The organism is Emticicia fluvialis (genome assembly GCF_024793945.1).
Classification (GTDB): Bacteria; Bacteroidota; Bacteroidia; order Cytophagales; family Spirosomataceae; genus Emticicia; species Emticicia fluvialis.
This window is the reverse complement of sequence record NZ_JANUSD010000003.1, coordinates 1-56,613: the sequence shown is the minus strand read 5'-3', so window position 1 is coordinate 56,613 and position 56,613 is coordinate 1. Positions and strand designations below refer to the sequence as shown.

The window sequence follows — 56,613 nt, the reverse complement described above, 5'->3', positions numbered from 1 at the left end:
GCGCAACAATGATTTGTTATACCAGTGGTAGTCTATCCGCGGTATAAAGCTGAGGTAACTACCACGGCTGTCGCCCAGAAACTCGTTATTGCTGGTGTTGTACACCTTTTTCGAGAAACGCTCGCTTACTACATCAATACCCAGTTTTACCCGGCCTGTGCCTGCGGTTTTTACGCCCAGCACCAACGCGCCAGAAAAACTGGCGTCTTCGTAACGTACGGTGCCGCCGGTAACGGTGGTGCTTAGGATATCGCTCAGGCCTTCGGCAAACTGCGGCATGGTCAGCAGCCCGTAACCGGCGGTAATGGTAAATCTGGGTTTAGATTCCTGCGCAACCGCGCCCGTAAAAGTGCCTAATACAAGGCAAAGTAGAATGATGTTTTTTTTCATGGTATATTTAATTGATAAAGTCGTGTAGGGTTTCCCCCGTGCCGTTATAACCAATACAAGGCCGATATTGTTCGGGCTGCGTACAAATATTGAAGGCGTAAATATGTGCCTCAACCTGTGCCCTTTGCTAAGTTGAATATTCTTTCGATATTTGCTTTGCTTCAAAATCTGAAAAAGAAACGATATGCCTGATACAATTAACTGGGGGATTATTGGCTGCGGAGACGTAACCGAAGTAAAGAGCGGGCCTGCCTTTAACAAGGTGCCGGCCTCTGCCCTGATAGCCGTAATGCGGCGCGATGCCGCCCGGGCTGAAGATTACGCCCATAGGCACGGCGTGCCCAAGTGGTATGCCGACGCCCATGCGCTGATAAACGACCCGGCCATCAATGCCATTTATGTGGCCACGCCGCCATCAAGCCACGAGCTGTACGCGCTTGCAGCCATAGCAGCAGGCAAACCCGTGTATGTAGAAAAACCAATGGCCGACGATTACGCAGCCGCCATGCGAATAGCCTATGCCGCCCAAAAGGCAGGCGTAAAACTGGTGGTGGCGCATTACAGGCGTGCGCAGCAGCGTTTCAGGAAAGTGAAGGAACTATTGGCCGGACACGCCATCGGCGATGTGCGGCTGGTGAGGCTGGAGCTGGCCAAGCCGCCGCTGACTGAACACGAACTGGCCGACCCGCGGAATGCCTGGCGCGTAGACCCCGTAACGGCCGGAGGGGGGCTGTTTCATGACCTGGCTCCGCACCAGCTTGATTTGATGTATTATTTCTTTGGCGACGTAGAAAAGGTAACCGGACTGGCGACGAATCAGGGGGGATTGTATCATGCCGACGATATGGTGGTGAGCAATGTGCTGTTTAAAAACGGGGTGGTTTTTAATGGCACCTGGTGTTTTAATGCCGCACAGGCCGTTGATTATTGCGAGATTCAAGGCAGCAAAGGCAAAATCAGTTTTGCTGTTTTTGGTACAGATAGTATTACCATAGAAACCGGCGGTAATACAGAAACCATTCATTTTGATGCCCTTGCACACGTGCAACAACCCATGATAGCCGCAACGGTGCAATACTTTTTAGGCAACGCCCCCAACCCCTGCAACGGCTTTGAAGGCGCTGAGGTGATGCGGATGATAGAAAATAGTTGTGGCGCGAACTTGTAGTTGGCGGTAAGATTAGAAGCCGGTTGCTATAGCTACTTTTTCCATGATTCAGGATAGATGGTAAACTTCAACAGTATAACCCGGGGTAGGGTATTGGCGCTCATGGTTGACTGGTAGTTATTGCCCTGCTCTATGGTTATTTGCTGTTTTGTATTAAAAATGTTTCTGGCTGCCAGAGATACTTTTAAAGCATTGTTTTTTAATAAGAATTTACCTACTTCTGCATCTGCCAATAACTGGGTGCTTGTGGTGCCGCTTTGGTTGATGTTCAGCCTTAAACCATTGTCAACAAACCATTTATTGCCTATGTCGGCTTCGCTTTTTAGATTTACTGTATGATTAATGATGGCATTGTTCCGGATAATCCTGAACTGAGACTCCCAGTTGGCCTTCAGATTAAATGTGCTTTTCAGTTTTAGTGTTGTATTTACATTCAGATACGCCAGGTTTAGTTGTAACGGCGAAAGCGCTTCGAGGGTTTTTGTCAGGGAGTTTATCTGATACATGCCGCCCATAAAGAACCAAGAAAATTTACTTTTAAGTTTTATCTGATACGCGCTGAAATTCAGGTTCCAGTTGCTTACTGGGGCCGGGGCATTGATGAAGCCCGAAGTAAATATATTCAAATCTGGCTGGTAAAAGTTCTCATTAATGACAGCGCCATTGAGCCGCTTATAGTTGAAGTTGAGGTTAAACTGATGCCCGTTTCTTGTCTGTAGGTGCGTAGTGAGTTCAAATGTTTTCTGCTGATAGGGATTCAGAAACAAGTTGCCCACAGTAATCTGATTCAGATGGCTGCTATCCGGTGGTGTAATCAATGCGATTGCTCCGGGTAAAAGAGGCTCCTGAGCGAATCTTGCCGATAGTTTTCCTGATGGAAAGCGGTACTCTATTTTAGTGAACGGATTAAACAAAAAAGAGGGCCTGTCTGTAAAACAGTCTTTTAGGGTTTGCCTGCGTATATGCCAGTAAGCGTAGGCCAGCCCGCTGATGATGTCAATCTTTGCGCGCTTGTATAAAACATAGATGCCGGTTTCAATAATTTGGTTATTGATAGAATTGGCGGCAGGCACCGGCGGATTGCCCTCAATCGGCCAGGAAGTATGTTGGCGGATGGAATAGTTCTCAAACATGCCTTTTAGTTTACCTTCTATCAGAAACTGGCTGGACAGCGGTACAGACTGCACCAGCTGAACGGTTTGGGTGGTATTATTCTGTCTTTTGTTGATTATCTGGTTTTGGTGCAATCGGGCAGCGGGGTTCTGCAGTGAATTGTCAAAATGGTTTGAATCTGCCTGAAACTGGTTGTCGAGCCTAAAGTACAGTGAACTTACAAAGCCACCCCGGCGGCCTTTCTGCACCAGGCTCAGTTGAGATATGTGGTTCAGTGTATTGATATCTTTCTGACTTCGGGAAATAATTAAAGTGTTGGCAGGTACGTTTGAAAAACCGGTAATGGTGGTGTCAGTTACCGACCTGCTGTGGTTTTGATGGTTTAACTGGCTGGAAACGCGCAGACTGGTTCTTTCGTTTATATTCCATTTCAGATTAATGTTGGCGTTTATGTTTCCGATCCGGCTTTTATCTTGCATTTGGCTATTGATTGTCTGGGAGACGTTGGGGTAAAACTGCTGTTGCGTAGAGGCCTGCCGGAAAGTCTGGCGGTTGAAATTACCAAAAATGAATCCATCAAAGGCCAGCTTCTTTTGTTCATGAGTGAAGTTGAGGCCGGTATCAAAATATTTGTTAATGCCCCTGAACCGTGGCCCCAGTTTCTCTGTATTGTTTTCTATGGTGCGCGGTTCATACAGCCCTATAACCGAGCTACTGGCATTTAAAGCGTTTCTGAAAGTGTTGAGAGATATTCTGTCCATAACTTTGGTATCAATGCCTGTTTCATTAATTGAGTTGGCCGTTGAAAAGGCATTGACAAACCCATTCTTTGTAATTTTGTTGACACTTGCCCTGCCGATATAGTTTCGGTTTTCTCCTGTTCCGGCTTCTAAATCACCATAAATGCCATCTTTTTTCTTGTCCTTCAGTTTGATATTGAGCACATTTTGTTTTTGTCCGTTGGCTAGTGTTTTTTGTATAAACTCCATTCGCTCAATCATGTCTGCTCTGATACTTTCAAGCGTCAGTTTCGATATTCCTCCAAAAATCCGCTTTCCGTCAATGGTTATTTCCTGCACGTCTTCACCTAAAATGCTTACGCTTCCAAAAGAAGAATTCAGACCATTGATTCTATCAAAAAGTGTAGCCGCTGCGGCATGGGGGCGGGCGTCGGTATCGGCAATATTTACAAAAAGGGTGTCGCCGCGGCGTTCAAAACGGTCTTTTTTTTCTTTTACAACCACCTCTTTCAGCTGGATGCTTTTTTCTTCAAGATTGATGTTAAACCGGTGGTTGTTCTTGAGCGTATCTGCTAACCAGGCTTCTGTTATGGCAGCGCAGCAGTCTGACTGCACCAATAGCTTGTAGGTGCCATGTGCGGCCACGGCGATATCGGTGCAGGTGGAATGCACTGTTTGCTGAGAGACCATTTTTTCTGCGATACCCGAAACCCGGATAAGCCTGATGGTGTAATTTTTTGTGTTGGCGGTTGCCCTAACACAGACACGGACGTGCCTGCTGCCCTGACCAAATGAAGTAATGAAAGTGACACAGCACAGCAAGGTTGCCAGGCACGGGGAACGCATAAAGGGTGGGTTCAGAGGTTTTTGGATATTACCACATACTAAACCTTTGTGGTTGGGTTTTTATTTTGCAGGGATAGTTAAAAAAACTTAATTAGATAAAACATAACCGGATTTTTTCCTTTTTTTGCAACAAAGATAATCCCATGAAAAAAATATTTATTTTGCTGGCGCTAACTATCCATCATGCTTTTGCACAAAGCAGTTTTTATCAGGTTTTAGATAACAAAACCGTAGTTTCGGTTTTCTATAAAGAGACCGCCCGCCTTGATACCGAACCCACAACAGTTGTTGATGAAAAAAACAACATGACTATCATTACCAATTATTCGAAGGGTGTCAATCGTTTTTCTGTTACCAGAAACCTGGCGTTTAAGGGCAAGGATGCGCCTATACTGAAGTTTAAAATTATGCGCGTGCAGGATAAAAACAGCCGTTACAGCATAGATACCCATGCACCGTTTGCCAGTGATGAGATTTCTAAAATGGCGGTTGAAAGTTATCTTCCATTGGTTAAAAAAAGTATTACAATAAAGCTGAAAGAGAGCAATGAACTTACCAAAGCTGAAGGAGAAATAATTGAGCTTTCAAGGGTTGATTTACCCGAACTCCACTCACCGGGCGCTTTGTCGGGGGTTTTGTTGAATAGGCCGGAAGGTACCACCGGCTGGACAGACAGTATTGCCGTTCGAGAAGGATATTATGTAAATAGCTATGTGGTTCTGGACGAAGCCAAAAAGCAGTATAAATTAAAAGGATACTTTGCGCCTGTTAAAAAATCAGCGGATGCTTCCTTGAAAAAGAACGATGACGATTACAATAATCTGGTGCCGGGCAAGGGCATACAAGCTGAAAGTGAAATAGTAGAAGTAAAGTATGAAGGGGTTATCGGCATGTCTGAAAAATACCCAACGCTTATTCAGAATATTGAATTGGATGTTTATTCGGCTATCAATTTAACAATTATGGGTCGGATCGAAAGCAATCGAACCAATAATAAAATCAGATTAATCAATAAGGTGGAAGAGTAGTGTCTGGTGATTTTTTAATTAGTTTAGTGTACTTTTTGCCACTATGTACACAAAAGGCACAATTCCATTGCGGCAATGTTTCACAATTTTTTAATATATGCTGCGAACTGAAAGTTAGTCGCATCGGCGCACCGGCCACAATCCTTCACCTCACTTCTATCACTTCAATTATCACTTTCTTATTGCTAAAGGGTTTGTCGGGTTCAATTTTAGAGTCGTACAGGTGGCCAATGCGGCAGCCAATTTCGTCGCGGGTGTGGTAGGCGTAGATGCTCTTTAGCTGGTGGTAATATTCGGCCTTTTCGATGCGCCTGAATGTGAGGCGATAGATGATGTCTTTGCGGTGTTTCATGTGTGGATTCCGTGATGGTTATGCGACTAACACGGTTTTGTGTTATTGGGGGTGCTTATATTATAAGTACAAAAATAATGTTTTTATCTTTGTTATGAACACAACATAATCATTAAATTTTTCACACAATCCACACCTTATGTTATTAAAGGGGAAAATTCTGCAAGCGCTGAAAACCAGATACAAGCACCTGGGGTTTGGCGAAAAAACTTTTGACGCTGTTGCCACCATGCTGGAAACCACGGTAACAGACGAAAGCGAAATTGACACCGCAACCGGAGGGGTAGAGGCGCTGCTCAAGGCTTTTCAGGGCGATGCCGACAAGCGGGTAACCGAGGCCATTGCCAAACAAAAAGGAGCCAGAGAGGGCAACGAAAACGGCTTTACAAGGCCCGACAATGATGATGTGCCTGCCTGGGCGCAGGGGTTGATGGAGGCCAACAGGGCGCTTATAGACAAAGTAAGCGCGCTGGAAAACGGCAAAACCACTGAGTTGCGGAGGGCAACACTTGAGACGCTGCTGAAAGACACGCCGGAGTCGTTCAGACAAATGAAACTGCGCGATTTTGGGCGGATGAATTTCAGAGACGAAAGCGAGTTTGAAACCTTTAAAACTGAACTGGAAGCAGGGCTGGAAGAGGTGAAACCGCTGTTTGGCGACCAAGGGTTGGGTAAGATTCCACAGCCTATACCCGGCCGCACCACCAGAAACGGGGTGTCGGTTGATACGCAGGCTTACATTGATGCCAGAAAAGCCGAAAAAGAAGGCAAAGGGCCAACGCCCGGCAAGCCGGTTTTAGGTGTGGCGCCAGCTGAGGCAGGCAGTGTTGCGGGTATGGGCAAGCAGGTTTTTCATTCTTAATTTCAAAATCTCATGATGCAAAACTTTCAAGAGAGCGACCTGGCCGATAAGCTGGCGTTCGCTACCAAACTGGAAGATATCAGCGGAGGTATTACCATTGCAGCTGCCGATTTTACCGACGGCACGGTTGTTCAGGCCGGGTCGGTGGTGGGCAAAGACAACAACGGTTTATACCACGTGCTGAAAACTGCCAAACTGCATACGGCTGCCGGTAATACGGCTACCAGTTATCTGGTGTTTAAGGGGCACGGCTTTAAACCCGGCGATTTCATTGCCGCCCTTACCGGTGCCAAAGCCTATGCAATTACAGGTATTGATACCTCAAATGCCGATTACGACACCCTTACCGTAGCTACTACCCTGGGTGTGGCTGTGGCGCAGTATGGGGGTGTTTTTCAGGCAGCGGCCGAGGCTACCACCAACACATCTGCCTTTAAAGTAACGCCATTTGCGGTTACAGGCCATGCCATTAAACTGAAAGCAGGCGAAACCAACGCGGTAGATGCCTGGCTGAGAGCTACGCTTTTTGAAGCCAACGCTCCGGTGGCCACTGCCCAGATGAAAGCGGCCCTGCCGCAGATTTTGTGGGTGTAATTATTGTATGGTTGTGAGGAATGGGAGGGGTTGGCTTTACGACTACACCTTTGGGTGAGGTGAAATCATTATACTAAACCCTCCCACGGACTTTACAACCTAAGTATTTTATTTTTTCATTCAAAATTGATTCAGTAAATGATAAAATCATTGATAAACGGACTGAGCGAGAAGGATATGCAGGCAGTGGCCAATGAATATGCCCTGACAGACTTTTACTTCCCGACGCTTTTTCCGCTCAAATTCGTCACCTCTCTGAAGTGGGAGTCGCTGGAAGGAGAGTTCGGTGCACCGGTGGCGGGTGACGTGATTTCGTGGGATACACGCGCGCCTCGTAAAAGACGTGAGGTGGTTTCTAAACTGAGCGGCAGTATCCCGAAAATCGGGGTGGCTCGTGAAAAAACCGAATCGCAGATGAACGAGTACAACACGCTGAAACGCTACGAAGACGATGCCGCCAAAAAAGAATTGTTGAACTGGATTTGGGAAGACCAGCTCTTTGTGTTCAATGGGGTAAATGCGCGGCTGGAATGGCTGGCGTTACGGGCGGCATCCACAGGCAAAGTGGTGTTGACCAATACCAATAACGACGGGCTGGTAACAGAAGCCAATGTTGATTTCCTGATTCCGGCCGTTAACAAGTCGGGCGTGTCGGTGAGCATCACGGTGGCCAATGCCGAAACATCAAAGCCTATCACCAAAATAAGAGACGTAGTGAAGGCCGCCAGAGCCAAAGGCAAAAAGCTGAACTACATTTTTACAGACCAGGATATGATTGATGCCATTCTGGTATCGGCCGAAACCATTGCCTTTGTGGCTCCGTGGGCTAATCAGACGCCTGCACCTACACAGGTTACGCTGCTTTCAACCTTAAACATGGCTTTGAAAGCGCAGGGGCTACCGGTGATTGGTCTGGTAGAAAGTTTCATCGACATCGAAATTAAAGGCGTTCGCACACAGGTGAATCCCTGGGAAGCGGGAGTGCTGCTGTTCTCTGAAACCCCTGTGCTGGGCAACACTGCCCATACGCGCCTGGCAGATGAAGATGTGGAAAGCTCAACTGCTTTGAAAATCAAACGTGAACACGTGCTGATTAAACGCTTTGCCAGCGAAGAACCACTGGTTGAAACCTGCCTGGGTATTGCCAATGCGTTTCCGGTGCTGAACAGCGCCAGCGCTAAATGGCTGGTAGATGGTTTGAACCCTGCGTGGTCTAAATAAACGATATGCCGATGCTAGTTGCGGACTACATAAGAAGTAAGCTCGGGAGGTTTGGGTTCATCATTGACCACAATGAGATTGAAGCCCTGCTGCTGAAAAACGGCATAGCCTCAGATGAAACGTATACGCTGGATAGTGTAGATAGAACCGAGCAGGCGTTGTATGGTTTTATTCCCGAATTGCTGGTGGTCTCGTCGGTCTCTGAAGGGGGCTATAGCATCAGCTACGACAAGGAAGGCATTCAGGATTATTACGCATTGCTGTGCCATAACCTGGGGCGCGAAAACAAAGTGCAGAAAGCAGCACAACCAAAAATTAAAAACAAATCTGATTTGTGGTGATGTCAATCCAGTATCCATACGTATTACACAGGCTCCATGTGCCGGTGGCTACACAAGATGCCCGGGGCAATTTTGTGACCGACGAACCCGCCTGGATAGTAGTGAGCGCCTGCCGTAACGAAGCAGGCAGGCAAAGGAAGTTCAGCAAGGAAGATGGCACATATCTACAGGCCACACACCTGATACACTGCCCGAAGGGTGTACCGCCTTTGCAGGCCGGCGAGCGCGTAAGGGTGTTGGAGGCTGACGGCACCATCAGGTTGGAGGGCGAGGTGATTTTTGCAAGTAAAGACCGTTTTCATACAAGATTATGGCTCTGAAATCCACTTTCAGCCATGCCGACATCAGGAAGGAACTGGAGGCGGGCATTAAACAGGTAAAGGAGGCGTTTCTGCAGATATTGAAGCAGGCGGGTGAGGAGAGTGTGCAGATAGCGCGCGCCAATGCCCACACAATTGATGCCTCGGGCAGGCTGGCGGCTTCTATTGGCTACGTGATAGTGGCAGACGGGATGGTGGTAGCCAAAGATTTTTTGCCTATGCCCGATGCGCCTGCCAGCGCCCCTGATGGCACAGAGGCCGAACCACCGGTGAACGAAGCACAACAAGGCGAAAGCCTGGCTTATGAACTGGCGGCCCAATATGGCAAGGGCTATGCGCTGATTGTGGTTTCGGGGTCGGAATATGCGGTGCAGGCCGAGTCGATGTCGAAAGACGTACTGACCGGCGCTGAAATGTATGTAGGTAAAACGGTGACGGATGCGCTTGAAAAGCTCAGGAAAGGGAAAGTTTAATCGTCAGAAAAATGAGAACAACAGCCGATCAGGACAACATATTGTATGACTTAATCAGTAGCTCGCCGCTCAGAACCTTTATCAGAGGTGGCGTTTACAAGGGCGAACGCCCGCTGGACTCGCCCGGCGAAGACGTGGTGATCAGCAGTATGTTGGTAGGAGACGGAACCCTGCAGGCAGGCGTGGCCAACGTAAATATTTATGTACCCAAGGTTTACCAGAACATTAACGGCAAAAAGCAGACACTGAAAGATACCAAAAGGGTAGACGAGGTGCTGGCAGTAGCGCGAGGGGTGTTGAGAGAGGCTTATGGGAGCTATTATTCACTTTGGACATCTCGGCAGGGAGATTACGATGAGCCTGAGATGAAACAAACCAGGCTTCATTTCAGAATTGAATTCAGATTAATGGATACAAATTAAAAATTAACAAATAAAATGGCAGATTTAATAACAATTGGCTTAGCCAAAATAGAAGTAGCTCCTCTGGGAACTGACGGAGCAATGGGCAGTCCGCTGGCAACTATCGGACACACTGCAGAAGGTAGCTGCACCATTGAAACAGCAGACCCGGAGCTGACAGATTTTTTTATAGAAGAGCAGGATGAACCCATCCATACGGCAGCTAAAATGGCTGTAACAACCATTACTTTCCAACTGGCGGCACCCGATTTAGTACAATGCCAGGCTGTTTTTGGAGGTAATATAACCGGAACAGGTTCGGCCGCAGTCTGGAACTACCCGTCAAGTCTGGAAAAAATTGAAAAATCGGTGAAGATTACGCCTAAAGAGGGAATTGTATTTAAAATTCCGAGAGCCAAAATTACTGCCAAGTTTACGGGTCAGTTTGGTCGTTCTGAAACTCTGAAAGTTGAAGTGGTGATTACTGTTCTGAAACCTGCAGGTAATGCAGCACCAATGATTTTGTCTTTGGCAGCTAATGAAGGTGAAGAAGAAGATTGATTTTGATTGACAAAGCTACACCTCACCCACTAAATCTCCCTCTCCCTAAATGAGAGGGAGACTTTAAAACCCCTCTCCTCCAAGGAGAGGGGCAGGGGTGAGGTGTTTTTACCATAAAACTCACCCAATTATGTTTGAAAACCTGAATTTTGACCCACATAGAGCAGAAATGAACGAAGCCGATGTGCTGATAAACCGCGGTGTGCAGTTTACGGTGCCTAAGCGCAGCATTTTAAGATATTTTTCGAAGCAGAAGCAGCGTACATTTTCTATTGAACAGCCTTACCTGGGTACGCTCGATACCCTGAGCCATTTGTTTCTGAGCATTGAGTTTAATGAAGAAATGCTGTCGGAAAACGCATTGGCTGAGGCCAAACGTATAACGGCCGAGTCGGCTAAGAAATGTGCTATGGCCGTGGCGGTTTCAGTGCTGAATTCGAAATGGAAGATACGATTGTTTGCCGGTTTGCTGGCTAATTATTTTCTGTGGCACATACAGCCATCTAAGCTAATTCAGTTGACGATATACATTAACCAGATTAATAACCTGGGGGATTTTATCAGCTCTATCAGATTGATGTCCGCGACCCGGACGACAGCTCCTCATCGGATAGAGACAGCCGCACCAGCGGACTGAACAGTCCGTTTGGCTCACGAGGAGCTATCTGCAGCCATTTTCACTGGCCTTATGAGTATCTGGTTTGGGGTATTCGCTGGGGTATCGTGCAACGCATGCTGGCCGACGCACCGCAGTATAACTATGATACCGACGACAAAGGCAAGCCCAAAAACCTGAAACACGCCAAAAAACTAACCAACAAAAACGCCCAGGAAATGATGGATTATTTTAATAGTCTGAATGGGGGTGGGTAGAAAAAGCCGCGGGAGCGGCTTTTTTGGTTCTATTCAATGCCGTTCTGGGAAAGGTGTGTACCTCGTATGGATGGATATTTAGGCGAGCAGAGTTTATGGAATAAATGTATAATATTAAAGGTGTTACTTTAAATAAGTAGTGCCGTTAAATAATATTTTTAGTATTTCTAGGATTATTTTAATATATCGCAATTTGATTAAAAAAAGCTTTAAATAATAACTTATATATTCCTTAAAACATTTATTGTAGAATTTATGACAATTGATACTTCTATAATCAGAATTGGAGACCTAAATGATGAATTAGCAACTTATTTTAAAGATAAGATTGACTTTACGAAATATGAACTCGGTATTTTGAGAAATAGTATCAAACATTATCTAGATAAATTACGAGATGATTTATGGTTGTACATTGAGTATCCGTATACTGACAGAGTTTTTAGAGATAGTTATTATCATTATTTTTCTTCAAAATCTACTGAATATCATAGACATTGTATAAGGATTGCTTTATTTGGAGATGAAATTAGTGAATTGGATTTTAGAACGGCCTCAACTAATAAAGTACAGGACATTTATTTAGGTTTTTTCGTGATTAGACCTCTTTTAGCACCAATAGGAAGAAATGTTATTTCTCCTAAAGCATTAAAGGTGGTAAATTTTTCATGTTGTACAACTAAATTTTCTACCTTAATTAATGGTAAGAAATTGGAGGTTTTAGGATTCCCTCACTTATCTCAGGATTCTGAAACACATAGTTGCGCAGAAAGTACTATCTGGGCTACAATGGAATATTTTAGTCATAGATACCCGGAGTACCGTCCAGTTTTACCTTCTGAAATTATAGGCACGCTAAAGAAAATATCATACGAGCGCCAAATTCCTTCAAATGGATTAAGTCTTGAGCACATTTCATTTGCTCTTAAAGAATATGGTTTTGGAACTAAGATTTATACTCGCAACGAATATAGTGAAAGCGATTTACGAATGATTTTGAGCACGTATATTGAAAGTGGTATCCCTGTAACAATTGGGATTCAATCTAAAACTATAGGTCATGCGATTATTGCAATTGGTCGTGAAAATATTAATAGTGCGATGATAAACGGCATCAGTCAAACTCCTTTGTCTGATAGTCTTAATATCTTTGATTTTAGTACTACAAATAAGCAACTCGTATTTTTTGATGATAATTTCGGGCCGTACCAAAAAGCACACCCAAAGAAGCCAACAGAACATTATCAAAGTGACGAATGGAAAGAATGTCGTATCTTCTGCTTTGTAGCACCTCTTCATCCAAAGATATATCTTGAAGCATACGCCGTTAAGAAAGCTATTTATAGTATTCTAAAAAATTATAGTTCAAAACTTGAAATTTCAGACGGTAACCTAATAAGGTATTTTCTGACCTCTAGTAGATCATATAAGAATAGTGTTTCAAGTAACTCTACGTATTCTGATAATCTTAAAGAAATTATTTTAAGTATAGCATTGCCAAAATTTATTTGGATTTGTGAGCTGTCTACTAAGGACTCATACATTAATGATAAATGTCATGGACTTATACTGATAGATGCTACAGAACCTAATGCAATAGATACAAAACCAATTATATTCTTTCTTTATAATGATAAATTTATTAATTTTGCACCCAAGTTTAGTGAGAGTGAGGATATAATTTTATACTATTTAAGTAAAGTAGAGTGTTTTTCACCATACAAAAATAACTTAAATACCTATAATTAGACTCATATCAACTCTTTAAATATTATTACAATGACTAATAAATTTCGCGAAACAATAGAAAAAATTAGCAAAGAAAAGAATCCAACGCCTTTGAATTCAGAGGAGGATTTTAAAGCTAGAAGACAAGTTAGCGAGGATATGGCACAAGCAAAACGTGAGTATGCAGTAAAGAGTTTTAATTCTCAAGTGTCTGCATCAAAAGTAATTTTGAACTCGCGATAATTAATTGTCTTAGAAAAATGGAGAGAGCATAGAATAGCTAAATTCTATGCTCTTTTTTTTTGCTACTTCAATCTGGCAGGTTTTAGTTTAAGCAAATGCTTTCAATTTTTGTTTTGAACCAAAAAATGGCTTAATTTTGCTTTACTTCAAGGTCCTGCCGAGAAGTGCCGTAGAATGGGCAATCCTGTGTAGGGGTTGCTCATTTGATTTTTGTAAGGGTTCAGAGTATATATTTGCGTTGAAAAAATATTATTATGATTAAACTGTTTGACGAAAAAGAGCGGTTCAATTTTGATTTTGCTAAGAATCAGCATAATAGCTATGATTTTTATAATGATACATCAAAAGAAGAATTTGTTGAAGTTAGAGAAAAGCTAGAAGATTGGTTTTCTCGATATCCGGATAGTGCAAAAAAGCAATTAAGGAGAGATATGCAAAATCAGTTTGATTCAGCTTTTTTTGAATTATTTATTCACGAGCTGTTTTATCAACAGGGTTTTTCTTTAACTGTTCATCCTGCCTTGCCAGGTTCTTCAAAGAATCCTGATTTTCTCGCAAAGAAAGGGGATGTTGAATTGTATTTAGAGGCAAAAACTGTATTTGACGAATCTACTGAAGAACAAACATTAAAAAATAAACAGAATGCGATTTTTGACGCAATAAACGAAGTTAAATCGGATTATTTGGGTGTATGCGTTAACACAGTTGATTTTTTGACTAAAAATCAACCTAAACTTAGTCATATTAAAGATTTTTTTAAAAAGCAAATTGACGAAAAAATGAATAAATGGCAAGGCACTGACGTAGATTGGAATTATTTTGATGATGAAATATTGTATGAAACAAAGCATATTAGAATTGAAGCTGAAATTATAAGGTCTAGTGTTAAATTAAACAATACAATGTTTGGTTATCCACCTAATGCATTTGTTGGGGGTTGTGAAGAATCAATTCGTAAAGCAATAAAAGAAAAGGCATATAAATACGGTGATGTTGATAAACCATTTATTATTTGTATAAATTCTTTAAGCAGTAAATTTACTCGTACCGAAGATGTTTATAAAGCTTTATTTGGATGCAATAGGAATGTTCTTTATGAAAATTTAGAGAATCTAAATCAGGAATTTAAAACAAGTTGTGATGGCTTGTTTGATTTAACTTCAAAGTTTTCCTGTGGTAGCATTTCAGGGGTATTTATTACAACGGTAAATCTTGGAAATTTTCATGTGGCCAGACATTGGTTAGTTAAGCATCCTCATACTAAAAATGAGTTTGATATGAATAATCTTGAACTTGACTACATACATGTAAACAATGATAGAATTGAAGAGGTAAAGCGTGGGTCTATTGGAGATTTGTAGCCGGTTCCGACAGAGTCTCCCGCGTGTGTTGGGATGAGCATGAGCAAGGGGACTCTGTCGCTGTGGCCTTTGGGTTTGGGATTGTTTTTTAAAGTTTTTAGGTGGTTCCGACGGAGTCTCCCGCGTGTGTTGGTATGAGCATAAGGAAGGGGACTCTGTCGCTATGGCCTTTGGGTTGGGGATTGCTTTTTAAAGTTAGTCATTTTCTTCTTTATGAATTTCTAGTCATTGGCCGCAGCAGAGTCCCCTTGCTTAACGTGGGCTTAGGCGCAATCTCTACTTTTTATTCCCCAAAGCGGAGATATTTCCTTCATCATAGTAGGCATGGAATATATGTTCTCAACTGCTTTAATTTTAGGCCTTTGCGACAGAGTCCCCTTGCTTATTTCCGGCCTGGGCTTTCGGGAGACTCTGTCGGGACAATTTTTTTCTATTTGCTATGACAGATATTGTTTTTTTGAAAGGCCTCAGCGACAGAGTCCCCTTGCCAAGCTTTGGCATTCGCACACGGGAGACTCCGTCGGGACAATTTTTTTTTCTATTTGTTATGGCATTTATTGTTTTTTTGAAAGGCCACTGCGACAGAGTCCCCTTGCTAGGCTTTGGCATTCGCACACGGGAGACTCCGTCGGGACAATTTTTTTTTCTATTTGTTATGGCATTTATTGTTTTTTTGAAAGGCCACTGCGACAGAGTCCCCTTGCTTGGTTCCGGCCGGGCTTACGGGAGACTCTGTCGGGACAATTTTTTTTTTGCTAGGAAAGTTATTGTTTTTTTGAAAGGCCACTGCGACAGAGTCCCCTTGCTAGGCTTTGGCATTCGCACACGGGAGACTCTGTCGCTATGGCCTTTGGGTTGGGGATTGCTTTTTAAAGTTTTTACGGTTAGCCAATTTCTTCTTTAGGATATCCCGGACCGAAGCAGAGTCCCTTTGCTTAAAGTGGGCTTAGGCGCACGGGGACGCACAGTCGGGAGACACTGCTGAGACAGCCAAGGTTTTTGTATAGTTATAAGGTTCTTGTTGTGAAAAGCTGGTTCCGACAGAGTCTCCCGCGTGTGTTGGTATGAGCATAAGCAAGGGGACTCTGTCGTTGTGGCCTTTGGGTTGGGGATTGCTTTTTAAAGTTTTAAGGTGGTTCCGACGGAGTCTCCCGCGTGTGTTGGGATTAACATAAGCAAGGAGACTCTGTCGTTGGTACTATCTAAACACTAAATATCCAGATAGTGAGTCAGTTCTACTTTCGCATCTTTCTCGTTCAAATTATAAAATCTGGCAGATGAATAAGCATAAGCCAGATAATCTGCTGCCAGATTCCACTTACCACTTAATGGGTTTTTATGTATGTAATTTAGCTTTTGCATTATAAAATCTTCATTAAAACATTCTTTGGCATCGTAAGACTCATTGAATACCTGATGTAGCTTTCCTTTTTTTACTTCTCTGGCTTTTACTGCATTTTGGAGCCTTTCCAGTAATTCTGAATTATTAGCTTGTTCTAGCCGCTTGACAATTTCATAGGCCATAAATCTTTTTGCGTTACTGATAACTTTGTAGAGTTCAGGAGCATCTTTGGGTAAGTAAATCATGCAATGCAGGTGATTTGGCATAAAAACATAACCCAACGTCCGGATGTTCTGCCGATTCAGTAGGTTAAGCCATTGATAGAGGTTATCATATAACTGAGTGATTTCAAAAAGAGGTATCCAGTTGTAACAGGTGAATGTCACGAAATAAACCGCTTCTTTTTGATTTTGTCTTACTCTTACAGCCATGGGTGTCAGCAGTTATTGTTTATTTGAAAGGCCTCCGCGACAGAGTCCCCTTGCTTAGTTCCGGCCGGGCTTACGGGAGACTCTGTCGGGATAATTATTTTTTTGCTATGACAGTTATTGTTTATTTGAAAGGCCTCCGCGACAGAGTCCCCTTGCTTAGTTCCGGCCGGGCTTACGGGAGACTCTGTCGGGACAATTTTTTTGTTATTTGCTATGGCAGTTATTGTTTTTTTGAAAGGCCTGTGCGACAGAGTCCCCTTGCTTATTTCCGGCCTGGCTTACGGGAGACTCTGTCGGGACATTTTTTTTCTATTTGTTATGGCATTTATTGTTTTTTTGAAAGGCCTCTGCGACAGAGTCCCCTTGCTTAGTTCCGGCATGGCTTACGGGAGACTCTGTCGGGACAATTATTTTGTTATTTGCTATGACAGTTATTGTTTTTTTGAAATGCCTCTGCGACAGAGTCCCCTTGCCAGGCTTTGGCATTCGCACACGGGAGACTCCGTCGGGACATTTTTTTTGTTATTTGCTATGGCAGTTATCGTTTTTTTGAGAGGCCTGTGCGACAGAGTCCCCTTGCCAGGCTTTGGCATTTGCACTCCGGAGACTCTGTCGGGACAATTTTTTTTTCTATTTGCTATGACAGTTATTGTTTATTTGAAAGGCCACTGCGACAGAGTCCCCTTGCCAGGCTTTGGCATTCGCACACGGGAGACTCTGTCGGGACAATTTTTTTGTTATTTTTTCTATTTGTTGTGACAGTTTCCGCGACAGAGTCCCCTTGCTAGGCTTTGGCATTCGCACACGGGAGACTCTGTCGGGACAATAAACTATCAGCCGGTAGCTTTCAATCCAGCACTAATTACCTGCTTCGTACACCGGGTCGTTGATGAGCGTCAGCTGGAAGTATTGTTTGTTAGGGGCTGAGTAAAAGAAGAGTTCTTCTTCGGCGCAAAATTCAACCAGCGCCTCATAGTTTAGTAGCGTAAATGACGTATAAAATACATGCAGCATGTCGGCGTCATGGTTAATGCCTTCAAAATGGTTCAGGAAACTGTTGGCACTTAGCTTGTCTAGCACGTTATCTACCTGTTGGGCTGTCATCTTTGCTTGGTTTAATAGCTGCAAAGATAGCCATAATAAATAAACCAAAGTAGTAATCAATATTTTTAGCGCAGTAGCCAGGGGTTGGCCGTGTCAATCAACCTTTGGTAGTGCTGTTGCTGGTTTTGCGTTGGCTTGCTTGCGGGGGGTAGTTTAGGCCATACAATGGGTAGTGGTAAAATATAAAAGACCATCGCCCCGGCAGGGATGATGGTCTCAACGATAAGCCTTTCAAGATGGCGCGTTTGCATCTGTTGAAATGTATGTTTTGGCCAGACTTTCAGCCTATTGTTTTCAGCAGGTGCGACACTCATCAGGATAAAGTACCTGTTGGGTCCAGTTTCAGCAAAGTTGTTGCGTTGATTCTGGCGGCAACTTCAATTTTCTGAAATGACGGTCTTGCCCAGGCTTTTTTTGCTTTAAGTTGGTTGGCAAATTGTCCCAGCCCTTTTTTTGAATTTGTTGTCATGTTACGGTTATTTTTAAAGATTTTTGAAAGATTCATACTTTGCCGGCATTTCAGAAAACAGTTTTCAACTGGCGCAACACTTATCAGGATACCGCACCTGTTGGGTCCAGTTTCAGTAAAGATGCTGCTTTTATGCTGAAGGCTACTTCAATTTTTTGAATTCCGGGCTTCACCCAAGTTTTTTTTGAACCTACACGGCTCGCAATGGCCGAAGTCGATTCCTTTTCTGATTGTCTGATCATCTGGCAATTTCATTAATAGATTAATAAGGTATACTCATTCTTTTTTCTGAATCCAGTGCCTGTTCGGAGGGTTTGTTCCATTAGCAGGCATAATAATTACGAGTGAATAGGGGTAGCTGAATTAAGCCCCAGCAAGCTGGCTACATTAATTTGGGTTGCTACTTCAATTTTTAGAATAGATGGCTTTATCCACATTTTTTTTGCTTCGGGTTGGTTGGCAATGGTTGGCATTGGGTGGTTGTTTGCTTTGTTTTTCATGTACAGTTTTGTTTTGCGTTTATAATAGGTTGAAATGTAAGACAAGCAGACGCATCAAGGCGTGCCTGTGGTTGAATATACTTTTAGATTTAAAAGGCAGATGGATGTATCAAGAACCAAACGGCTCGGCCGCTTTCATTAACCGGGTAAAAACTGAGGTATTCAACTCAATTTTTTCTATTGCCGGGGTAGCCCATCGTTTTTTGGTGGTTTGGGTGTGTTTTTTCACAACAGAATGGTTGGTTTTGATAGGCGGTGTTTGCATTGTGGTTATCTAAGTATTTGAAACAAAAATAAGATATTCATTAGTTTTAACAAAAAATAGTACAGATTTTATTTGTTAAAATGCCCTTTCTGAGCTTGGGTGGCATTGCTGTCTGCCGGGCAGTTTACAGGCAAATACCCGGTTATACGGTTTTTAGCAAGTGCTGCCGCCTGTAAACCCGGGTATTTTTTAAAACTGCTATCTGGTAAAACCGGTTATCATTTCAGGAAGATGGCCCTGACGGCGTATGCCCCGGGCCAGGGCCGGGCTGCAATAGCCACAGGCTTCTGAAGGCAACTTCAATTTTCTCGAACCTGGGTGTGGACCATTTCTTTTTTAAAACGGCCTCAGGTTTTTCAGTACAGCGTGTTTGATCATTTAATTGCTCGTTTTTTAACATAAAATTGCTGGTTTAATTGTGTAATTAAAAGGGTATTGAAAGGGCTTAAAATTGGTAACGAATATTCATACAGGCACAACCAAACAACCGGCAACACGCATAGGCATGGTTAACTGACGGCTGGCTCTAGCAGATTATACTGGTGTATTAATTAAGAGACTCAATAGAAAGAAAAAACAGAAGCGCACTAATCTACAGCATCGTTAGGGCATTTCGATTTGTCAGATTTTAATCGTTGCAGTTGACTGATTGAAATGCCTTACCAAAGGTATTGGTTTTAGTATAAAATAAAAAATATTTTCGCATTAACTTTTTTATAATGAGGTGTTTAAGTGCTATTGCCCGATAATGCTTCCCTAATGAATATACGCAAACCCGTTACCGATAAAATGTGTTGAGGCAGCAATCGCTGCGCTCACGGCAGGTTTTATACGGAGGCAGATAATGGAAGAAGGGGCGTATATCCGGCAGATGCCATATAGGCATCAGTAAAAGCCATTTAATAAAATAATAACCAGGTGCAGATTAAAATGTAACAATATTTGATATATTTTTTTGCTACTTAAAAAAAATGCTATAAATTTGAGACTTATAGTCACAGCAAAAGTTGTTTTGGATAGGGGCTGCTCTTTGAGTAGCTCTTTATTTTTTTATATACCCCCACAAATGCCGGGCTCTTCCGGCACCTGATTCGCGCCTGGTTTTGTTGGTTTTATCTGTCTTTTGGCGGAAAGCCATTTCAAAAACCCTTAATTTTTTGCAGTTCGGCGATGATTTCAGTTCATTCAACTATTTTTTTCCGTCAGCGTGTGTTTACAAGCTAACTTGCATCAAAAGTCACAGCAAAAGTTATTTTAGATAGGGACTGCTCTTTGAGCAGTCTTTATTTTTTCAGGCAGGTCTCAATCATCAATAAAGTGTCTCGTCTTCAACACCTGCGGTAATGCACCCGGTTCAGCTTTATCAGTTGGGCGGTGCATCTTACATTTTTCTTAATTTTATGTTTCTATACCAAACAGTGCTGCCCCAGTCTTGCAGGCCAATGCGGCCGCTGTAGTTACCTTTGCCTATGGGGGCTTTAGCCAGGCCGCTTTTTGCAATCTTCTCTTTCCATTCGGGGCTGTTCAGGTCGTGTTCCTGCACGGTAAAGCCATTTTGCAAAACGGTAAGTTTCCCTTTGCGCATTATAAAATGAATGCTGTTCCATTCGCCTTGCGGGTTGCTTTCGCGCAGGCGGGCGTTGGCCACACCAAAGAAATCGCTGGCACGATGGGTGTTTTCCGGCGAGCCCTCATAAATCTTGTCGTCAATTACCTGAAGTTCAAGGCCGGTGTCGTGCATGTTTTTGTATTGAGGGGCTTCTTTCACAAAAAAGAAAAGGCCGCTGTTGGCAAATTTGCTTACTTTCCATTCTGCTTTCAGTTCAAAATCGCCGGTTATTTCTTCGTCAATCACAATATCGCCGCCGTTTTTGGCCTTGTTTCCGGCGCGCTCGGGTACGTTCAGTTTAATGGCGCCCTGGTCAATTACCCAGGCAGAGCCTGGCTGCCCGCCACCATAGGCGTGCCAGCCTTTCAGGTCGCGGCCGTTAAAGAGCAGTTTCCAGCCGGCTTTTTTTTCTTCGGGGCTAAGGGTGGTTTGTGCAACGGAGTGCAGCGTAAGGCCGCACAGAAGAGTAATCAGTGTTAAATGTTTCATTGTGGTATAAGGTTGAAGTCCGAAACAAATATAGCTTTTTTTATGAATGCAGCCTGAAACGTTTTTTGCCAATGAGGTCGCCACACCCGCTAAGCCGGATGATGTGGGCGCGTTCTGAAAAAAATTTAGGTTGTTTTGGTAGTTTTGGCCTGAAAAATGAATAAATTTATAGAATAATTACGTGTTTTTTGTTGAAAGCCGTAGTTTTGTGCTGTAAAAATAAATTGCTAATTGAGATGGATTTCAGAGATTTAAAAGGTGCCTCAGTAGAAGAGCGCACGTTTATATATAAACAATATGAACATACTTTTCCTGTAGACGAACGTAGAAACGAAGGCCAGTTTCATCAGCTTTTCGAAAACGAACACACCCGGATTTTCAGTATCGATTCTAACGATAAATCGATGGGCTATTTTGTAACCTGGCCTTTTGAAGATTTTTTGTTTGTTGAGTTTTTTGAGATTTATGCCATTTTCAGAAGCACAGGGCTGGGAGCCCGGGCATTGCAGGCTTTAAAAAACAGGTATCAGGTAATTGTGTTGGAGACCGAACCACCCGAACTGGGCAACGTGGCCAGAAAACGCATTGCGTTTTACGAAAACAGCGGTTTCAAGGTGGTAGATGAGCAGTATCGCCAACCTGCCTACGACCAAACCAAAAACAGCATACACATGTATCTGATGGCCACCGGAATAGTAGATTTAACCGTTGTTAAAACCGAAATTTACCGCCGGGTTTATGGTGTAGTTATGTAATGGGCGGGGTGTGCTTAGCATGGCCTGCCTGCCGGTTGAGCCTGTTGTATTTTGCTGATGCCCCACTTCAATGCCTTTTGTAGCAGGTGCTAGTTTACCTTCTCATAAAAATAAGAAATCCGGCTGGTTTTGTCGTCATAAGTAAGAATGGTTTTTTGCCGGTTGTGGTTGTAGAAACTCAGCAGGCCGAAGTCGCCCGAGCAAGCCGCCGTATGAAAAAGCAAAGTACCCATAATAATAAAAGCCTGTTGTGGCGTGGCTACTATTAACAGCCCCAGCAGCACAACGCTTATCACCACAAACGGCGCCAGCGCCACAATGGTAAACTCTTTTCTGCTGGCCACAAATTTGTCTGCAACGGCCATAAAGTAGAACTTCCGCAGGTACATATCAAATGAAGTATGCGTTGCACCTACGCTGCGGTATGCCAGCGCGTGTATGTACTCATGCACAGGTATCAGCAAAAAAGTAAAAGCAATGCCCATAGCAAGGTAGTTGAGGGCGTTCCACCATTTGGCGCCGGGTTGTGTGCCATACCGCCATACCAGCAGCGCAATGGCTGCCATTATAAGCAGGTTAGCAGCGTAGTAAAACCTGGATGCCCAGGTGGGTTGCTTTAGGTATTTCTGCACAAAGGGGATAAGTTCCTGATGGTCGAGCTTCTCAAGCAAGACATATTGTTCTGTTGATAGTTCTTCAGGGGTGAGGCGCATTAAGGGATATTTTTTATCTAAACATAATCAATTTTCCGTATATACCAAAGCGTTTAAAGAAATAATGAAAATTTGAACGTATTGAAAATATGAATAGTTTTGATGTTTCAGTATATATTGAAAATATAGGAATATTAATTCTGTACGTCTGTTGTATCCGTCTTTTCAAGCTGCCTTAAAATGAGCTGTCGCAGGCGTTCTTCATGCCTATCGCCCCACTGGCCAATGGCGCCAATGAGGGGTATCAGGCTTTTGCCGAAGTCGGTCAGGCTGTATTCTACCTTTGGCGGCACCACCGGATATATCACCTTTGTTACCAGCTCGTGTTCTTCCAGTTCTTTCAGTTGCATATTCAGAACCCGCCGCGAAGCATCCGGAATTTTGCGTTGCAACTGGCTTGGTCGCTGATGTCCCTGATGAATAAACCACAGCAAACGCATTTTCCATTTGCCATAAAGCACTTCGCCTATCAGGTCGAGGCCGCAATTGAGGTTCGGTAAGGTCTTTCTTTCGTACATAGTACAAATGTATGTTTTAGTGCCTGTATGCGCAACAGGGGATAAATTTATCCGTATCTGAATCGTATTTCAGTACTTGTCCAAACTGTTTTTATGCCCCAATTTTGCGCCATAAACAACAATGAAAATGGAACAATTTAATTTCAATAATGAGTTGCAAGGCAAGATTGCGCTGGTAACCGGCGGAACCAAAGGCACGGGCAGGGCCATTGCAGAGCGCTTGCTGCAAGCAGGCGCAACGGTGATTATTGCCGCCAGAAACGAACCCGAAGAGCGCAACAGCCAGATGCACCTGATAAGGGCAGACTTAAGCCGGGCAGAAGGAACCCGCAAGGTAGCCGATGAAATACTGGCACAATATGGCCGCCTGGATATACTGGTGAATAACCTGGGTGGCTCTGAAACCCCCGGCGGAGGCTTTGCCGTACTGACTGATAACGACTGGGAACAAACCCTGCAAACTAATCTGCTGGCTCCGGTTCGGTTAGACAGGGCTTTTCTGCCTGCTATGCTGGCGCAAAAGAGCGGGGTAATTATTCATGTAGGTTCTATACAGGCACGGTTGCCGCTGTATGATTCAACGCTACCCTATGCGGCCGCCAAAGCAGGGCTTGTAAATTATAGCAAAGGGTTGTCGAACGAGGTGGCTCCGCAGGGGGTACGTGTGCTAACGGTTTCGCCGGGATGGATTATGACTGGCGCAGCACAAAGAATGATGCAGCGCATTGCCACCAGCAGCAGCATAACGGTAGAACAGGCCACCCAAGGTGTGATGGATGCCCTGGGCGGAATACCCGTCGGCAGACCGGCGCAACCTGAAGAAGTAGCCGAGCTGGTAGGGTTTCTGGTTTCTCCACGAGCTTCTTATCTCACCGGAACTGAATATGTGATTGATGGTGGGACAGTACCGACTGTTTAGTGGTTTTTTATACTTTCAGGCGCATAGTACAATTCTGAAGAAAAAATCTACATTTTTTTTCTTCCTCTGTTGTTACTTTTTGCGGAAAAAGTAATCCAGACGGGCAGTCCAAAAACCCGCATTATTTAAACTCGTACGATTAAAAATCCGAAAATTTCATTTCACTTTCTCTTGATTCATCGCTCGATTTTTAATCGGTGACTAGCCGTCCGCCTCAAACAGAAAATGATGTTTTAGGGACTTTAATTTTTACTTGTTATTTTTTACTCAGTGAAACTCAGCGTAAAGCTTCGTGACACTGCGTGGTTAAATTTTATCACTTTAATAAATACAAAACAATGAATTTACCAGATGTAATAGTGGCTTTGTTGAAAGCCCAGAACGATTTCGATAGCACAGCTTATGCCCAATGTTTTGCAAACAATGCTTTGGTGTATGACGAAGGCCGCACCCATCAAGGCTTTGAACAAATAAAAGCCTGGAACGAGCAAACCAATGCCGAATACGCCACCATTCTTGCGCCGATTGATTATGCCACCACGCCGAAAGGAGGTATTCTGACAACCCTGGGTTCGGGGACATTCCCTGGTAGTCCGATTGTGTTTAAATATCATTTTGAATTGGATAATGATAAGATTTTGTCATTGAAGATTACCGGGTGATTTGTGTTCTGTAGCCATTCGTAGAGGTGCATTGAATGCGGCTAATCGCAGAATTAGGTTGCCATAGAACCATGCCAATATTAATCATTTATTGTTTTCACAACCACCTGAAGCCGCAAGCATCGCACCTCTACCAAAATTTACTATTATAAATGATAGGGGACTATGTTATTTTTTCAGTGAGAATATAGGCAGAGATTGGGTAATTATAAATCATTACCTTTACAAAAAAACATACACATGCTTTACCGTATTTTGTATCATTTATGCTGGCTTGTTGTTTCTTTGGTGGTGGCGGCCATAGTGGCCATGGCTTTTTATACTTTTCAGGCCGCCGGGGTATCGCGCAGTTTCTGGGTGGTGTTTGGGCTGCTAGAGGCGTTGCACGTGGTGTTACTCTGGCGGGGGCAGTTCAGTGGTAAGGCGCGGGCTATGGTATTAAATAACCTGCATTTTGGTTTGCTGGCACTGGTAAGTTGCTTTGTAGTGTATTTGTATGCCAATGTAGGGTCGTTCAGAAACGACGGCGACAACAGCATGGAGTTCAGGTACTTCTCTTATTTTTTTGATAACATCTTTCTGGTTAATCTGATAGTTTTTATTGCCAATTTCTGGGTACTTTGCCGCTGGTTGCTGGTAAGGGGGCTGCCTGGTACGTCTCTACCCGGCTGAAAAAGGGCTTCACACCGCTGGCTTAGGCTTTATGCCTTGAAAAACTCATTCAATTCTGTTTCATTACAAAAAAAACATTTTTGAAATCCGGAATTTATTTTGTTAACTTCGTAAGGTATCCCGGATACTGGTATCTTACGATATCAACAAGAACGATAGTACGCATAGCGCCAAACTTTAATTTCCTGAAGAGATGTACCTTTTTGCCTGAACGGGCAGGAAAAATGCTAATCTTTGGGTCATGAAACACTATCATCGGTTCCGGTTTGGGAACACCGTTCCTCTTATAGGCTTAAACCGGCGGGTTTAAGCCTTTTTTTATACCTGCCAGATACCTTCTTTAAAATAATTAAGCGCGCCACGCCCTTTCTCGGTCGAGTATAGGTGTGCCACGCTGGTGGATGCTGCGAATCTGGAGATTCGCGCCACAAGTAGTAATTAATAAACTACCAGTATTACGCGTTGGTACCGTATCAAAGCCGGGCTTCCACTATCTTTCCCTTCTACAATAATATGTATGGTATCTCCGGTTTTGGTGGTTTGTGGTATGTCTATGGTGGCCGTATTGTTGGCTGCTGGCTGTATGGTTACTTTTTCGGGCGATGTACCTGCCTCGGCATATTGCCAGTACGTAAACGCCACCGAATGTCCGTCGGGGTCGGTGGCTGCTGCGCTGATGCTCAGTTTTTCACCGGCTTTTACTCTTCTGATGTTACCCCCTTTTACTGAAATTCTTGGGGCATGGTTGGCGTCTTTATAAGGTTTTATACACCAGTCGGCACGGGCGGCAAAATCCAGTTGCAGGGCATCTATCCAGCGGGTTTGCGGAAAAGAGGCATCCTGCTTACCAGTAAAATGATTAAAGTCTGTCAAAGTGCGGGCATCTTCCCAACGGAACGGATTCTCTTTTGACTGCACCAACCGGCCACCCCAGCCGCCGTATTCGGGGTTATTGCGGTTCATCAGGCCAACATCCAGCAGTTGAAAATAAGCGGGTGAGTCGCCCTCCGAAATAAAATCATAAGGGGTCATTTTGTATTTTTCCATATCCTCTGGGCTGCCGTGGGTATGCTCTGGGTCTCCGGCAATTTTTTGTCCGTCGCCCCATGAATAGTATTTAGCCAGCAAAGGCCCGTGGTTATGAATGATGTTCCGGCTCATAAATTCTCCGCGCAGATAAGGTTGCAATGCGTCAGGCACTACCTGTGTCCAGGGGTAAGCCAGACACCAGAACTGGTTGGCATTATAAAAGACGCGTATCTGCGGCCAGTTGGGCGCTATGTATTTGCGGTAGGTGGCGTCCTGGTCAAGCACGGTGTAGATAATCGCTTTTTTTGATACCTTGTTGTATATCTTCTGCCAGTCGGGTTTGTTTTTGTAGGCTTCTTCTATCGATTTCAACGCGCGCGCTATGGTATTGGTGCCACCCCAAACCTGCAGATACACGGGTTGCGGGTTAGCATCCAGCAGTACTTTTTTTATCAGTTCTGAACCCTCGGTTACTTTGTCCATTTCTCCTTCAAAATCTATGTTGCCCTCTTTTACCAGTTTCTTAAGGGCCGTGGCGGTGGGGTAGCCTGCCGCATGTTTGGCCAGATACGGCTGTACCTTGGCGTATTCGTCAAGCAGTTCTTCCATCCAGGTAGTGCCGGGCCAGCGCAATTCGGTGCGCTCGCCATAGCGTTCGGCGGTTAACTGCATCTCAGACCTGAACCGCGTGCCTTTGCCGTCTCCTTTGTAGTGCCACTGCGAACTGCTGTAAATGAGGCCTTCCAGTTTCAATTCATTGGCATAGAGCAGCATCCTGATGAACGAGTCCACGTCGTCCAGTTCGCCGTCGGTGGTTACTATGGTGCGGGGTTTTTGTGCCATGGCCGACAAACTGGCCAGCAGCATCAGCAAGAGGTATATTGTTTTTAGTTTCATGAGGAGAGAATGGGGGAATGAGCGATTGAGTGAATTAGTGAATTAGTGAATTAGCGGCCGGCGTTCCGGGGAATGAGTGATTGAGCGATTTAGTGAATGAGCGATTGAGTGAATGAGCGATTGAGTGATTGAGTGATTGAGTGAATTAGTGAATTAGTGAATTAGCGAATTAGCGGCTGGGGTTTCGGTGATTTATCGATTTAGCTTTGGGCTTTCGTCTGGGTTTTATTCCTGCTAATACGGTGGTTTTGTTTAGGTTACAAATATACATTTTTATTGGGGGTTGTGGCAATTTTCTAGGTTCTTAACGCAAGCCCAAACATCATTTTACATTTGGTTTACTTCTTTTTACAGGCTTTTAACAGTTGCCGGAATAACAACAGGTAGATTTGCTGATATAACGGCCACCGGAAAAGCAGCGGCAATTAAAACCAGGCAGGGCTTATTGTTAAACCAGAACTGCCATTGCCTGCTACTTTGGGCTGGTTATCATTAATTATGGTTTTACCTTTAAATTTATAAAATTATGAAAAAATTGTTTGTGTTTATTCCGGTAATTATGCTGGGTTTATTTCTTCTCAATTCTTTTGTGCGGAAAGAAAAGGAGGGAGACAGAACAGGTAAACCGGCGGGTGTTGCCAGCATTGTTTTTAAATCTACCGATGGCGGACAAACCTGGCACGACATCAGCAAAGGGCTGCCTGAAAAATTGCAGAAAGAAGGGGTGAGGGGAGAGAGCCTGATTGCCAGCGACAACGGGCTGTTTTTACGTGCAGGTGACGGGGTTTATTATAATGAAGCAAGTAAGGCTAATTCAGACTGGACAAAAGAGGGTTTCCCCGGTAAGCAACGGTATCTTTCCCAGGGCAACAACAAGATGTTTGCCTTTGATTTCAGAGGTCAGTTCATGCGAAAAATAAACGGAACCAACGATTGGGCACCCATTTATACCAATTTTCAGGAACAAGCCGTGAGCTTAGATAAAACCATCGACTGGATGTACAACAGTTATAAAGAGCGCCAGGTAAATACCGTTTTTGAAACGGCCGCAGGCATTGTTTTTATAGGCGCCAGCAACCACCTTTTCAGAACGGCCGACTATGGTAAAACCTGGAAACGCGTGCATATCGGGGGTGGGCTGATGAAACTGGCAGAGCAGAACGGGGTGCTTCTGGCTACGTATAAAGAAGGGGTGCTGAGGTCGACGGACAATGGACTGAACTGGGCGCCCGTGTTGGGTGAGGGGGGCGTTGGCATTGCCGTTGAACCCATAACAGGTGGGTTTGCGGCTATTGTTACCAGCAAGGAAGCCCGCATTAACCGCCTGTATATTTCAACAGATAAAGGCCAAACCTGGAATGCGGTGGGCGGAGACCTGCTGCCATCAAGCGAAAGGTTGTTTATGAGAAAAATAGGTATGCTTCCTACGTCATCTACTATTTTATCTATTAAACAAATGGGTGAATTTTTAATATGCGGGCGGGCAGATGGCATCTACCGCTCGGCAGACATGGGCAAAACCTGGCAGCCACTGGCGGTGCCTCTAACCGGCAATTACGGCTTCCATGTGTCTGTTTCGGGTAATACTTTGTATGTTATGCCCTTTAAGGGCTGCTAAGCAAGGGTAAACCCGACTGGTTTAAAATCATTCATTATTGCTCAATTGTGTTTCTGAACTATGAAAAACAAGCTATTATTTAGGTGTCTGGTTTTTATGGGTGCCTGGGGGTGCCTGGCTTGCGGCCAAACTGCCCATGATGAAACCGGCAGCACCGCGGGCAGCTATGGGGCGTCGGCACAAAAGTTTATAATTGATACCAAAGCAAGTTTTGTAACCTGGCGCGGCTCCTTGCTGCTAGACACCGGCGAAGACCACGCCGGGTATGTGTATCCGTCGGGTGGAGAAATGATAACAGATAATGGCAAACTGGTGGGTGGCAAAGTGGTAATAGACATGAAGTCAATGGTCTATAAAGACAAGCAGCATAAAAACAGCCCGGTGTTTCACTTAAAATCGGCCGATTATTTTGATGTCGAGAAATTCCCCACCGCTGCATTTGTTATTACGGGCGTAACGCCTGCAGCCGGAAAAACGCTGGAAGTAAAAGGTAAACTGACCATTAAGGGTGTTACGCGCACGGTTAGTTTTCCGGCAAAAATGACATTAGCCGACGGAGTTTTAAAGGCAGATGGCAAACTGGTGATTGACCGCACCGAATGGGGCATCAGGTATAATTCAGGCAGGTTTTATGATATAGCCGCCGACCAGGTTGTATCTGATAACATTGAGTTAATGATGACCGTTGTGGCCAGAAAATAAACATCTTCAGGTACTTTAACAGGGCTTATTGCAACCAACACGGCAATAAGCCCTGCTGGTTTTATAATCTATCGGGCGGTACCTGCCAATTCATCTAATATCGCCCGGTGAGGCATGACATTTACAGTGCCCTTGGTAGGAATCATGTTTTTCCAGACCCAGTTGTAATGCTCAATTACCTGCACTGCTTTTAAGTGGGGCCTTTCGCCCGTAGTGTGGCCATCTTCAGCCACTGTTATTTTATAATCGCGTGTTAATGCCGATTGCACCGTTGATTCTATGCAGAAGTCTGTAGCGCAGCCCGAAATTATCAGCTCATCAACCAAATATTGATCCAGTTGCGATTGAAGTTCAGACCTGTAAAAAACATCATTTGCGTATTTGTCAATCAGAATATCACCGGCTTCCACTTTTAAGTCGTCCAACAATTCCCACTCTGTTGTATGGGGTACAAAGTTGCCGGAGTGGGTTCCATCGTGCTGAATAAAAAATTCAGGCAAACCATAGGTACATTTAATCGCAAAACCAAAAATGCAAAATTGCAATTCCAAAAATGCAAAAATTACTCGGACTCGGGGAGGGTTGCTACTTTGTGGTAATATAATATTGCTCGCTCTATGTAATGCGTGTAGGTGTCCTTCTGGTTTTTGAGTATTTCAAGTGCGCGAGGGCTGAGACTTATGGCAATGGCACGTTGTTACGGCTGAACTTTTGTTTTTTTGTTTTTTACATTTCCTGAAAAACGACGGGCGCCCCCTAAACCTTTTTTCTTCATACCTAGCACTCTAAAGCAAGCCTTTTGAAAGTTTGAGCTATACAATACGTTGTAGTGCTGTGCAAGCTGCTTAGCCGTCAGGTCTTTTGGTAGCAGCAGTTTGCGTCCAAATTCTTGAAGCCTATCAAAGAAATGATGTATTATAAAACCAGAAAATGTTCCGCTAAAATGTTCCGCTATTTACCAAAAGTGCATAAAAGCGGAACATTTTTATTTTCATTTAAATACCCAATATTCAGTGTTTAAAAACCTTTTAAAATCTTCCAAAAACCCCATTCAAGCCAATTTAAAAGCCTTTTTACTTTACTCTGCACAATTAAACGCTAATTCAAATAACTCCTCCAAAATAGCCCTAAAACAGCTCCAAAATTAAATCAAAGTTCAATTCTTATTAAAATTTGCAGTTTTAGTAATTTCTCAAAACCTTTATAAGAGGCTAATAATCAAACACTTGCAAAATTCGCGCGCGCAGGTTTCGTTCTACCCCTCAATGTACGAAAAGCCTCAGCCATTAAATTTATTCTTTGAACCACCCCATCGGTGTCGTGCCGCGGAGTTAATGCAGTAAACGAACCTTTCTGCATATCAATCACCAGTAAGGCTTTTCTGTTTTTCATCGTTTTTTAATTACAAAGATAAAATATAGATAGTTTTTGGAAAAATACCAACAAAAAAGCCCCTAAATTAAGGGGCTTTTTGCTACAAGCGTATGAAAGATTCATGTAGAATCTAACGTCTTCAGGGGTATTTACATACCCGCAATATCTTGTGTTCATGGCTAAATAAAACACTGATAACTGATGAAAAATAATTTCATCTTTTTTGTTTTTATGGATTGACGTTCGTGACAGTTTTTGGCTGGTGCGGATAAGTCAATAACTTTTTCATTTATATTTGTCGCAGCCGATGGTACTATGGCTTGGGTAAAGCCGGAAAAGAATAAGTGTCATTTCTACAAATATAATAGAAACAACCTTAAAAAAATATTAAATATTACTTAATTATTGCCAGCTAAGGTAATTTATAAAACCTTTTGCCGGAAAAATGAGTGATAAACCCGCTAATATTTGTGATGAACTGGGTTTGTCATTTGTTTTTGGTAACAAATCATGATTTTTTTTCTTTTGTAGAAACTCCAAAAAAAATGTTGCACGCAGGCATAAAATTAAAAAAAATAGACTGGGTAAGAGAACTGCTGTTTTTCTGGGGTTTCTTTATATTGATGTCTATCAGCCGCTGGAACTTCCTGTCGTCGGTTGAAGAAATCACCATTGGTTTTCTTCATTTTCTGATGCTCTATGCCATGGCTGTTTTTTACCGCATATTTGTTTTTCCTTTTTTTAAAAGCGGGCAGTTTAACCGGTTTCTGGTGGTGTCGATGGTGGTGTTGTTGGCTGGCAGCGCGGTATTGTATCTGGCCGACTACCTCTGGTTTTTTCGGGAGTTTCATCAAAACCAGAATCCGGTAAAAATGGGGCTGCTTTATCTGGCTACTACCTCTGGCAGTATCATTACCATGGAGGCCGTTTTTTTGCTTGAGTATTTTTACCGCCAGCAAATCAGAAGCAGTAATCAGCTGCTGCAACTGAGCGAAGCCCAGACCAAACTACTGCAGGCGCAGCTTAATCCGCATTTTTTGTTCAATACGCTTAATAATCTGTACGGTATCAGCATAAAAGAGCCTGCCCGAATGCCCGATATGATCATGCAGTTGTCGCAACTGATGCGGTATCAGGTAGAGTCGGCCTCAAAGAAACAGGTAAAACTAAGCGACGAGCTTGCGTATCTCACCAGCTATATACATCTTGAAAAAGAGCGCATCGGCCAACGCTGCACGCTTAATTATGTTTACCCTGCACATACCGGCACACAGCATTATATAGTGCCTTTGCTGCTGTTGCCGCTGATAGAAAACGCCTTTAAACACAGCAGCGGCGCCATTAAGAATTGCTTTGTGAGCATTACTATTACCCTTGCAGGGCAGGTGCTGGTGCTTGATATACTCAATTCTATACCGGCGCGCAGGCCCCGGCTGGTTTCTACGGGTGTGGGCATACCCAATACCCTGAAACGCCTGGAAGCCTTTTATGCCGGGCGGTTCAGGCTTGATATGCACGAAACCGAGTGCCAGTACCATACTTTGCTTCGCCTTCAACTAACCCCCGACCTACATGACTGACCCGGTATTGCCCAAAACTCTGAAATGTATAATTGTTGACGACGAACGCGGCGCGCATCTGGTGTTGCAGCATTATGTGGCGCAGGTAGACAGGCTTGAGCTGGCCGGTAGTTGCGAAAACGCCATTGAGGCCATTAACCTGATGCACCAGACACCCGTAGACCTGGTTTTTCTGGATATTAACATGCCTCAGATGAGCGGGCTTGAGATGCTGAACACCCTGAAACAAAAGCCGCTGGTTATTTTTACAACGGCTTATTCTGACTACGCCCTTGAAAGCTATTGCTACGATGTGGTTGATTATTTGCTGAAGCCAATTCAGCTTGCGCGCTTTCTGAAAGCCGTAGACAAGGCCTTTTATTTGTTTGGACTGCCCGACAGAGCCACTCAGGCCTTACCCGCGGTTGTGCCTGATGCCTCTATAATGATAAGGGTAGACGGCGACTGGATGCGGATTGAAACCAACGACATTAAGTATGCCCAAAGCTGGGGTAATTATGTAAAGATTTTTACCGATACCCAAATCTACCTGACAGCCCTTACCTTAACCGAGCTGGACCAGCGCTTGCCAGCCGGGCAGTTTGTGCGGGTGCATAAGTCTTACCTGGTGGCGGTGAGGCGCATTACGCGCATCAGTGGTAATGCCTTGTTTATTCATGACGTTTCGTTGCCCATCGGGCTTACCTACCGCCGCGAGCTGATAGAACATTTTAAATAAAGGGTAGGCCAGGCCTAAAAAAAGACAGCAAGGCAAAAGCATTAGCAGAAAGAATGAAAACTTAAAAATTGTTCGGAATTGAAATTTTTAAGGCTGATTATTGTTATATTTGTATATGACTTCCCCCATCAATAGCGCTATGAAAGTTGTAGCCCCTTATACCAGAGCAGACTTGGATAAAATAGGTAACTCTATGATTTATATGGCGCAGCGCATACAGCCACTCTCAAAAACAAAGCTGCTTAAATTGCTTTATCTGCTTGAGGAGTCGTCGGTGAAAAAATACGGAATGCCATTTCTTAATTTAAGTTTTCAGGTCTGGAAGTTCGGCCCCGTTGCCAAAGATATTTTCATTGATTTATCGTCAGGCTCTGAGCCTACGCTATTTGATAGCTACATTGGCAGTACTGTTGTAAATGGCACAACTACAATAAGCGCGCGCAAGGGGTTTGTGGATGATGAGTTTTCAGACAATGAAATTGAATTGCTGGATTTTATAACTGAAAAATTTAAAAACGTAAGTGCAGAAGAACTGGTAAAACTAACCCATCGTGAGCATGGCCTTTGGCACAAGGCAGCCAAAGATAACGGTGTGCTTGAATACTTTGAAAACGATTCAATGAATAGTACAGCAATTGAAATAGATTTTTCTCAATTACTGTTAAGTGACCAACAAAAATATACGCGCTATTTAGAACAAACCGAATTTGTTGAAGTTAGCCGTTCCTTAAAATTCTGATTGCTGTGTTTCAGGAAGGTCTTATTTTATACTACAATGATTTCCGTTTTAAAAACGGAAGCGATTCAAAGAGCAAATATTTTATTGTTCTGAAACGAATCGATTCGATGCTTATTCTGGCTACTTTACCTTCCAGTAAAGATTTTGTGCCGTCTGTCTGGCAAGATTATGACCATCATACCTGTATTGAGTTGGCAGAGTTTAACTTCAATTGCTTTTTTATAAAGCCGCAATCTGCTGTAACTACTACTGGCTGGGGCTTCCCCTTACCAACATTTTTGTATGGCAGCCAGATTGATGCGTATGACGAAGCCATTCTGCATGACATTTATCCGGTTGAAGGTATTGATTATGACATTATCGGGCAGTTAAAGCCTGAGTTGCTAGGCCTTATAAAAGATTGTTTTCGCTCTTCTGCCAGTGTTAAGCGTAAGTTCAGAAGAATACTTTAATTGCTTCCGTTGCAGCAAATGTAAGGCCAAGCCTAAAAAACGCCGTTTAAAAGGTATATATGTGTTAAGTGCCCGGTGAGGCTGAAAGGTGTGGAAGGATTTACCGAAGTGATACTCTGCTGGATTGACACTGAAAATGGTTGGGACAACGCAATGCAATCCGGAATTTTTTAATTTGAATACACCGAAACTGCGGTAAAAACCTGCGGCTTCATTTAAGTTGCAGCCTGTCTATGATTGTTTTTAGGTAGGTGTTTTCTTGCCTTAGCTGTTCAATGATTTGTTCATATAGCCGTTTTTCAGAATCTGCCAGCCCGGGGTTAGCACCTGGTATTTCATTCTCTGCGGCGCCCTGTCTGTTTTTAACATTAAACACCATGTTTTCGTTAAAATTCAGGATGTCTTCCAGTTGAATATCCAGTATTTCCGCAATTTTTCTGAGTTTCTGAAACGATACCTCCGACTCATCTCTTTCTATTTTACCATACCCTGTGGCAGTCATGTTCAGTGCCTTAGCTACATATTCTTGCGTGTAATTCCTTAACTCACGCAATTTCCTTAGCCTGTTTCCTATCAACATACTTTAAGTTTTAATATAGTTCGTCATTCTAAGGCTATCTTGCTTTACAGGCAGGTAAAAAAATCTGCCGTAAAATACTAGCACATAGTTACTCGATGTTTCAGCAATCCGTCTACTGGCTTGCCGGTAAAAAAATCAGAATAGCTTCATGTTATAAAGGATAGCACCAGACAACCCATACAAATTACCTGCCAGTTTGATTTCTGTTCTGGGTAAAACTGTAATGAATCAGCAAAATTAAAATACAGGAAAAATTCAAAAAGGCACAGAGGTAAAGAGAATTTTCAAGCCCCATCAGATTTAGCCTTAATACCTGCGAAAAAAACAGGCTGGTTACGGAACCTGTTATGAACCACAGATACAATGTTTTTGGGGTAGACGCATCGGCATCTTCAAAAATTCTGGACAGCAAAGCAACAGAGGTACTCATTAATAAAGGCAGCAGTGCTAACGAAATGATATAAAGCAGGCTGGCCTCAAACAAACGGAGCAATGGTAAAAGGATGGCAGACACCGCACCACTACACATAATATTTTTGCTAAACACAGCAAAAGTAATAAAGAAAATTTCAAAAATGGTAATCATCAGCAATAAAGAGTGGTTTCCGATGCTAAAAAGCACCCGTTTAGCCATCAAATAACCCAGTGGGCAACTAAGCAAAAATGCCACCAGCGACATCTGAAAATTGTAGGTTCTAAAGCCATGATGTGCAAACAGGTATTGTGAGCACACAGCCTGATAATGGAAACTTGTAAAACCCGAGCAAAATGATATAAACAGTAATGACAGAGATTTTCCGTGATTGACTTTTTTAGCCGAGTTCATATTTTATAGTGTTATGTAGAAATTGGGTTTTGCAAGGCCGGGCCAAAAGCGTTTAATGACGCCTCTGACAACAAAGCACCCAGCCGTGAAAAATTATTTTAAAAAAGGTTTAGTACGCTCTCAAAATTAGTAGTAACATCTTAAAGGACAAGGCTCATTTGCGCACTTGCAGGAACAATAATGAACTTTTAAGAATATTTTTTTCCGCAACGGCGTTGCATTTGCACGCATAGGTGAACGTAGCATATATACGAACACAGCTACGTAAAATGCAAGCCTGAAAAAGGTTGGTTATAAGGGCTCGTAAACAAGAAACCCTTTACCGGCAACGGGGCTGGTAAAGGGTTTCTGAAACACGGGTGGCTGGTTATTACCAGATTCTTTTTTCTCTCAACGTGATAGGTTCACTTGATTGTTTTTCCGGAATATCGTACAGGAACAGGAACTGGTTGTCGCCCACTTCGTCGGCAATGGTTTCCCAAGAGTCTCTCAGGTACGCGCCAATTTTTTCGGTGCCATAGTGGTTCAACCCACCGATAATAAACACCGAGATGTCGTCTCCGAGGGTTAGTTTGGCAATAATACCGTAGTCAGCACAATCGTCGTTCACCCATTTTTCTTCATACTCAACCCATTTATCAGCAAACTTGGCGTAGAAAATGTTTCTTTCGCTTTCGTCTTTGTATTCAATTTTCTTAGGTCTGGTAGATTTCCGCACCAGCTCAAACGGCAACGAGTTGTCGGAGTTGATGATGTACTCAGCTACGGTTGGCGGGTTCTGGTCGCTTCCAAAAATACCGATGGCTACATATACGCCCGGTTTTCTGGTTTTTATTAATTCTTTTACGTTTTTGTATTTTTCGCCTACGCCAATATAAACCGGCAGGGGTATAATACCCAGGGTTTCGTAGAAGGCCTCTCTGATAGCCACCGCCGTTTTAATATCGGTTTTGGGTACGCCGGGGTAGAAATCGTCGTTGTCGGTATCAATAAATTTGTATTTAAGTATAGTGGCAATGTTGTTTCTGTTAATGGTGTTGGCATTAAACAGGTTGCTGAACTTGGCACGTCTTTCTTTAATGGCGCGGGCGTCGTTGTCGCGAGACTCCTGGCTTTTGCTGTACGCATTAAAGATATTTACCAGATTAGCCAGGGTTTTAGGGTCGGTGGTTTCGTAGCTGAAAATACCGCCGTTTTTGCCCAGGGCGTCTATGTTGGTAAGGGTTATTAAGGCTTTAGAAGGCGTAGTGCCTGTGATAGACTTGGTGAGCACAAACTGAAACGGTATGCTGTCAAACTCATGTATGTTTTCGCGCAGGTAGCCCCAGTCAACCAGTTTGTCTATCTGGCTCAGGTTATTGGCATATAAAAACTCTTTCAGTTCTTCACGTTTTTCTTCAATGGTTTCGCCAAAGCCCAGGTTAATACCCTTGGCAAATGCATAATATACGTTGCCGTCTTCTACGTTCAGGCTTACACTTCCGGTGCTGAGCGCCTCTTCGCCAAACTGGTCGTAGTAAATAATATCGGCTCTTTCCAATCCTTTTTCAAGGTATTTTTCGTACTGGCTAAACTCAATGTCGTCTTTTTTAGTGTTCAGAATAGCCATGTGTATGGAGTCTGACTTCTGGCGGTAGCGTGTTACCAGTTTCTCAATCAGGTCGTTTATTTCAGTATTTTGCTTGTCTATTTTTCTGTAATACTTGTGGTAGTCAAGCTGGCTTAATTTGCTGATATCGGTATTACCCTGCCCAAACGAGTTCAGCACTACCTCCATGTTATGGCTGGTCATGTAGTTGAGGTCGGCAGAGTAGCTCATGATATACAATTCGCTTTCTTCTTCGTTTTCAAGGCTCAGGGCAAGAATGCTTTTCAGCGAGTCTAGCCTTTCTCTGAGCGTATATTTAGGCTGTACGGCCGTAAAGTTCTTTACTATTGCGTTTGTTTTTTCGAGCAGATTATGGCTCTTGTCGTAAATGGTAGCAAAACTTGCTTCTTTTTCTTTCCGGTTTTCGCCGTCAACCATCAGCGCAATAATAATACCGAAAAGAATACCCAAAAACCCGATAATGATACCGGCGAGGTCCATGTGCAGCAGCAACTCATATAAGGCACCCGGCACAAATTGTTGCACATTACCGCCTGTGGTAGTAATGGTAGAGCTGTCAATAAACAACTGTTTGAAGAAAATGAACATGATTTTTAGCACAAACGCCGAGAAAAACAGATACAGCAGCGTATAGGTAATAATCATGATTCCTTTGAAATCCTTGTTCTCGTCTGAAGAGTATTTATCAAGCAGTTTGTTGAAATTGGCATTGCTGATTCTTTTAATGGGCCACGAAAGCACCCTCAGCATGGCGTTTTTCTTTGTGAAAAATAGCAGTAAATAGAGCAGGAAGAGGATAAAGAAAACGGAAAAATAGAGAAATGATGCGGAAATGGTGATTTCGCGGAAAATAGGTTGCATAAAGACTAATTGTTTGGTTAAATAAGTTTCAGTTTGATCGCTTTTTGTTTTGTATGTTGAAAAAACTCACGAAACACAGGTTTGCTTTTGCCCGGCTTATAATAACACGGGCGGGTACTTGTTATTAAATATCAAACTGAGGGTTGCCTTTTGCGCCTGAAAAAAAGCCATAGTGCAAAGCGTCAAATCCATAGGAGTTTCAATAGTTAAAAAACACGTAACGGGGTGCAAATATCGCTTTACACGGCGCCCGGGCAGTATTGGGGAGCCTGCCAGCGGGTAGATAATAGATTAGTACGGCCTAAGGCCTGGTAGTCAGCGGGTTTGGTTCTTAAAGGTTGAATACCGGTGGCCCAAAAGGCCTTTTTCTTTTTTAAGTCTTATACTGCTTCGTTTGTTTCAACCCACAAAAGTAATTATTAAAGCGCAAAAATATTAACGATAAATAAAGTATTTCTATCAACAATAGGCTTCTAATAGTGTATAGAGATGCATTAAAGGCCGATTATCAATCTTTTATGGCTGGTGATAAGGCTGGCTGGCACATTAAAAAAAAACAGATTCCCCCAGTGTGGCTGGCACTTGTGGCTGGTCATTAACGGTGGGCTGTTTTGTTGTGTTGTAAAGTGGCAGACTGTTAAAAATGCCTATTCAAAGTTAAAGTGTGGTATTTGAAAAAGCAAGTCATATTTCTACTATTTTTAGAATTTATTGTAAGCATTTTAGAATATCCGATTAAAATTGAGCCAGTTTGAGTGGTTTTTTTGATTATACGGTGCTATTGCAGTAAAAATTGCAGATTTAGCTATATCAATACAAGGCAGCATGGGCATAACGCCTTGCGCGGCAGAGACAAAAGCTGTGTGAAAGCCCCGGCCACAGGCCGTACCAAAAAGCGAGCCGGGACCTTCACCCGGCTCTGGTTTTACGCTACAAAATTACAGCAAACGGGCGGGGAACGGAACGGGGTTCTGCATCCTACCCATGCAGAATGCCGCCGTCCCAGAACCAGTTGCCCTGTGCTGTCTGATACCATACCGGGTTATTATTGATGGCTTCGCCCTTTTCTGTTCTGGCTGTGTAAGCCAGCACTGTACGTGCGGCTACGGTTTCTACCACCGCGGCTCTTCTGTTGGGCTGGGTGCGTATGTTTAGCCGCACTGAAGTGGTAAGCTGCCCGGTTTCAGTAGGGGTGGTGTCGGCCTCTGGCTGGGTTTCTCCGGTGCATTCGCGGTATTCTTCCACTACGTCTTTCAGCAGTTGCTCGTAGGTGCGCCTGCTGTGAGCAAGGCCCGTGAGGGGGTCTGTCTTACGGCCGGGGTCCAGAAAAAAATGCCCTACAATATCTTTGGCCGGGTCTAGCTGAAACTCATAACATAACTTTGCCAGCACCCACACAAACTTGTTGTAGGCTTTGTCGGCATCTATTTTGTCGCCGTAGCAATATTCTACGCCAATGGCGGCATCGTTGGCGTTTACGCCAAACAGTTCGTTGTCTTTGGGGCGGTCATATAGCACATGCCAGGCTTTTTCGGGTGGGGCTGTCAGAGCGGGAATACATTCCAGTATCTGGCGGTCGTCAACAAAAATATGGGCCGAGGCCGTCTTTTTGGGCGGTACCGTTTGGGCGGTGTTAGTATAATAGCTGATGTTGCCAGCCGCGGTTGAGTCCGGGTTGCCGGTGTCATGCGCCACCAGGAACCTGACCTTGGCTATGGCCAGCCCCGACCGCCTGCGCGACGGCCTGGGCAGGTAGCTGGTGCCAATGCTGAATTTTTCTGTAAATGCCATTTTGTTATTGGTTTAGCCTACGGGTTGTTCTTCCAGATTGGGTTGCGTACCGGCCGCACCGGCGCTTGCGGTGCCTTTGTTTTCAGTAACTTTCAACGCTACATAAGTGGCCGAACTCACACCCAGCAGAATCAGGTTATTGGGCTCAATGTCAGGTATTATCAGGTTGATGTTGTTTTGTGGGGGCGTGGTGAGGTTGTTGACCACCTTCAGAATAAACCAGATACCAAAGGCCAGGTTAAAAACCACTGTCTGGAAGCGGTGGATGCTAACGCCTGTCTGGTCTGACAGGATATCTACCACAAAGTTGGTTCCGTTAGTATCCTGATGCCGCTGGATGTTCGGGTCGCTTTCATCGGCTGCGTCTATAACCCGTGCCGATGCAATGGTGGCCGCACTGATGCCCAGCAGAATAACCGTCGACTCCCAGAGTTCGGGGGCATTGTTGTGGGTAATCATAATAGATGTGAAGGCCGACATGATGATGACCGTCCACCAGGCCAGTTGCACCCGCGACCAGCTGTACGGCTGCTTCTCGGCCGTGCTCTGGTCTTTCAGCATACAATATTTGTGATTGCAATAGGCTACGCAGAACGTAAGCACCGCGAAAACGAGCCAATACCAAAGAACAGGTTTCATATTTATGAATGTTTAGTTTTTTGCCCAGATGGGTGATGTATAGATGCGGTCGCCGTCTTGCTGCACAATTTCAACATAGTAATAAAAGGCATTACCCGGCGCCAGTGTTACGGTTTTGCTCAGGGTGTCGGTGGTGCTTCTGGCAAGCACGGTGGGCATTTGCCCTGTACCCGGCTTGCCATACAGCACCTTTATGCTTTTAATGGCATCGGTTGTGTCGGGGTCTGTTACGGTTACCGTCAGTTGCAGTGTCCGCTTGTTTTTACTGTAGCTACCCAGCGGCATGCCATTCAGGGTGAAATCAACCTTTACGTTCCAGTCTTCAGTAGCATAAAACCGATTGGCCTTGTAGGCGGCTATGATGCTGTCGCGGTGCAGGGTTTGAGCCAGCACGGCTGTTCTTGTGGCCGACATCCGCCCGAAGGTGGTATTGTGGTTGTCGTGGTCTATGGTGGGGCCTACAATATAGCCTTTTGACAGCAGCGTTTTATAGTAGCTGTAAAACCGGGGCGAGGGCTTGTCTGAATAATCTGTTTTTTTTGAAAACGCCGGGCCGCTGCTGATGGCCACGCCACAAATGGCCTGGTCGGCCGTCAGGTTATAGCCTTGCGCAGCCAGGTCTGAAAAATGAGTGGGCTCCGGGTGTGCCAGCGTGGCAAAAATATGGGGGTTGGCGGCCAGGATTCGGAACAGTGAGGCGTAGTCTGACTTGGCCGAGTAAACATCATAATTGTCGCGCTCCCAGCCAATGAGCTTGTCTGAGCCATAAATAACAATATGCCCGCCTTTGCTGATAACGCCGTACTCCATACCATAGAGGCACACAAAGCGGCCGTTTTCGTTCAGTGCGTCGGCATCGGCCAGGCCTTTGGCATAGCTGGCAAGCTGCATACCCGCCTGGCTGTGGTTATGCTCTGAGATACCGAGGAAATCGAGATGGGCAGATTCCCGCGCAAAGCGGAACGCATCTGCCGGGGTTTTCACGCCGGTTTCGGCGCCGTCTTTACAGCCGTCAGAATAAGACGTATGCGCATGAATATTGCCATAATATACGTTGTAGCGTTGCGCCAAAAGTGGTTGCCAGCCCAGCACAAGGCCGCACAGATACAAAAGTGTCAGTCGGGTAAGCATGGTTTTGCAGGTTAGTTTAAGGCAATGGGTAAAGAGCGAGAGCAACACAGCGCACAGCTACAACCAGTGGTTTACTCTGGCTTAAGGCTGCACAAAATGATAAAGAATCTGGCGGTAAAGCAAGATGAATTTATTTAATGGCAACTGATTTTTAAACGCCCCGGCACGTCGTAAAAACGGTTATGTTTTTTTGCTGATTACAGATAAAAACAGCAGGTTATAGCTGATGCGGTTTGGGCTGCAACTGCGTAATTTTACGTATCTGTGCTACCGTTCAAGTGCCTGAGAATTATATGTATATACATGATTTGCTACCTTTTGATAAGTTATTGTTTTTTTTGCGCCTCGCTACTTTCTGAATCTTTAATTTTGCATCAATTAACCCGGTGAAACACACCAACCAATTCTAGTGACTTTTTAAATTTACACTACCTTATGAGACGTAGTCTTTTTTTATTTCTGCTGCTGGGACCCCCGGTATTAGGGGGATATTTAATGGGTTTTTTGAATATTGGATTCTCTAAACCTGTTATCCTTGGATTCTTAATCTACATAACCGTAGTTATTTTATTGCGGATTTTGTACAAGAAAAGTTCGTATGTTCAGAAGCTTTTTATGTCTAAAGAAAAGCTTGAAAGATTGAAAGCCGGCATTGATGACCAGTACTACGATTACCGCTAGGTAATTGCCGCCTGCAGTTCATTTTTTGCCGTGTCACAAAAAGCCGCCTGTATGTGCGGCTTTTTGCGTTTATCAGCAGGCGCTTTAAGGGTTGTCTGGTTGTGCTTCGTCTGTTTGGTCTGTTTTCTCTTCTTCTTCTTCTTTTGTGTCGGTGTCCGGCTCAGCTTCTTCGGCATCTTTGGCAGCGGCAGCATCACAAACGGGTATATATTGTGTTAGGCTGGTCTGGCTGTTGCCCACTACCAGGGTGGCTGTAAACTGGTGTATCAGGCCATCTTTGGGGGCATCAAAATCTACATCTAATGGGGTTGCCGTAACAGAGGGTACAGGTTTTACCTGTTTTGCGCTATTGCCTCTTACCAGCGTAATGGTGCCGGGCTGGCCAGTATTGGCGGTGTCGGCCACGGTTACAATTACCTTGCATTGAGCCGTTGAAAAGTTTATGTCTATGGTAAGTGCCATTGTTTTAGAATTTTGAATTGGCCTGCGCCGTTTGGAATGCTTTGAGGATGTCGCCGAAATAGTTGATATTGATAGATAAGCCCAGGGTGTTGTATTTATCTTTACTGTTTAAAGCTACCCCATAGGTAAACTTAAACAGCTGGTTAAACCTGAGCGTGCCACCTGCATAAATAATGGGCGTTAGTTTTACGTCTTTGTTACCCATTATACCCACGCCCACAGTAGGTTGAATCAGATAGGCCACTGCCCTGTGGAAACGCTGGAAACTTTTGGCAGGTGCGGCTGTAACGTAATCTTTCAGCGATACATCGGGTGGTATTCGGGCAAACAAATAGGGGCTTATGGTAAAGAACATACCAAAGTTTCTTTTAACGGAGTCTGGCCTTGAGTTGCCGAGAAACGTCATGGCTGGGGTAATGTCAAAAGAGGCGTAGTACATTACCTCACTTACAATGACTGATACATCCAGCGTTTGAGCGGCCGTAATCTCTTTGGCTACCAGGTTTTTAAGCCCCTCGCTGAAAATCTTATCAGTTTCGGTATCCATCACTTTTTTAAGCGAATCAGCCTTGGGGGCAAACCCAGGGTTGGCTAGTCTTAATGAGGTATTGAGCAAATTGAGGTAATCAGAGGTTGCCGACAGTGGTGTAAATATTTCAACAAAGCTATCTTTCAGTTTTTTGTCTCCCACGTAATAAATATTCAGGTCGTTCGGTAGCGTTTCCTGAAATGCCTTCAGCATAGCGGCTTTAAACTCGTCGGGCGTTAAGCCGGTGTTGTTGCTTTTGTAAATGGCGCTCAGCGACCCGGCGGCTTTAGGAAGGCCTCCGGCTATCTGATTTCTGATAAGCTGTTTCTGTGCATCATCCTGTGTTTTTTCAACGTATATCTCCAGCCCTACGGTTTCGCGGGGTAGAAACGGGCCAATCAATGCCCTGTAGCCGGTGGTGGTAGGGGCGGCTTTTACCTCAGTGGCCTGTGCCTGAGATGAGGCATACACCAGCATCGAAATTTTTTCGGGGTTTTGCAGGGGCTTTTTCAGTTCGCCCTCAAGTAGTATTTTCTGATTGGGCAGCATCTGGCTGTTTTCTTCTCTGCCGTTTTTATCAACGGTTTGTCCGTCCTGATTCAGCCGGATACGGTTCTTTTGGGCATACAACAGACTACCGGAAAGTAGAAAAATAAGGAGAAGAATTTTTTTCATGAGTACAGCTTTTAAGAGGGTAAGTACAAAGAAAATATTAATTAAAATTAAAGATTTAAACCACGAAGTAACACAAAGTTGAAAATATGGAGTTTCACAGAGGATTTTTCTCTAAACTTCGTGAAACGCTGTGCTAAACTCAGAGCCACTCCGTGGTAAAATATTGATAGTTAATTTTTTATAAGTACATAATGTAAATGTACCTCTAATATATAGCTGCTGCGTATAGGCTTTATAGTTATTTTATTTACAGGCAATTAATTCTATTTATCGGTTGCTTTGCCTACCTGCCTTGTGCTGTTTTTGGGTAAAAAATTATTAAGCGGTAGTAAATGCGTAAAAATACGGTACCGTAAAATAAGTAAGTGTTCCTGTCAATAAAACTAATTGAAATTGCATTTACATTGCACATGGTTTTTTTTAACAACCTAAATCGATAGTCAAGAAAATGAAAAAATTACTGCTATTTACCTGCCTGTTATTGGCCGTTATGGCCATGAGCTGCACCAACAAAGGTGAGGATGGAAAAGACTCTACCATTGCCGGGCCAGATACCAAGAAGTATATCCGGAAAAACGCGTATTCGGCTGATGCCGCCAAAGACCTTGAAGCCCTTGATAAAGCCTTGGCCATTATGAGAAAAGCCGACTGCTCAGACCCCACCAGCTGGTATTACCAGGGTGCCATGCACTGGGTACCCGATACCATTACGGGCCAGAACAAGTTGTGTAGCAGTTATCAGAATGTATTGCAGCTCAAAGCAGGCTGGGACAACTGTACGCACCTGGACCAGGGTGAACTGATACATTTTCTGGTTTGGCACCGCATGTACATTTACTATTTTGAAAAAATTGTGCGTAAATTGTCTGGCTATCAGGATTTCGCCCTGCCTTACTGGGGCTATACCGATACCACCAACATTACCCAAAACCGCACCATGCCGCCTATCTGGCGTAATACCAGCAACAGCCTGTATACGGTTGAGCGGCTGGACAGCCTCAATAACGGCGACCCGATATCGGGTAAAACCGTGCGCCGCCTTGACCTGACCAAGCTGAACCAATACCGCACCTATGCGCTTTACAACGAAAATATGAACAGGGCACCGCACGGAGCCATGCACAATTACATAGGCTTTGGTAACGACACCACCGGTAAATCGCAGTATTCGGTTATTTATCAGAATACCGCTTACGGTATGATGGCTGACGTTTCAACAGCCGCTTTTGACCCGATTTTCTGGGCGCATCACTCTAATATTGACCGCCTGTGGCAGCAATGGACCAACTCGCCCAACGGGCAGGATGTAATGCTTGAAGAACTGAAAAAAGTAGCCTGGCCTTATGTTTTCTTTAATGAAAACGGCGAAAAAATTACTTATACCATTGAAGAGGTGGTGAAGATTATCTATAACCTGGATTACGACTATGATGATGCCATTGTGAAACCTAAAAATGCACCTAAAGAGAATTTGAAAATGCTGGCGGCCTCTGTAAGCAAGGAAGATACGCTGGGTAATACCAGAAAGCCCGTAAAGCTGGTTAACCCAATGACCAAACTGGTGATTGAACGTGACCCAAAGCAAAGTCTGAACTGGATGCAAAAGAACGTAAAACCCAAGGATGTGCTGGTGATGTCGGTGAAGGTATCGTTTACCAAAGCGCCTAAGTCTGACTATGAGATTTACCTGAATCTGCCGCCTAAAGAGACGCCTACCCCGGGTAATAAGTATTATGTGGGTTCTATGACGTTCTTCGGGGCAGACCACAAGCACTCTAAAAGCGCGGCGCATGGCCATAAGGCAGGTAACAAGATATACAAAACCTTTAATTATGAAATCACCAATGAATCTGCTCATACAAAAGCGCTTGATAAGAAGACTTTTGATTTGTCGATTCTTAAATTTAACGGCTCAAAGGCTGAAGATATTCAGGTTGAGAGCGTTTCGGTGGTGAAACAATAAGAGGGCAAGCCTAAGTTTACAGACACAGCCACGGCATAAAAGGGCTGTGTCTGTAATATACCCGGCAATTTATGGCCGGTTTATGCGGTATCTGCCATGTATTTGCATTGGGCAGAAATTTAAATTTGTGTTTCTATCTCGTCAGACTGCTGTTAATTTAAAAAATGCTGCTGCTGTGGCGCAATACACTTTCAACAACCGCCTATTACCCGTTTGAAATCAGGTAGCTGATTTATTTCCTGATACTGCCATTGTTTCTGTAGTTCGCCCTGTAAGCCAAAAACGGGGTCAGTTTCAGGAAGCGGCACGCGGCTGATGTTCTCAACCGCCTGTGCGCGTTCGTCGTCATTGCCAATGAGCAGGTCCCAATCCATACCCTTAGGGTAGCCGCCTACCACTGTATAATTCAGGTGCTCAGACACCGCCGAATGGCCGGTGCCGGCCGGTAGAATAACCACGTCGCCGGCTTCCAGAGCCAGCGACAGTCCATTGCGGCCACCTATGCGCAGGATCAGGGAGCCATCGCCTATGCCGAGTACCTCATGCGTAATGCTGTGGAAATGATCATAGCCATAAACGGTGTCGCGCCAGTTGTTGGTCCAGCCGTTGGTTTTAAAGGTGTCTTCCAGCGATTCGGTTTTGTTGGCGGCCTGCGTTACCTGGCGATACACAATAACGGGCAGCTCGCTGTTAGGCATGGTGCCGTCGTCAAGGAAATAGTATTTTTCAAACAGATAGTTCATTTTGCTGTATTTTGTTTCAGGGCAATCAATAAAATAATCGTGCCAGTTGCTGCTAAAATGAAAAAATATCAGGTGCACAGGCAACAAAAAAACTCTGCCTGTGGCTCTTATTAACAAAGAGCAACAAACAGAGTTCTGATGGCCGGCTTTGAAAACCAGTTTCAGGCCAGACTAAAGTTTATATCAACCCTGACCTTGGTCATGGCATTTTTGGAAACCTGCAGTCAGGATGCTTTGCAAGGTTGACATTTGAGAGTTATAATTAACGGTGATGTTCGCTAAGTCTGCATCTCTTGCGGCTGCTGCGTTGGCAATGCTGGCTGTAACTAAAGTAGCACAGGCGTTCAATTCTGCTGTTTGCAGATTAGAAAGTGCATTCAGGTTAGTTACATAAGCTGAATAATAAAGTAATACCAACAAATTGTAATTACCTTCACCCAAAATTGCTTTGGCTGAAAGCAATGCTGCAAGACCCGCGTTAAGTTCTGTAGCGGCACCAGTTTTTAAGGTGGCATATTTGCCAGGTATTGCCGAAGAACAAGAAGCTCCTGAGGCGTTGGCAGCTGTAACAGCAGCAGTGTAAGTATTAGTTACAGAGGCAACCTGTGTAGCTCTGGCTGCATCAATTTCAGCTTTTTTAGTGTTATAAGCTGCCTGTGCTGCATCAGTACAAGGGCTGGTGATAGCTGCTACCGAGTAGTTAGGGAAAGTGATAAGCGGCTGGTTTTTGTCGAATGTTGACTCTTTAACCGCACCAGTAACGACTTTTCCATCTACCGTAGGAAGCGTAACTTTTGGCAAGTACGCTGCAAAAGCAGGGTTTGAGGCAATTGCATTTACTTTAATGCTCAAATCTGCAGGCAAAGCGCCCGTGGTTTGAAGATTGCTTATTACCGCTGGCGTAAAAGCAGCTACTAATTCGGCAGCCTCAGTGGTAGAAACAATTTTCTGCATGTTTGTTGTTGCTGAAACAATTGCTGGTGCTGAAGGACCCGCTGCAGCTGCTGTAGCAACGCTAGAAACTGCCGTTGATGTTTGAATTGAAGCGGCAGTTGTGGTAGCGGCTTTAGGCGTAGTTGGCGTAACGTCCGGCAACTTTACGCCCTTGAAGTCTTCCTCAAACTTCGGAATCTCCGGTTCTGATGGTGTTGGCTTACAGTTATACAAGCCGACAGCTAGTGTCAGAATCAGGCTCAGGCTTAAGAATTTGAAATGGTTTCTTGGTTTCATTTTTTTTTACTTTGGATGCGTAATAATTTAACTATATCTGAATTGGTTTTTTGCAAATTTAAATTTTCTAGTTTGTTTGGATTTGAGTGGGGAGGACGGCATACGCACAAGTTTTTCAATCAGAGGGTTTTTACCCTCCCGCCTTTACCCGTTATATTTCTTAATAGAGCAACCCGGCCTTTAATTTTTTCGGTATGCAATACATTCTAAAACGCCCGGTGAAAGCTGAAAACCCGTTCAAGCAAAAGACATACCAATGATAAAACGAGGTTCAGAAAGAATGCAGTAAATATTAGAATCCTGACATTATGAAATCTTCTATCTGATTTCAGGCACTAAAATATTGTAAAAAAAACTAATTATCAAGCGGTAACAGATTTATTTATGTAAAAAAACACAAAAAATAACACAACTAACCATAATGCCTGGTTGTTGATTGCTAACGTTATATTTTTCCTTATTTCAGTCCAATAATTTATTAAGCGGTACCTTTACAGATGGGTGGTGGCGTCTGTTTTGTCGATACTTTTTGCCGGTTTGTCTTTCAGGATTTTGCCTGAAGACCACCTGATGCAGGCTTAAAAAATTATCAGGCGGATACATTTGGTGAGATTAAAATTTTTTGCCCGAAACGAAAAAAAAATTATATGTTTCAACAGGTATCAATGGCATGAAATCTGCATCTAAAGTAAATAACTAATTAATAACTGCTTGCCGGATTTAAACTGCTCCGGCCTTTTGACTTTTTAAAACGTAAAAATCTATGCGACGCCGTCACTACTTCTTTTTATTGCTTGCTCCTCTTGTGGCAGGGGTTTACATGGTAGGCTATTTTAACATCCCTGTTTCGAAACGCCTGTTTATCGGGCTGGCGGCTTACATGGTGTTTGTAACTATTTTAAGGATTCTTTTCAGACGAAGTTCCCCTGTCAGGAAGTTCTTCGGCTCAAAAGAAGATACGAGCTTATTTAAATAAGCAGTTCTGAAGCCCGGCGCCCTTATGGCCGGTGTATATGCGATTTACGAGACTGAGACTCGCTGTGGCCTTTTTACAAACGCCCACAGAAGGTTTTGCTGGCGTAGCTTTGCCCAAAAATGCTCCTGTTTACAGGTTAAGCGCATGGTGGTACGGGTATTAGCCAATGCAGAACAGACCCTGATGGACCTTGCAGGTGGGTTTATTGCCTAAGGCCACGCGTATGTATGGCCTGGGTTAGATTCTGAGGTATTATAGGGGCTATTGCAGGTTAGTGCCGTCTGACGGGTGCAGGCGTCTGAAAACCAGGCTGGCCAGTATGCTGATAAGGCCCATCACTACAAACGTGTAGCGGAAAGCGTTATGCCCGTTGTTGTGGGTAAGGGTGGTGTTAAACTGAAAATATTTCACTACCACCAACCCGGTTGAAATACCAAAACCAATGGCCAGCTGCTGATTGACCGCCAATAGCGAGTTGCCACTGCTGGTGTGATGCTGGCGGAGGTCGGCAAGGGCTATGCTGTTCATAGAAGTAAACTGGATGGAGTTGAAGAACCCCAAAGAAAAAATAATGGGTACAAACCAGTAAAGGTTGGTATGTATGCCCGGTATAGCCAGGGCGCATATCAGCAGGCCTATAATGGTGGTGTTTACTACCAGCGTGTTGCGGTAGCCGAACCGGGACAGGATATTGATAACGCGCGACTTGGCAAAAATGGCCATAAGCGCCATTGGCGCCAGCATCCAGCCTGACACAATGGCCGACTGCCCGTAGATGGTCTGTATCATGAGCGGAAGCAACAGCGGTACCGCGCTGATGCCCAGCCGCGTGGCAAAATTACCCAGTATACCTACTCTGAATGTGCGTACCATAAACAGGTTGAGCGGAAAGAGCGGATTGGCCGACCGCCGGGCATAGGCAAAGTACAGCACAAACAGCAGTATGCCTATAATAAAGATAGTAAGCACCAGGGTAAGATTCTGGATGTCGCCCAGGAGTTCTATCGACAGCGAGAGCAGGAGCGAAGCCAGCGAGAAATAGAGGAAGCCGCGTAAATCGAACTTTGGCGATTCGGAGCGGTAGTCGGGCATGTAATTGAGGGCCAGCACTATGCCCAGCACACCAATGGGTATATTAATGAGGAATATCCAGTGCCATGAAAGGTACACCGACACATACCCACCCACCAGCGGGCCCATTACGGGGCCTATGAGCGCAGGCACAATGGCAAAGTTCATGGCCTGCACCATTTCTTTGCTGTTAAAAGTCTTGATAAGCGCCAGCTTGCCCACAGGCGTAAGCAAACTTCCACCCGCCCCCTGAATAATACGCGCAATAATAAGGTGCGTAAGCGTTTGCGACAAGGCACAAAGCAATGACCCCACACTGAAAACCACCAGCGCCAGCAGAAATATTTTTCTGGTACCGAACCTGTCGGCCAGAAAACCGCTCACGGGCATCAGCACGGCCAGCGTGAGTACATAGCTGACAATGGCATAGTGCATATTAATGGCTGACTGATGCAGGTCTTGTGCAATGGCCGGCAGGGCAGTGTTGAGAACGGTGGAGTCTAGCATTTGCATAAAAATAGCAATGGCCAGGGTAATGGGTAATCTTTCTTTAATAAGGCTCTGGTTTGCCATAATGCAGTGGTTTGGATGGCGGTATCAAAAATATAAGTATTAGCGAAGGCTCACAAATATTATTAAAGCCAAAAGAGTATGCCATGGCGTAGGGGGGTATTGTTTGTCTTCGGCAGGGGTTTAATTTTTCTCAAACAAATAAACCTTACCGTTGGCAGGGTTGTTGAATGGCTTCCTGCCAAAACCCGTGCAATTAGATTTTGGGTAGCAGCATAATCAGGAAATGTATCCGGTTTTCAGCCTATGCCGCTGGTGATTTAAGCTGCCGTTCAGAGAACGGCTGACACGGCAACTGACTGGATAATCAGCCGGGCAGGAGGTGGGGTTCAGAATTCTGGACCATAAGGCAAGGTAAATTAAATCTGAAACAGATGCTTATTGATAAACCCACCCATTAAAAATACACAGGCATCAGCTTTAGATGTGCGGCTAATGTTTATTTTTGTGCCATGCACAAGCAACTGATTGACATAATTATGGCACAGGTGGGGCTTACAGACACCGACAGGCAATTGTGCCTGCAATACTTTGAGCCCGTGCCGTATGCCAGAAATACCGTTCTGGAAGAGCAGGGCAAAATACCGGGGCATCTGTATTTTGTGGTGTCGGGCTTTGTGCGCTTGTATCATTATAATGATAAGGGCGACGAAGTAACCACGCACATCAACTGTCCGCCCGGATTTATTACTTCTTATGCCCATTTTATTAATCAGACCATTGCCAGCGATACCCTGGAATGTATAACAGCCTGCGAGCTGCTGCGCATAACCAAAAAAGGGCTGGACCACCTCATTGACCAGAGCCGTGCTTTCCGGGATTTCAGCATTCAGGTGTTTCAGCAGTCGCTGGCTTATAACGAAAACCGCGCCAGAGACCTGGCCACCCTCAGCGCCGAGCAGCGGTATCTGAAGCTGATGGCCGGGCAGCCAGAGGTTATCCGCCATGTGCCGGTGCAGTACATTGCCTCTTTTCTGGGTATGAACCCCAAAAGCCTCAGCCGTATCCGGAAGCAAATCATTAGGTAACATTTGTGAAGTGGTTTTACCTGAGCCGGGCATAATTTTGCCCCATCATTTAAAATCAATATTCATGAAAAATAAAAATCTGGTGCTGGTGTCTGGCGCTAACGGGCATCTGGGCAATAATCTGGTAAGGTTACTATTAAAAGAAGGTTATGCGGTGCGGGCTACGGTGCGCAACCTAAACAACCGCGAGAGCTTTAAGGGGCTGGCCTGCGAGGTAGTGCAGGCCGATATTACCGACAAGGCATCGTTCATAGCCGCCTTGCAGGGGGTAGATACCTTCTATGCCGTAGGTGCCGCCTTTAAACTATGGGCCAAAGACCCTAAAAAGGAAATTTATGAAGTAAACATGGCGGGTACCCGCAGCACCATTGAGGCCGCCGCCGTGGCCGGGGTAAAAAAGATAGTATATGTGAGCTCGATAGCCGCGCTGGATTACCGCCGGCTGCCTACCCGGGAGAGCAACGGCTATAACCCGGACCGGCGCGATATGTACTATAACTCAAAGAATGATGGTGAAAAACTGGCTTTTGAGCTGGCCGAAAACCTGGGTGTGCCGCTGGTGGCCGTTATGCCCGGCGCCATGATTGGCAGCGAGGCTTTTCTGCCCCTGAATGTGTCTTACGGCATACTGAGGCTGATACTGAACCGGCAGATACCGGTAGACACGGGCATTACCCTGAACTGGGTAGATGTAAAAGATGTGGCCGAAGGCTGCCTGCTGGCTGCGCTACACGGCAAACCCGGCGAACGATACATACTGGCCAACGAAAAAAGCATGACCATTACCGATACCACCCGGCTGGCGCAAAGGCTGTATCCGGAACTGAAAATCAAGATTCCGGGGACGGTTCCGAAAATAGGGTTGTTTGCCATTGCCGGACTGATGGAGCTGTCGGCCAGACTGAGTGGCAAACCGCCTGTACTGACGCGGAAAGACATTGCGATGTTTTCTGGGCTGCAACAGGATTTTGATATATCGAAGTCGAGAAACGAACTGGGCTTTAATCCCAAAAGTCCTGAGCAGGCCGTAACCGAAGCGCTGGCGTATCTGATGTCACACCGCAATTTGCTGTAAGCAACCTGTATCTTTACTGTTGGGCGTTGCTGCTGAGCCGGAGGCGCCCTCAGGCGGGTTTCTGAAACAAATAAACCTTGCCGTTGGCAGGGTTGTTGAATTGCTTCCTGCCAAAACCCGTGCAATTAGATTTTGGGTAGCAGCATAATCAGGAAATGTATCCGGTTTTCAGCCTATGCCGCTGGTGATTTACGCAGCCTTTCAGAGAACGGCTGCCACGGCAACTGACTGGATAATCTGGCGAAAAAAGGTGTTTGGATAAGTTGCAAATCACTCATTGATACTTAATTTAAAAACTTGTCAATGTCTTTCAAATTTATATCCTTTGCTATCACTTTGCCGTTTTCATCTATTATAATGTTGGCTGGTATGCCATAAATGCCATATTTGTTAGCAATTGTAAGGCCCTTGGTATCTTTTTTATCGATAAGCTGAGGCCAATGTAATTTGTCTTTTTTTACCGCCTCTTTCCAGTTAGTTATATCCTCGTCAGTCGAAATACTGATAAACTCAATATTTTTAGATTTTAGTCTCTCATATATTTTCACTAACTCGGGGTGCTCTTTACGGCAAGGACCGCACCAACTGGCCCAGAAGTTTAAAAGAACCTTTTTACCTGCCAACTGAGAAAGGCTTAATTCTTTTCCTTGCATATCTTTCAATACAAAAGCCGGAGCCTGGTCATTAATCTGTAAGATTCCTATTTTATTCAACTTTTCAATCAATCGTTGTCCGGTCGGTGTTATCCTGATATCTTCACGCAGAGCTGAAAAAAGTTGAATCGATTTTGGTATTCCAATAGCGCCATACTGATATTCTAAATAATACAAACTCAGAAAACTATCGTTGTTTTCTTCTATAAAGCTAATAATATTTTTTACAGATTGGTTGTACAGTGAGTCAATGGCATTATTCACTAAAGTTATTTGAACCGAATCTTGTGGTTGTATTAAATTGTTTTTTTTAATGCTAAACTCAACCAATTTCATCCGGATTGGATTTGCGCTATGGGTATTAAAGTTCTGGTATAATTGATTTAGCGGTGAGTTCGTAAAACTGATTTTCCAAAGAGAATCTTTTTGTGTAGTTATGTTTATTGTACCTTTCTCTAAAAAAAAATCTACCCAGCTATCGCTGCCATTCACCGTCAGCCTCACCAATTTAGGTTCAGAAATAGACCCCGTCAGGCTGAACTGATTGCTTTTACATAGTGCGGAGTCTGATTTTGTATTTTTATTGACTTCCTCTATATAAACCCATCTATTATGGCAGTTATCTATTTTGCCGTTAAGCTGAAAACTCTGGGAAAGTGAGACAACAGGAAACAGAATGATTAAACTAACAAGGCAGAATGTTTTCATGGGTTTTATTGTGTATGGTTTGTTAAGCTACCGTTGTCCTAAATGTAATTGCCTTTAACTTTGAAGCGGCGCTACCTATGCTACCAGTTGTCAGCTTTGTTATTTGAGTATGGTTATAAATTGTTCACCATTTGCATGGTTATACACCAGTTTATTGTTTAAAAACATCATATCTATACAGCCAGCCCCTTTGTTTTCTTGAAATGCAACGTAAATACGTCCGTGTCGGTGTCATTCCGGTGGATTTTTATTGTGTTTTAATCACCCAAAGCCTCATGCGTATGCGAGTGCAATGTTACCGAATACATACTGCCCGGGCTGGCTTTGGTTCAACAGATTTACGTTTGTGTTTTTTTGTAGCACCGCTATTTCAGTTTCAGTATCCTGATTCTCGCAACAATTCATATTGATGTTTTCGTGTGACGACAGGAGGAGCAACAAGATACAAAATACGAATATCGGTTTCATAGACGGCAATACAGTAATGCAAAGGCATAATTAACTGAAAATTTCAGGTTAGATAACAAAAACTTATTTATCGGTTGTGTTGATTGCAATTTATTAGGTATTATTATTGCAGATAGGCTTGGGGTATGCTGTTTGGTTTTAGTAGATGGTATTAAAAGTGTGTTCAGAGAATGCTCAACACTCCGACTGATTGGATAATCAGCCGAGCAGGAGCAGCTTTTTTGCAGGTGTATCTTGAGTTTGTGATGAAGCTGCAAAAATGTGCTTAGGTTTTGGGTGAAGGCAATTAAACGAAAGAACGGACAGGCTGTTGATTGATGGCCTGTCCGTTTTATATAATCTATGGGGCTGTTTAAAAAAGATTTTATCCTGAATTAAACCTGGCGAAAACCGCACAGAAAGATTGGGGTTTTTGTTAAATACTATTTGGTATAGAACCTTTATCAGGCAGTATAATAGAAACGTAAACTCAGAAACCTGTGTGTGTCAATCAACCCTGGCCCTGATCGTGGCAGGTCTGGAAACTTTTGGTTAGCGTAGCTTGTAAATTTGCCAGGGCTGTTTTATAATTGTTTTCTACGGTTACAAAGTTAGTGTCTCTTGCAATTTCGGCAGCCCTTAATTTTTCTGTTTTTTCGGTATCACAGGCAGAGCTTGACACAACCGATAGCCTATTAAAAGAATTTATCTGAGTAGTAAAGTTTACTATAAATAGTGTTTTAACCAATTGTGCTTCCGGGTTCGCCAGGGTATTCGCAGGGCTTTTTATGCGCGATGTTGGAGTTGTTATTTTGTTTATTAAAACCAATCGGGTATTAAACACATTTAAGGACGTGGCAATGGAACTAACAATCGTAGTCTGGAATGTTGAAAAACACTCGGTATTGTTTATTGAAGCTACGTTCTGATTGTAACTGTTGGTTACATTGGCACGCTGTTGAATTCTGGCGTTGTCTATCACAGCTTTGGCACGGTTAAAAGCTGCCTGAGCAGAGTCTGTACATGGGCTGTTGATGGCCGCAATGGCGTAATCGGGAACGGTGAACAGCGGCTGATTATTTTTAAATGGTAGCTCTTTCACTATTCCGGTTACCGGTTTTCCGTTTACTGTGGGTAAGGTTAATGAAGGCAAATAGGCTGCAAATGCCGGATTAGCCGCAATTGCATCTATGGAAGCCTTTAAACTGGCAGGTATTGGCTCGCCTTTGGCCAGTTTATTGATAACGTCGTCAGTAAAGGCGGCGTTAATTTCAGCAGCTTTATCGGCCGAAACAATTTTCTCCATGTCGGTTGCAGCTGCGGTAATAGCCGGAGTAACGGTGCCGGCAGTGAGTTCGGCAGATAATGAAGTTACTGCCTTTGGTTCTTCTACCTTACCAGGCACTAACACCACCTCAGCAGGCTTCACAATGGTTATTTCAGGCAATTTAACGTTTTTGTACTCCTCGTCAAATTTCGGTATTTCAGGTTCTGATTTTTGAGGTGTGCAGTTGTATAACCCTGTTGCCAGTAACAAAGATAGACTCAGGCTTACAAATTGTAGAGAGTTTTTAGTTTTCATTTTTTATTAGTTTAAATTAGTTAAGAAAAATATATAAAGACGATAATACTCAATACAACAGAGGCCATTCTTAAAGTATTTTAGAATGGTAGGGGTACTTATATTAATTGCCCTTAGGGGTTTTTCATCACAAGTATTATTTTAAACATGGCTTTTTTTTGAATACTACCAAAACAGTAGCGCTCATGATTTGCTGCAGGCGGTTGTGTTGTTCGGACAAAGCATAATTTGCACTAGGGCACAAGGGCAGTAGAAGCAGCCAATTAATTGAATCCTGACAAGTAGATACCTGTCTGTGATTTCGGACACAAATTTATATTTTATAACTTTTATTATCAAGTGGTAGCAAATATTACTTATTGAATGGTTTGCGCCAGGCAAAGAATAATTAAAAAGGTGTATAGTTATGAACCTCCCGATTTCACCCCATTGGCTTTGCCGGCTTGAAAACGCGTACATAGAACACCAAACGAGGCTGTCTAAAAAGGTGTCTAGTCCTAAATAAGCGATACACTTATTTAGATTTAAAAAACTAATTTACGGAATCCAATTGGGAGTTTTCAATTGGATTCTTTTTTTATAAGTTCGGATTTTTACTTGGCATTGTTGAT

Annotated in this window: 58 protein-coding genes (1 of these 58 only partly in view); 30 read left to right on the top strand and 28 right to left on the bottom strand. The window is 44.0% G+C overall.

Features of this window, described 5'->3' with window-relative positions; translation table 11 throughout:
* Positions 1–390, bottom strand: the 5' portion of a protein-coding gene (locus NZ848_RS04075) for a hypothetical protein (RefSeq protein WP_259014462.1). The gene continues 192 nt to the left of window position 1, outside the view; 390 of the gene's 582 nt are visible here — the first part of the coding sequence; it begins with the start codon at positions 388–390; its stop codon lies off the left edge, out of view.
* Positions 391–574: 184 nt separating this feature from the next.
* On the opposite strand from NZ848_RS04075, the gene NZ848_RS04070 reads away from it, so the two are divergent.
* Complete coding sequence (locus NZ848_RS04070; protein ID WP_259014461.1) at positions 575–1,558, top strand: Gfo/Idh/MocA family protein; 984 nt, start codon at positions 575–577, stop codon at positions 1,556–1,558.
* Between the two features lie 32 nt (positions 1,559–1,590).
* Here NZ848_RS04070 and NZ848_RS04065 read toward each other — a convergent pair whose 3' ends face one another.
* Complete coding sequence (locus NZ848_RS04065; RefSeq protein ID WP_259014460.1) at positions 1,591–4,257, bottom strand: outer membrane beta-barrel family protein; 2,667 nt, start codon at positions 4,255–4,257, stop codon at positions 1,591–1,593.
* 143 nt (positions 4,258–4,400) lie between these two features.
* On the opposite strand from NZ848_RS04065, the gene NZ848_RS04060 reads away from it, so the two are divergent.
* A complete protein-coding gene (locus tag NZ848_RS04060) occupies positions 4,401–5,285 on the top strand; it encodes a hypothetical protein (protein ID WP_259014459.1) in 885 nt (294 codons plus the stop codon).
* Positions 5,286–5,430: 145 nt separating this feature from the next.
* Here the strand turns inward: NZ848_RS04060 and NZ848_RS04055 are convergent, their stop codons facing one another.
* Positions 5,431–5,637, bottom strand: coding sequence for a hypothetical protein (locus tag NZ848_RS04055; protein WP_253524156.1), 207 nt, complete (start codon positions 5,635–5,637; stop codon positions 5,431–5,433).
* A 139-nt stretch (positions 5,638–5,776) separates the two neighbouring features.
* Between NZ848_RS04055 and NZ848_RS04050 the strand changes: the two genes are divergently transcribed.
* The 13 genes from NZ848_RS04050 to NZ848_RS03990 all read left to right on the top strand — a co-directional run bounded on the left by NZ848_RS04050 (position 5,777) and on the right by NZ848_RS03990 (position 14,615).
* Positions 5,777–6,499 carry a hypothetical protein gene (locus NZ848_RS04050; protein WP_259014458.1) on the top strand — a complete coding sequence of 241 codons (723 nt, stop codon included), beginning with the start codon at positions 5,777–5,779 and terminating at the stop codon, positions 6,497–6,499.
* A 12-nt stretch (positions 6,500–6,511) separates the two neighbouring features.
* Positions 6,512–7,093 (top strand): hypothetical protein, encoded by a 582-nt coding sequence (locus tag NZ848_RS04045; protein WP_259014457.1) that lies wholly within the window; start codon positions 6,512–6,514, stop codon positions 7,091–7,093.
* Between the two features lie 138 nt (positions 7,094–7,231).
* Positions 7,232–8,314: a major capsid protein gene (locus NZ848_RS04040; protein ID WP_259014456.1), complete on the top strand. Its 1,083-nt coding sequence runs from the start codon at positions 7,232–7,234 to the stop codon at positions 8,312–8,314.
* Positions 8,315–8,325: 11 nt separating this feature from the next.
* Positions 8,326–8,655 carry a DUF6706 family protein gene (locus NZ848_RS04035; protein ID WP_253524128.1) on the top strand — a complete coding sequence of 110 codons (330 nt, stop codon included), beginning with the start codon at positions 8,326–8,328 and terminating at the stop codon, positions 8,653–8,655.
* Entirely contained in the window at positions 8,655–8,975 is a 321-nt protein-coding gene (locus NZ848_RS04030) for a hypothetical protein (protein ID WP_259014455.1), read from the top strand. The genes NZ848_RS04035 and NZ848_RS04030 overlap by 1 nt, the downstream gene beginning before the upstream one ends.
* Positions 8,966–9,448, top strand: a complete 483-nt coding sequence (locus NZ848_RS04025; protein WP_259014454.1) for a hypothetical protein — start codon at positions 8,966–8,968, stop codon at positions 9,446–9,448. The genes NZ848_RS04030 and NZ848_RS04025 overlap by 10 nt, the downstream gene beginning before the upstream one ends.
* Positions 9,449–9,459: 11 nt before the next feature.
* Positions 9,460–9,870, top strand: coding sequence for a hypothetical protein (locus NZ848_RS04020; RefSeq protein WP_253524119.1), 411 nt, complete (start codon positions 9,460–9,462; stop codon positions 9,868–9,870).
* A gap of 15 nt (positions 9,871–9,885) precedes the next feature.
* Complete coding sequence (locus tag NZ848_RS04015) at positions 9,886–10,410, top strand: hypothetical protein (RefSeq protein WP_259014453.1); 525 nt, start codon at positions 9,886–9,888, stop codon at positions 10,408–10,410.
* 130 nt (positions 10,411–10,540) lie between these two features.
* Positions 10,541–11,047 (top strand): hypothetical protein, encoded by a 507-nt coding sequence (locus NZ848_RS04010; RefSeq protein ID WP_259014452.1) that lies wholly within the window; start codon positions 10,541–10,543, stop codon positions 11,045–11,047.
* Positions 11,048–11,133: 86 nt separating this feature from the next.
* A complete protein-coding gene (locus tag NZ848_RS04005; RefSeq protein WP_259014451.1) occupies positions 11,134–11,283 on the top strand; it encodes a hypothetical protein in 150 nt (49 codons plus the stop codon).
* A 255-nt stretch (positions 11,284–11,538) separates the two neighbouring features.
* Positions 11,539–13,032: a hypothetical protein gene (locus NZ848_RS04000; RefSeq protein ID WP_101726509.1), complete on the top strand. Its 1,494-nt coding sequence runs from the start codon at positions 11,539–11,541 to the stop codon at positions 13,030–13,032.
* 30 nt (positions 13,033–13,062) lie between these two features.
* On the top strand, positions 13,063–13,254 hold the full coding sequence (locus tag NZ848_RS03995; RefSeq protein ID WP_101726510.1) for a hypothetical protein: 192 nt from the start codon (positions 13,063–13,065) through the stop codon (positions 13,252–13,254).
* Positions 13,255–13,508: 254 nt separating this feature from the next.
* Entirely contained in the window at positions 13,509–14,615 is a 1,107-nt protein-coding gene (locus tag NZ848_RS03990; RefSeq protein WP_259014450.1) for a hypothetical protein, read from the top strand.
* A gap of 1,209 nt (positions 14,616–15,824) precedes the next feature.
* Here the strand turns inward: NZ848_RS03990 and NZ848_RS03985 are convergent.
* The 7 genes from NZ848_RS03985 to NZ848_RS03955 form a co-directional block, all read right to left on the bottom strand.
* Positions 15,825–16,388, bottom strand: coding sequence for a transposase (locus NZ848_RS03985; RefSeq protein WP_259014449.1), 564 nt, complete (start codon positions 16,386–16,388; stop codon positions 15,825–15,827).
* Between the two features lie 858 nt (positions 16,389–17,246).
* Positions 17,247–17,492, bottom strand: coding sequence for a hypothetical protein (locus NZ848_RS03980; protein WP_253524067.1), 246 nt, complete (start codon positions 17,490–17,492; stop codon positions 17,247–17,249).
* 65 nt (positions 17,493–17,557) lie between these two features.
* Positions 17,558–17,743: a hypothetical protein gene (locus NZ848_RS03975; RefSeq protein ID WP_259014448.1), complete on the bottom strand. Its 186-nt coding sequence runs from the start codon at positions 17,741–17,743 to the stop codon at positions 17,558–17,560.
* Between the two features lie 62 nt (positions 17,744–17,805).
* On the bottom strand, positions 17,806–17,961 hold the full coding sequence (locus NZ848_RS03970) for a hypothetical protein (protein ID WP_259014447.1): 156 nt from the start codon (positions 17,959–17,961) through the stop codon (positions 17,806–17,808).
* A gap of 338 nt (positions 17,962–18,299) precedes the next feature.
* Complete coding sequence (locus tag NZ848_RS03965; RefSeq protein ID WP_259014445.1) at positions 18,300–18,461, bottom strand: hypothetical protein; 162 nt, start codon at positions 18,459–18,461, stop codon at positions 18,300–18,302.
* A gap of 109 nt (positions 18,462–18,570) precedes the next feature.
* Positions 18,571–18,726, bottom strand: a complete 156-nt coding sequence (locus NZ848_RS03960) for a hypothetical protein (protein ID WP_253524058.1) — start codon at positions 18,724–18,726, stop codon at positions 18,571–18,573.
* Between the two features lie 1,381 nt (positions 18,727–20,107).
* The gene (locus tag NZ848_RS03955; protein ID WP_259014444.1) at positions 20,108–20,824 is read right to left on the bottom strand and encodes a 3-keto-disaccharide hydrolase; all 717 of its coding nucleotides are present in this window, start codon (positions 20,822–20,824) and stop codon (positions 20,108–20,110) included.
* Between the two features lie 236 nt (positions 20,825–21,060).
* On the opposite strand from NZ848_RS03955, the gene NZ848_RS03950 reads away from it, so the two are divergent.
* On the top strand, positions 21,061–21,579 hold the full coding sequence (locus NZ848_RS03950) for a hypothetical protein (RefSeq protein ID WP_253524035.1): 519 nt from the start codon (positions 21,061–21,063) through the stop codon (positions 21,577–21,579).
* A gap of 89 nt (positions 21,580–21,668) precedes the next feature.
* On the opposite strand, the gene NZ848_RS03945 is transcribed toward NZ848_RS03950, so the two are convergent.
* Together NZ848_RS03945 and NZ848_RS03940 are read right to left on the bottom strand one after the other, a co-directional pair.
* Positions 21,669–22,292 (bottom strand): DUF3267 domain-containing protein, encoded by a 624-nt coding sequence (locus NZ848_RS03945; protein ID WP_253524032.1) that lies wholly within the window; start codon positions 22,290–22,292, stop codon positions 21,669–21,671.
* A 134-nt stretch (positions 22,293–22,426) separates the two neighbouring features.
* Entirely contained in the window at positions 22,427–22,810 is a 384-nt protein-coding gene (locus tag NZ848_RS03940; RefSeq protein ID WP_259014443.1) for a winged helix-turn-helix transcriptional regulator, read from the bottom strand.
* Positions 22,811–22,937: 127 nt separating this feature from the next.
* On the opposite strand from NZ848_RS03940, the gene NZ848_RS03935 reads away from it, so the two are divergent.
* The 3 genes from NZ848_RS03935 (at position 22,938) to NZ848_RS03925 (ending at position 25,063) form a co-directional block, all read left to right on the top strand.
* A complete protein-coding gene (locus tag NZ848_RS03935) occupies positions 22,938–23,729 on the top strand; it encodes an SDR family oxidoreductase (RefSeq protein ID WP_259014442.1) in 792 nt (263 codons plus the stop codon).
* A 338-nt stretch (positions 23,730–24,067) separates the two neighbouring features.
* Complete coding sequence (locus tag NZ848_RS03930; RefSeq protein ID WP_259014441.1) at positions 24,068–24,391, top strand: nuclear transport factor 2 family protein; 324 nt, start codon at positions 24,068–24,070, stop codon at positions 24,389–24,391.
* Between the two features lie 240 nt (positions 24,392–24,631).
* Positions 24,632–25,063 (top strand): hypothetical protein, encoded by a 432-nt coding sequence (locus NZ848_RS03925; RefSeq protein WP_259014440.1) that lies wholly within the window; start codon positions 24,632–24,634, stop codon positions 25,061–25,063.
* A 94-nt stretch (positions 25,064–25,157) separates the two neighbouring features.
* Here NZ848_RS03925 and NZ848_RS03920 read toward each other — a convergent pair whose 3' ends face one another.
* Together NZ848_RS03920 and NZ848_RS03915 are read right to left on the bottom strand one after the other, a co-directional pair.
* Positions 25,158–25,319, bottom strand: coding sequence for a hypothetical protein (locus tag NZ848_RS03920; protein WP_259014439.1), 162 nt, complete (start codon positions 25,317–25,319; stop codon positions 25,158–25,160).
* Between the two features lie 182 nt (positions 25,320–25,501).
* On the bottom strand, positions 25,502–26,989 hold the full coding sequence (locus NZ848_RS03915; RefSeq protein WP_259014438.1) for a DUF1593 domain-containing protein: 1,488 nt from the start codon (positions 26,987–26,989) through the stop codon (positions 25,502–25,504).
* A gap of 526 nt (positions 26,990–27,515) precedes the next feature.
* Between NZ848_RS03915 and NZ848_RS03910 the strand changes: the two genes are divergently transcribed.
* Positions 27,516–28,607, top strand: coding sequence for an exo-alpha-sialidase (locus NZ848_RS03910; protein ID WP_259014437.1), 1,092 nt, complete (start codon positions 27,516–27,518; stop codon positions 28,605–28,607).
* 60 nt (positions 28,608–28,667) lie between these two features.
* Positions 28,668–29,309 (top strand): YceI family protein, encoded by a 642-nt coding sequence (locus tag NZ848_RS03905; protein WP_259014436.1) that lies wholly within the window; start codon positions 28,668–28,670, stop codon positions 29,307–29,309.
* 68 nt (positions 29,310–29,377) lie between these two features.
* Here NZ848_RS03905 and NZ848_RS03900 read toward each other — a convergent pair whose 3' ends face one another.
* A complete protein-coding gene (locus NZ848_RS03900; protein ID WP_259014435.1) occupies positions 29,378–29,809 on the bottom strand; it encodes an isochorismatase family protein in 432 nt (143 codons plus the stop codon).
* Between the two features lie 1,419 nt (positions 29,810–31,228).
* Between NZ848_RS03900 and NZ848_RS03890 the strand changes: the two genes are divergently transcribed.
* The 4 genes from NZ848_RS03890 (at position 31,229) to NZ848_RS03875 (ending at position 34,172) form a co-directional block, all read left to right on the top strand.
* Positions 31,229–32,263, top strand: a complete 1,035-nt coding sequence (locus NZ848_RS03890; RefSeq protein WP_259014433.1) for a sensor histidine kinase — start codon at positions 31,229–31,231, stop codon at positions 32,261–32,263.
* Positions 32,256–32,981, top strand: coding sequence for a LytR/AlgR family response regulator transcription factor (locus NZ848_RS03885; RefSeq protein WP_259014432.1), 726 nt, complete (start codon positions 32,256–32,258; stop codon positions 32,979–32,981). The genes NZ848_RS03890 and NZ848_RS03885 overlap by 8 nt, the downstream gene beginning before the upstream one ends.
* Positions 32,982–33,120: 139 nt before the next feature.
* Positions 33,121–33,720, top strand: coding sequence for a Panacea domain-containing protein (locus tag NZ848_RS03880; protein ID WP_259014431.1), 600 nt, complete (start codon positions 33,121–33,123; stop codon positions 33,718–33,720).
* Between the two features lie 5 nt (positions 33,721–33,725).
* The gene (locus tag NZ848_RS03875; protein ID WP_259014430.1) at positions 33,726–34,172 is read left to right on the top strand and encodes a hypothetical protein; all 447 of its coding nucleotides are present in this window, start codon (positions 33,726–33,728) and stop codon (positions 34,170–34,172) included.
* 211 nt (positions 34,173–34,383) lie between these two features.
* Here NZ848_RS03875 and NZ848_RS03870 read toward each other — a convergent pair whose 3' ends face one another.
* The 6 genes from NZ848_RS03870 to NZ848_RS03845 form a co-directional block, all read right to left on the bottom strand.
* Complete coding sequence (locus tag NZ848_RS03870) at positions 34,384–34,752, bottom strand: helix-turn-helix domain-containing protein (RefSeq protein WP_253523919.1); 369 nt, start codon at positions 34,750–34,752, stop codon at positions 34,384–34,386.
* Between the two features lie 184 nt (positions 34,753–34,936).
* Positions 34,937–35,578 (bottom strand): hypothetical protein, encoded by a 642-nt coding sequence (locus NZ848_RS03865; protein ID WP_253523916.1) that lies wholly within the window; start codon positions 35,576–35,578, stop codon positions 34,937–34,939.
* Between the two features lie 370 nt (positions 35,579–35,948).
* Positions 35,949–38,048: a hypothetical protein gene (locus tag NZ848_RS03860; RefSeq protein ID WP_259014429.1), complete on the bottom strand. Its 2,100-nt coding sequence runs from the start codon at positions 38,046–38,048 to the stop codon at positions 35,949–35,951.
* Positions 38,049–39,026: 978 nt separating this feature from the next.
* Complete coding sequence (locus NZ848_RS03855; RefSeq protein ID WP_259014428.1) at positions 39,027–39,839, bottom strand: peptidoglycan recognition protein family protein; 813 nt, start codon at positions 39,837–39,839, stop codon at positions 39,027–39,029.
* Positions 39,840–39,851: 12 nt separating this feature from the next.
* Positions 39,852–40,478: a hypothetical protein gene (locus NZ848_RS03850; protein WP_259014427.1), complete on the bottom strand. Its 627-nt coding sequence runs from the start codon at positions 40,476–40,478 to the stop codon at positions 39,852–39,854.
* A 12-nt stretch (positions 40,479–40,490) separates the two neighbouring features.
* Positions 40,491–41,609, bottom strand: coding sequence for a hypothetical protein (locus tag NZ848_RS03845; protein ID WP_259014426.1), 1,119 nt, complete (start codon positions 41,607–41,609; stop codon positions 40,491–40,493).
* 435 nt (positions 41,610–42,044) lie between these two features.
* Between NZ848_RS03845 and NZ848_RS03840 the strand changes: the two genes are divergently transcribed.
* A complete protein-coding gene (locus NZ848_RS03840) occupies positions 42,045–42,290 on the top strand; it encodes a hypothetical protein (RefSeq protein WP_253523872.1) in 246 nt (81 codons plus the stop codon).
* Positions 42,291–42,374: 84 nt separating this feature from the next.
* Here the strand turns inward: NZ848_RS03840 and NZ848_RS03835 are convergent, their stop codons facing one another.
* A complete protein-coding gene (locus NZ848_RS03835; RefSeq protein ID WP_259014425.1) occupies positions 42,375–42,752 on the bottom strand; it encodes a hypothetical protein in 378 nt (125 codons plus the stop codon).
* Between the two features lie 4 nt (positions 42,753–42,756).
* A complete protein-coding gene (locus NZ848_RS03830) occupies positions 42,757–43,956 on the bottom strand; it encodes a hypothetical protein (protein WP_259014424.1) in 1,200 nt (399 codons plus the stop codon).
* Positions 43,957–44,404: 448 nt separating this feature from the next.
* Between NZ848_RS03830 and NZ848_RS03825 the strand changes: the two genes are divergently transcribed.
* On the top strand, positions 44,405–45,919 hold the full coding sequence (locus NZ848_RS03825) for a tyrosinase family protein (protein ID WP_259014423.1): 1,515 nt from the start codon (positions 44,405–44,407) through the stop codon (positions 45,917–45,919).
* A 191-nt stretch (positions 45,920–46,110) separates the two neighbouring features.
* On the opposite strand, the gene NZ848_RS03820 is transcribed toward NZ848_RS03825, so the two are convergent.
* Both NZ848_RS03820 and NZ848_RS03815 read right to left on the bottom strand, forming a co-directional pair.
* The gene (locus NZ848_RS03820; RefSeq protein WP_259014422.1) at positions 46,111–46,662 is read right to left on the bottom strand and encodes a cupin; all 552 of its coding nucleotides are present in this window, start codon (positions 46,660–46,662) and stop codon (positions 46,111–46,113) included.
* A 183-nt stretch (positions 46,663–46,845) separates the two neighbouring features.
* Entirely contained in the window at positions 46,846–47,892 is a 1,047-nt protein-coding gene (locus NZ848_RS03815; RefSeq protein ID WP_259014421.1) for a hypothetical protein, read from the bottom strand.
* Between the two features lie 763 nt (positions 47,893–48,655).
* On the opposite strand from NZ848_RS03815, the gene NZ848_RS03810 reads away from it, so the two are divergent.
* Entirely contained in the window at positions 48,656–48,868 is a 213-nt protein-coding gene (locus NZ848_RS03810; protein ID WP_253523839.1) for a hypothetical protein, read from the top strand.
* Between the two features lie 261 nt (positions 48,869–49,129).
* Here the strand turns inward: NZ848_RS03810 and NZ848_RS03805 are convergent, their stop codons facing one another.
* Positions 49,130–50,512, bottom strand: coding sequence for a DHA2 family efflux MFS transporter permease subunit (locus NZ848_RS03805; RefSeq protein ID WP_259014420.1), 1,383 nt, complete (start codon positions 50,510–50,512; stop codon positions 49,130–49,132).
* Positions 50,513–50,961: 449 nt separating this feature from the next.
* On the opposite strand from NZ848_RS03805, the gene NZ848_RS03800 reads away from it, so the two are divergent.
* Positions 50,962–51,537 carry a Crp/Fnr family transcriptional regulator gene (locus tag NZ848_RS03800; RefSeq protein WP_259014419.1) on the top strand — a complete coding sequence of 192 codons (576 nt, stop codon included), beginning with the start codon at positions 50,962–50,964 and terminating at the stop codon, positions 51,535–51,537.
* Between the two features lie 64 nt (positions 51,538–51,601).
* Positions 51,602–52,612: an NAD-dependent epimerase/dehydratase family protein gene (locus tag NZ848_RS03795; protein WP_259014418.1), complete on the top strand. Its 1,011-nt coding sequence runs from the start codon at positions 51,602–51,604 to the stop codon at positions 52,610–52,612.
* Positions 52,613–52,896: 284 nt separating this feature from the next.
* Here the strand turns inward: NZ848_RS03795 and NZ848_RS03790 are convergent, their stop codons facing one another.
* On the bottom strand, positions 52,897–53,973 hold the full coding sequence (locus tag NZ848_RS03790; RefSeq protein ID WP_259014417.1) for a TlpA disulfide reductase family protein: 1,077 nt from the start codon (positions 53,971–53,973) through the stop codon (positions 52,897–52,899).
* A 958-nt stretch (positions 53,974–54,931) separates the two neighbouring features.
* Entirely contained in the window at positions 54,932–56,002 is a 1,071-nt protein-coding gene (locus NZ848_RS03785) for a hypothetical protein (protein WP_259014416.1), read from the bottom strand.
* Positions 56,003–56,613: the final 611 nt, after the last annotated feature.

Bases quoted from the DNA above. Each gene is read 5' to 3' on its own strand.
- NZ848_RS04070 (WP_259014461.1), top strand. From the start codon at position 575: ATGCCTGATACAATTAACTGGGGGATTATTGGCTGCGGAGACGTAACC.
- NZ848_RS04065 (WP_259014460.1), bottom strand. From the start codon at position 4,257: ATGCGTTCCCCGTGCCTGGCAACCTTGCTGTGCTGTGTCACTTTCATT.
- NZ848_RS04060 (WP_259014459.1), top strand. From the start codon at position 4,401: ATGAAAAAAATATTTATTTTGCTGGCGCTAACTATCCATCATGCTTTT.
- NZ848_RS04055 (WP_253524156.1), bottom strand. From the start codon at position 5,637: ATGAAACACCGCAAAGACATCATCTATCGCCTCACATTCAGGCGCATC.
- NZ848_RS04050 (WP_259014458.1), top strand. From the start codon at position 5,777: ATGTTATTAAAGGGGAAAATTCTGCAAGCGCTGAAAACCAGATACAAG.
- NZ848_RS04045 (WP_259014457.1), top strand. From the start codon at position 6,512: ATGATGCAAAACTTTCAAGAGAGCGACCTGGCCGATAAGCTGGCGTTC.
- NZ848_RS04040 (WP_259014456.1), top strand. From the start codon at position 7,232: ATGATAAAATCATTGATAAACGGACTGAGCGAGAAGGATATGCAGGCA.
- NZ848_RS04035 (WP_253524128.1), top strand. From the start codon at position 8,326: ATGCTAGTTGCGGACTACATAAGAAGTAAGCTCGGGAGGTTTGGGTTC.
- NZ848_RS04030 (WP_259014455.1), top strand. From the start codon at position 8,655: ATGTCAATCCAGTATCCATACGTATTACACAGGCTCCATGTGCCGGTG.
- NZ848_RS04025 (WP_259014454.1), top strand. From the start codon at position 8,966: ATGGCTCTGAAATCCACTTTCAGCCATGCCGACATCAGGAAGGAACTG.
- NZ848_RS04020 (WP_253524119.1), top strand. From the start codon at position 9,460: ATGAGAACAACAGCCGATCAGGACAACATATTGTATGACTTAATCAGT.
- NZ848_RS04015 (WP_259014453.1), top strand. From the start codon at position 9,886: ATGGCAGATTTAATAACAATTGGCTTAGCCAAAATAGAAGTAGCTCCT.
- NZ848_RS04010 (WP_259014452.1), top strand. From the start codon at position 10,541: ATGTTTGAAAACCTGAATTTTGACCCACATAGAGCAGAAATGAACGAA.
- NZ848_RS04000 (WP_101726509.1), top strand. From the start codon at position 11,539: ATGACAATTGATACTTCTATAATCAGAATTGGAGACCTAAATGATGAA.
- NZ848_RS03995 (WP_101726510.1), top strand. From the start codon at position 13,063: ATGACTAATAAATTTCGCGAAACAATAGAAAAAATTAGCAAAGAAAAG.
- NZ848_RS03990 (WP_259014450.1), top strand. From the start codon at position 13,509: ATGATTAAACTGTTTGACGAAAAAGAGCGGTTCAATTTTGATTTTGCT.
- NZ848_RS03985 (WP_259014449.1), bottom strand. From the start codon at position 16,388: ATGGCTGTAAGAGTAAGACAAAATCAAAAAGAAGCGGTTTATTTCGTG.
- NZ848_RS03980 (WP_253524067.1), bottom strand. From the start codon at position 17,492: ATGACAGCCCAACAGGTAGATAACGTGCTAGACAAGCTAAGTGCCAAC.
- NZ848_RS03975 (WP_259014448.1), bottom strand. From the start codon at position 17,743: ATGCAAACGCGCCATCTTGAAAGGCTTATCGTTGAGACCATCATCCCT.
- NZ848_RS03970 (WP_259014447.1), bottom strand. From the start codon at position 17,961: ATGACAACAAATTCAAAAAAAGGGCTGGGACAATTTGCCAACCAACTT.
- NZ848_RS03965 (WP_259014445.1), bottom strand. From the start codon at position 18,461: ATGAAAAACAAAGCAAACAACCACCCAATGCCAACCATTGCCAACCAA.
- NZ848_RS03960 (WP_253524058.1), bottom strand. From the start codon at position 18,726: ATGCAAACACCGCCTATCAAAACCAACCATTCTGTTGTGAAAAAACAC.
- NZ848_RS03955 (WP_259014444.1), bottom strand. From the start codon at position 20,824: ATGAAACATTTAACACTGATTACTCTTCTGTGCGGCCTTACGCTGCAC.
- NZ848_RS03950 (WP_253524035.1), top strand. From the start codon at position 21,061: ATGGATTTCAGAGATTTAAAAGGTGCCTCAGTAGAAGAGCGCACGTTT.
- NZ848_RS03945 (WP_253524032.1), bottom strand. From the start codon at position 22,292: ATGCGCCTCACCCCTGAAGAACTATCAACAGAACAATATGTCTTGCTT.
- NZ848_RS03940 (WP_259014443.1), bottom strand. From the start codon at position 22,810: ATGTACGAAAGAAAGACCTTACCGAACCTCAATTGCGGCCTCGACCTG.
- NZ848_RS03935 (WP_259014442.1), top strand. From the start codon at position 22,938: ATGGAACAATTTAATTTCAATAATGAGTTGCAAGGCAAGATTGCGCTG.
- NZ848_RS03930 (WP_259014441.1), top strand. From the start codon at position 24,068: ATGAATTTACCAGATGTAATAGTGGCTTTGTTGAAAGCCCAGAACGAT.
- NZ848_RS03925 (WP_259014440.1), top strand. From the start codon at position 24,632: ATGCTTTACCGTATTTTGTATCATTTATGCTGGCTTGTTGTTTCTTTG.
- NZ848_RS03920 (WP_259014439.1), bottom strand. From the start codon at position 25,319: ATGATAGTGTTTCATGACCCAAAGATTAGCATTTTTCCTGCCCGTTCA.
- NZ848_RS03915 (WP_259014438.1), bottom strand. From the start codon at position 26,989: ATGAAACTAAAAACAATATACCTCTTGCTGATGCTGCTGGCCAGTTTG.
- NZ848_RS03910 (WP_259014437.1), top strand. From the start codon at position 27,516: ATGAAAAAATTGTTTGTGTTTATTCCGGTAATTATGCTGGGTTTATTT.
- NZ848_RS03905 (WP_259014436.1), top strand. From the start codon at position 28,668: ATGAAAAACAAGCTATTATTTAGGTGTCTGGTTTTTATGGGTGCCTGG.
- NZ848_RS03890 (WP_259014433.1), top strand. From the start codon at position 31,229: ATGTTGCACGCAGGCATAAAATTAAAAAAAATAGACTGGGTAAGAGAA.
- NZ848_RS03885 (WP_259014432.1), top strand. From the start codon at position 32,256: ATGACTGACCCGGTATTGCCCAAAACTCTGAAATGTATAATTGTTGAC.
- NZ848_RS03880 (WP_259014431.1), top strand. From the start codon at position 33,121: ATGAAAGTTGTAGCCCCTTATACCAGAGCAGACTTGGATAAAATAGGT.
- NZ848_RS03870 (WP_253523919.1), bottom strand. From the start codon at position 34,752: ATGTTGATAGGAAACAGGCTAAGGAAATTGCGTGAGTTAAGGAATTAC.
- NZ848_RS03865 (WP_253523916.1), bottom strand. From the start codon at position 35,578: ATGAACTCGGCTAAAAAAGTCAATCACGGAAAATCTCTGTCATTACTG.
- NZ848_RS03860 (WP_259014429.1), bottom strand. From the start codon at position 38,048: ATGCAACCTATTTTCCGCGAAATCACCATTTCCGCATCATTTCTCTAT.
- NZ848_RS03855 (WP_259014428.1), bottom strand. From the start codon at position 39,839: ATGGCATTTACAGAAAAATTCAGCATTGGCACCAGCTACCTGCCCAGG.
- NZ848_RS03850 (WP_259014427.1), bottom strand. From the start codon at position 40,478: ATGAAACCTGTTCTTTGGTATTGGCTCGTTTTCGCGGTGCTTACGTTC.
- NZ848_RS03845 (WP_259014426.1), bottom strand. From the start codon at position 41,609: ATGCTTACCCGACTGACACTTTTGTATCTGTGCGGCCTTGTGCTGGGC.
- NZ848_RS03840 (WP_253523872.1), top strand. From the start codon at position 42,045: ATGAGACGTAGTCTTTTTTTATTTCTGCTGCTGGGACCCCCGGTATTA.
- NZ848_RS03835 (WP_259014425.1), bottom strand. From the start codon at position 42,752: ATGGCACTTACCATAGACATAAACTTTTCAACGGCTCAATGCAAGGTA.
- NZ848_RS03830 (WP_259014424.1), bottom strand. From the start codon at position 43,956: ATGAAAAAAATTCTTCTCCTTATTTTTCTACTTTCCGGTAGTCTGTTG.
- NZ848_RS03825 (WP_259014423.1), top strand. From the start codon at position 44,405: ATGAAAAAATTACTGCTATTTACCTGCCTGTTATTGGCCGTTATGGCC.
- NZ848_RS03820 (WP_259014422.1), bottom strand. From the start codon at position 46,662: ATGAACTATCTGTTTGAAAAATACTATTTCCTTGACGACGGCACCATG.
- NZ848_RS03815 (WP_259014421.1), bottom strand. From the start codon at position 47,892: ATGAAACCAAGAAACCATTTCAAATTCTTAAGCCTGAGCCTGATTCTG.
- NZ848_RS03810 (WP_253523839.1), top strand. From the start codon at position 48,656: ATGCGACGCCGTCACTACTTCTTTTTATTGCTTGCTCCTCTTGTGGCA.
- NZ848_RS03805 (WP_259014420.1), bottom strand. From the start codon at position 50,512: ATGGCAAACCAGAGCCTTATTAAAGAAAGATTACCCATTACCCTGGCC.
- NZ848_RS03800 (WP_259014419.1), top strand. From the start codon at position 50,962: ATGCACAAGCAACTGATTGACATAATTATGGCACAGGTGGGGCTTACA.
- NZ848_RS03795 (WP_259014418.1), top strand. From the start codon at position 51,602: ATGAAAAATAAAAATCTGGTGCTGGTGTCTGGCGCTAACGGGCATCTG.
- NZ848_RS03790 (WP_259014417.1), bottom strand. From the start codon at position 53,973: ATGAAAACATTCTGCCTTGTTAGTTTAATCATTCTGTTTCCTGTTGTC.
- NZ848_RS03785 (WP_259014416.1), bottom strand. From the start codon at position 56,002: ATGAAAACTAAAAACTCTCTACAATTTGTAAGCCTGAGTCTATCTTTG.